The 57,671-nt window shown below is 30.2% G+C and carries 53 protein-coding genes and 1 other annotated feature (2 of these 54 running past the window's edge); of the genes, 14 read left to right on the plus strand and 39 right to left on the minus strand.

Annotation, left to right across the window (positions count from 1 at the left end):
* The 16 genes from PTZ02_RS11475 to PTZ02_RS11550 all read right to left on the minus strand — a co-directional run.
* On the minus strand, window positions 1-697 hold the beginning of the coding sequence (locus PTZ02_RS11475; RefSeq protein ID WP_274227916.1) for an ABC-F family ATP-binding cassette domain-containing protein. 1,196 nt of this gene lie to the left of the window's left edge; only the first 697 of its 1,893 coding nucleotides appear in the window; the start codon lies at window positions 695-697; its stop codon lies beyond the left edge, outside the window.
* 129 nt (window positions 698-826) lie between these two features.
* The gene (locus tag PTZ02_RS11480) at window positions 827-1,093 is read right to left on the minus strand and encodes a metal-sensing transcriptional repressor (RefSeq protein WP_274227917.1); all 267 of its coding nucleotides are present in this window, start codon (window positions 1,091-1,093) and stop codon (window positions 827-829) included.
* A 38-nt stretch (window positions 1,094-1,131) separates the two neighbouring features.
* A complete protein-coding gene (locus tag PTZ02_RS11485) occupies window positions 1,132-1,545 on the minus strand; it encodes a CBS domain-containing protein (RefSeq protein WP_274227918.1) in 414 nt (137 codons plus the stop codon).
* Window positions 1,546-1,669: 124 nt separating this feature from the next.
* Entirely contained in the window at window positions 1,670-2,572 is a 903-nt protein-coding gene (locus tag PTZ02_RS11490) for a 3'-5' exonuclease (RefSeq protein ID WP_274227919.1), read from the minus strand.
* Between the two features lie 36 nt (window positions 2,573-2,608).
* Window positions 2,609-4,009: a transcriptional repressor LexA gene (lexA, locus tag PTZ02_RS11495; RefSeq protein ID WP_274227920.1), complete on the minus strand. Its 1,401-nt coding sequence runs from the start codon at window positions 4,007-4,009 to the stop codon at window positions 2,609-2,611.
* 123 nt (window positions 4,010-4,132) lie between these two features.
* Window positions 4,133-5,923, minus strand: coding sequence for a MutS-related protein (locus tag PTZ02_RS11500; protein WP_274227921.1), 1,791 nt, complete (start codon window positions 5,921-5,923; stop codon window positions 4,133-4,135).
* A 97-nt stretch (window positions 5,924-6,020) separates the two neighbouring features.
* On the minus strand, window positions 6,021-6,908 hold the full coding sequence (locus tag PTZ02_RS11505; protein WP_274227922.1) for a metal ABC transporter substrate-binding protein: 888 nt from the start codon (window positions 6,906-6,908) through the stop codon (window positions 6,021-6,023).
* 157 nt (window positions 6,909-7,065) lie between these two features.
* Entirely contained in the window at window positions 7,066-8,436 is a 1,371-nt protein-coding gene (locus tag PTZ02_RS11510; protein ID WP_274227923.1) for a SpoVR family protein, read from the minus strand.
* Entirely contained in the window at window positions 8,426-9,610 is a 1,185-nt protein-coding gene (gene yhbH / locus PTZ02_RS11515) for a sporulation protein YhbH (protein ID WP_274227924.1), read from the minus strand. The genes PTZ02_RS11510 and yhbH overlap by 11 nt, the downstream gene beginning before the upstream one ends.
* 4 nt (window positions 9,611-9,614) lie before the next feature.
* Window positions 9,615-11,537 carry a PrkA family serine protein kinase gene (locus PTZ02_RS11520; protein WP_274227925.1) on the minus strand — a complete coding sequence of 641 codons (1,923 nt, stop codon included), beginning with the start codon at window positions 11,535-11,537 and terminating at the stop codon, window positions 9,615-9,617.
* Between the two features lie 181 nt (window positions 11,538-11,718).
* On the minus strand, window positions 11,719-12,060 hold the full coding sequence (locus PTZ02_RS11525) for a YbjQ family protein (protein WP_274227926.1): 342 nt from the start codon (window positions 12,058-12,060) through the stop codon (window positions 11,719-11,721).
* Window positions 12,061-12,144: 84 nt separating this feature from the next.
* On the minus strand, window positions 12,145-13,905 hold the full coding sequence (gene recQ, locus PTZ02_RS11530) for a DNA helicase RecQ (RefSeq protein WP_274227927.1): 1,761 nt from the start codon (window positions 13,903-13,905) through the stop codon (window positions 12,145-12,147).
* An 82-nt stretch (window positions 13,906-13,987) separates the two neighbouring features.
* Window positions 13,988-14,767 carry a hypothetical protein gene (locus PTZ02_RS11535; protein WP_274227928.1) on the minus strand — a complete coding sequence of 260 codons (780 nt, stop codon included), beginning with the start codon at window positions 14,765-14,767 and terminating at the stop codon, window positions 13,988-13,990.
* Between the two features lie 20 nt (window positions 14,768-14,787).
* Window positions 14,788-15,672, minus strand: coding sequence for an L-serine ammonia-lyase, iron-sulfur-dependent, subunit alpha (sdaAA, locus tag PTZ02_RS11540; protein WP_274227929.1), 885 nt, complete (start codon window positions 15,670-15,672; stop codon window positions 14,788-14,790).
* Window positions 15,673-15,677: 5 nt separating this feature from the next.
* Window positions 15,678-16,358, minus strand: a complete 681-nt coding sequence (gene sdaAB, locus PTZ02_RS11545; protein WP_274227930.1) for an L-serine ammonia-lyase, iron-sulfur-dependent subunit beta — start codon at window positions 16,356-16,358, stop codon at window positions 15,678-15,680.
* A 101-nt stretch (window positions 16,359-16,459) separates the two neighbouring features.
* The gene (locus PTZ02_RS11550; protein ID WP_274227931.1) at window positions 16,460-18,118 is read right to left on the minus strand and encodes a nucleoside kinase; all 1,659 of its coding nucleotides are present in this window, start codon (window positions 18,116-18,118) and stop codon (window positions 16,460-16,462) included.
* A 133-nt stretch (window positions 18,119-18,251) separates the two neighbouring features.
* Between PTZ02_RS11550 and PTZ02_RS11555 the strand changes: the two genes are divergently transcribed.
* Entirely contained in the window at window positions 18,252-18,911 is a 660-nt protein-coding gene (locus PTZ02_RS11555; protein ID WP_274227932.1) for a DUF421 domain-containing protein, read from the plus strand.
* Window positions 18,908-19,288 (plus strand): DUF4363 family protein, encoded by a 381-nt coding sequence (locus PTZ02_RS11560; RefSeq protein WP_274227933.1) that lies wholly within the window; start codon window positions 18,908-18,910, stop codon window positions 19,286-19,288. Before PTZ02_RS11555 ends, PTZ02_RS11560 begins: the two co-directional genes overlap by 4 nt.
* Before the next feature lie 60 nt (window positions 19,289-19,348).
* Here PTZ02_RS11560 and PTZ02_RS11565 read toward each other — a convergent pair whose 3' ends face one another.
* The 5 genes from PTZ02_RS11565 to PTZ02_RS11585 form a co-directional block, all read right to left on the minus strand.
* On the minus strand, window positions 19,349-20,845 hold the full coding sequence (locus PTZ02_RS11565; protein ID WP_274227934.1) for a HAMP domain-containing sensor histidine kinase: 1,497 nt from the start codon (window positions 20,843-20,845) through the stop codon (window positions 19,349-19,351).
* Window positions 20,846-20,856: 11 nt separating this feature from the next.
* Window positions 20,857-21,564: a response regulator transcription factor gene (locus PTZ02_RS11570; RefSeq protein ID WP_274227935.1), complete on the minus strand. Its 708-nt coding sequence runs from the start codon at window positions 21,562-21,564 to the stop codon at window positions 20,857-20,859.
* A gap of 121 nt (window positions 21,565-21,685) precedes the next feature.
* The gene (locus PTZ02_RS11575; protein ID WP_274227936.1) at window positions 21,686-22,966 is read right to left on the minus strand and encodes an ABC transporter permease; all 1,281 of its coding nucleotides are present in this window, start codon (window positions 22,964-22,966) and stop codon (window positions 21,686-21,688) included.
* A 13-nt stretch (window positions 22,967-22,979) separates the two neighbouring features.
* On the minus strand, window positions 22,980-24,320 hold the full coding sequence (locus tag PTZ02_RS11580) for an ABC transporter permease (protein WP_274227937.1): 1,341 nt from the start codon (window positions 24,318-24,320) through the stop codon (window positions 22,980-22,982).
* A gap of 3 nt (window positions 24,321-24,323) precedes the next feature.
* Window positions 24,324-25,019 (minus strand): ABC transporter ATP-binding protein, encoded by a 696-nt coding sequence (locus PTZ02_RS11585; protein WP_274227938.1) that lies wholly within the window; start codon window positions 25,017-25,019, stop codon window positions 24,324-24,326.
* 308 nt (window positions 25,020-25,327) lie between these two features.
* On the opposite strand from PTZ02_RS11585, the gene PTZ02_RS11590 reads away from it, so the two are divergent.
* The 8 genes from PTZ02_RS11590 (at window position 25,328) to PTZ02_RS11625 (ending at window position 34,217) form a co-directional block, all read left to right on the plus strand.
* A complete protein-coding gene (locus PTZ02_RS11590; RefSeq protein ID WP_274227939.1) occupies window positions 25,328-26,554 on the plus strand; it encodes an argininosuccinate synthase in 1,227 nt (408 codons plus the stop codon).
* Window positions 26,555-26,556: 2 nt separating this feature from the next.
* A complete protein-coding gene (gene argH / locus PTZ02_RS11595) occupies window positions 26,557-27,942 on the plus strand; it encodes an argininosuccinate lyase (RefSeq protein ID WP_274227940.1) in 1,386 nt (461 codons plus the stop codon).
* A gap of 36 nt (window positions 27,943-27,978) precedes the next feature.
* Window positions 27,979-29,013 (plus strand): N-acetyl-gamma-glutamyl-phosphate reductase, encoded by a 1,035-nt coding sequence (gene argC, locus PTZ02_RS11600; protein ID WP_274227941.1) that lies wholly within the window; start codon window positions 27,979-27,981, stop codon window positions 29,011-29,013.
* Between the two features lie 53 nt (window positions 29,014-29,066).
* On the plus strand, window positions 29,067-30,290 hold the full coding sequence (argJ, locus tag PTZ02_RS11605) for a bifunctional ornithine acetyltransferase/N-acetylglutamate synthase (protein ID WP_274227942.1): 1,224 nt from the start codon (window positions 29,067-29,069) through the stop codon (window positions 30,288-30,290).
* A gap of 15 nt (window positions 30,291-30,305) precedes the next feature.
* Complete coding sequence (gene argB, locus PTZ02_RS11610; RefSeq protein WP_274227943.1) at window positions 30,306-31,157, plus strand: acetylglutamate kinase; 852 nt, start codon at window positions 30,306-30,308, stop codon at window positions 31,155-31,157.
* A gap of 13 nt (window positions 31,158-31,170) precedes the next feature.
* Window positions 31,171-32,346, plus strand: coding sequence for an aspartate aminotransferase family protein (locus tag PTZ02_RS11615; protein ID WP_274227944.1), 1,176 nt, complete (start codon window positions 31,171-31,173; stop codon window positions 32,344-32,346).
* Window positions 32,347-32,369: 23 nt separating this feature from the next.
* Window positions 32,370-33,308, plus strand: a complete 939-nt coding sequence (argF, locus tag PTZ02_RS11620) for an ornithine carbamoyltransferase (RefSeq protein WP_274227945.1) — start codon at window positions 32,370-32,372, stop codon at window positions 33,306-33,308.
* Between the two features lie 138 nt (window positions 33,309-33,446).
* Complete coding sequence (locus PTZ02_RS11625; protein WP_274227946.1) at window positions 33,447-34,217, plus strand: collagen-like protein; 771 nt, start codon at window positions 33,447-33,449, stop codon at window positions 34,215-34,217.
* 222 nt (window positions 34,218-34,439) lie between these two features.
* On the opposite strand, the gene PTZ02_RS11630 is transcribed toward PTZ02_RS11625, so the two are convergent.
* Window positions 34,440-35,480 carry a nucleoid-associated protein gene (locus tag PTZ02_RS11630; protein ID WP_274227947.1) on the minus strand — a complete coding sequence of 347 codons (1,041 nt, stop codon included), beginning with the start codon at window positions 35,478-35,480 and terminating at the stop codon, window positions 34,440-34,442.
* Between the two features lie 242 nt (window positions 35,481-35,722).
* On the opposite strand from PTZ02_RS11630, the gene PTZ02_RS11635 reads away from it, so the two are divergent.
* Window positions 35,723-36,277 carry a class IV adenylate cyclase gene (locus PTZ02_RS11635; RefSeq protein ID WP_274227948.1) on the plus strand — a complete coding sequence of 185 codons (555 nt, stop codon included), beginning with the start codon at window positions 35,723-35,725 and terminating at the stop codon, window positions 36,275-36,277.
* A 61-nt stretch (window positions 36,278-36,338) separates the two neighbouring features.
* Here the strand turns inward: PTZ02_RS11635 and PTZ02_RS11640 are convergent, their stop codons facing one another.
* The 10 genes from PTZ02_RS11640 to aroF (PTZ02_RS11685) all read right to left on the minus strand — a co-directional run bounded on the left by PTZ02_RS11640 (window position 36,339) and on the right by aroF (PTZ02_RS11685) (window position 45,845).
* Window positions 36,339-37,172, minus strand: coding sequence for a prephenate dehydrogenase (locus PTZ02_RS11640; protein ID WP_274227949.1), 834 nt, complete (start codon window positions 37,170-37,172; stop codon window positions 36,339-36,341).
* Window positions 37,173-37,194: 22 nt separating this feature from the next.
* Window positions 37,195-38,208: a 3-deoxy-7-phosphoheptulonate synthase gene (gene aroF, locus PTZ02_RS11645; protein WP_274227950.1), complete on the minus strand. Its 1,014-nt coding sequence runs from the start codon at window positions 38,206-38,208 to the stop codon at window positions 37,195-37,197.
* Between the two features lie 180 nt (window positions 38,209-38,388).
* Window positions 38,389-38,826: a type II 3-dehydroquinate dehydratase gene (gene aroQ, locus PTZ02_RS11650; RefSeq protein WP_238882157.1), complete on the minus strand. Its 438-nt coding sequence runs from the start codon at window positions 38,824-38,826 to the stop codon at window positions 38,389-38,391.
* Window positions 38,827-38,931: 105 nt separating this feature from the next.
* Window positions 38,932-39,438, minus strand: a complete 507-nt coding sequence (locus tag PTZ02_RS11655) for a shikimate kinase (RefSeq protein ID WP_274227951.1) — start codon at window positions 39,436-39,438, stop codon at window positions 38,932-38,934.
* Window positions 39,439-39,453: 15 nt separating this feature from the next.
* A complete protein-coding gene (aroE, locus tag PTZ02_RS11660) occupies window positions 39,454-40,263 on the minus strand; it encodes a shikimate dehydrogenase (protein ID WP_274227952.1) in 810 nt (269 codons plus the stop codon).
* A complete protein-coding gene (pheA, locus tag PTZ02_RS11665) occupies window positions 40,260-41,405 on the minus strand; it encodes a prephenate dehydratase (RefSeq protein ID WP_274227953.1) in 1,146 nt (381 codons plus the stop codon). Before pheA ends, aroE begins: the two co-directional genes overlap by 4 nt.
* 4 nt (window positions 41,406-41,409) lie before the next feature.
* Window positions 41,410-42,486 (minus strand): chorismate synthase, encoded by a 1,077-nt coding sequence (aroC, locus tag PTZ02_RS11670; RefSeq protein ID WP_274227954.1) that lies wholly within the window; start codon window positions 42,484-42,486, stop codon window positions 41,410-41,412.
* Window positions 42,464-43,744 (minus strand): 3-phosphoshikimate 1-carboxyvinyltransferase, encoded by a 1,281-nt coding sequence (gene aroA, locus PTZ02_RS11675; RefSeq protein ID WP_274227955.1) that lies wholly within the window; start codon window positions 43,742-43,744, stop codon window positions 42,464-42,466. The genes aroC and aroA overlap by 23 nt, the downstream gene beginning before the upstream one ends.
* A 15-nt stretch (window positions 43,745-43,759) precedes the next feature.
* Window positions 43,760-44,815 carry a 3-dehydroquinate synthase gene (gene aroB / locus PTZ02_RS11680; protein WP_274227956.1) on the minus strand — a complete coding sequence of 352 codons (1,056 nt, stop codon included), beginning with the start codon at window positions 44,813-44,815 and terminating at the stop codon, window positions 43,760-43,762.
* A 16-nt stretch (window positions 44,816-44,831) separates the two neighbouring features.
* Entirely contained in the window at window positions 44,832-45,845 is a 1,014-nt protein-coding gene (aroF, locus tag PTZ02_RS11685; protein ID WP_274227957.1) for a 3-deoxy-7-phosphoheptulonate synthase, read from the minus strand.
* A 411-nt stretch (window positions 45,846-46,256) separates the two neighbouring features.
* Between aroF (PTZ02_RS11685) and PTZ02_RS11690 the strand changes: the two genes are divergently transcribed.
* Window positions 46,257-46,811, plus strand: coding sequence for a GNAT family N-acetyltransferase (locus PTZ02_RS11690; protein WP_274227958.1), 555 nt, complete (start codon window positions 46,257-46,259; stop codon window positions 46,809-46,811).
* Window positions 46,812-46,851: 40 nt separating this feature from the next.
* On the opposite strand, the gene PTZ02_RS11695 is transcribed toward PTZ02_RS11690, so the two are convergent.
* The 4 genes from PTZ02_RS11695 to PTZ02_RS11710 all read right to left on the minus strand — a co-directional run bounded on the left by PTZ02_RS11695 (window position 46,852) and on the right by PTZ02_RS11710 (window position 50,982).
* Window positions 46,852-47,397, minus strand: coding sequence for an NADH peroxidase (locus PTZ02_RS11695; RefSeq protein WP_202769420.1), 546 nt, complete (start codon window positions 47,395-47,397; stop codon window positions 46,852-46,854).
* Between the two features lie 133 nt (window positions 47,398-47,530).
* The gene (locus tag PTZ02_RS11700) at window positions 47,531-49,816 is read right to left on the minus strand and encodes a sensor histidine kinase (RefSeq protein ID WP_274227959.1); all 2,286 of its coding nucleotides are present in this window, start codon (window positions 49,814-49,816) and stop codon (window positions 47,531-47,533) included.
* Window positions 49,791-50,486 carry a response regulator transcription factor gene (locus tag PTZ02_RS11705; protein WP_274227960.1) on the minus strand — a complete coding sequence of 232 codons (696 nt, stop codon included), beginning with the start codon at window positions 50,484-50,486 and terminating at the stop codon, window positions 49,791-49,793. Before PTZ02_RS11705 ends, PTZ02_RS11700 begins: the two co-directional genes overlap by 26 nt.
* Window positions 50,487-50,619: 133 nt before the next feature.
* Complete coding sequence (locus tag PTZ02_RS11710) at window positions 50,620-50,982, minus strand: YccF domain-containing protein (protein ID WP_274227961.1); 363 nt, start codon at window positions 50,980-50,982, stop codon at window positions 50,620-50,622.
* Window positions 50,983-51,150: 168 nt separating this feature from the next.
* Window positions 51,151-51,355 (plus strand) — a binding site (T-box leader).
* 47 nt (window positions 51,356-51,402) lie between these two features.
* On the opposite strand from PTZ02_RS11710, the gene leuS reads away from it, so the two are divergent.
* On the plus strand, window positions 51,403-53,853 hold the full coding sequence (leuS, locus tag PTZ02_RS11715) for a leucine--tRNA ligase (RefSeq protein ID WP_274227962.1): 2,451 nt from the start codon (window positions 51,403-51,405) through the stop codon (window positions 53,851-53,853).
* Between the two features lie 39 nt (window positions 53,854-53,892).
* Here leuS and PTZ02_RS11720 read toward each other — a convergent pair whose 3' ends face one another.
* Window positions 53,893-54,627, minus strand: coding sequence for a hypothetical protein (locus PTZ02_RS11720; protein WP_274227963.1), 735 nt, complete (start codon window positions 54,625-54,627; stop codon window positions 53,893-53,895).
* 214 nt (window positions 54,628-54,841) lie between these two features.
* On the opposite strand from PTZ02_RS11720, the gene PTZ02_RS11725 reads away from it, so the two are divergent.
* Window positions 54,842-55,171 (plus strand): HesB-like protein, encoded by a 330-nt coding sequence (locus tag PTZ02_RS11725; RefSeq protein ID WP_238882170.1) that lies wholly within the window; start codon window positions 54,842-54,844, stop codon window positions 55,169-55,171.
* A 96-nt stretch (window positions 55,172-55,267) separates the two neighbouring features.
* On the opposite strand, the gene PTZ02_RS11730 is transcribed toward PTZ02_RS11725, so the two are convergent.
* Both PTZ02_RS11730 and PTZ02_RS11735 read right to left on the minus strand, forming a co-directional pair.
* A complete protein-coding gene (locus PTZ02_RS11730; RefSeq protein WP_274227964.1) occupies window positions 55,268-56,602 on the minus strand; it encodes a vWA domain-containing protein in 1,335 nt (444 codons plus the stop codon).
* Between the two features lie 17 nt (window positions 56,603-56,619).
* On the minus strand, window positions 56,620-57,671 hold the 3' portion of the coding sequence (locus tag PTZ02_RS11735) for an ATP-binding protein (protein ID WP_274227965.1). It continues 67 nt past the right edge of the window; only the last 1,052 of its 1,119 coding nucleotides appear in the window; the start codon falls outside the window, past its right edge — the gene reads right to left on this strand; the stop codon is at window positions 56,620-56,622.

The following is a 57,671-nucleotide window of genomic DNA, read 5'->3' on the forward strand; positions in this document are numbered from 1 at the left end:
TATATATCTTTCCCCTATCTAATTCTATAATTCTATTTACAACTATATCAAGAAAATATCTATCATGCGTAATCATTATAAGTGCGCCTTTTCTAAGATTAAGATATTCCTCTAACCATTCTATACTATCACTATCTAAATGGTTTGTAGGCTCATCTAAAAGAAGCAAGTCACAAGGTGTTATTAATGCTGAAGCTAGTGCAACTCTTTTCTTTTGTCCTCCAGATAAAGTACCCACCTTTTGATGATAATTACTTATTCCTAACTTATTTAGTATTATCTTTGCGTCACTTTCTAGCCCCCAAAGATTTAAATCTTCAATTTCACCTTGAAGTTTTATAAACTTTTCCTGATTATATTCTTCTCCTGCTTCTAAAGAATTAAGAATATCCTCATATTCTCTCAGTAATTTCATTTCTTTTGAATCTCCCTTAAAAATCTGCTCTAACACAGTAGCCTCTGGAGTAAAATCTTGACTTTGTGATAAGTATTCAATTCTAATATTTTTCATCTTAGAAATATCCCCGTCAAAGAACTCTTCTTTTCCTCCAATTATTTTTAGAAGTGTTGACTTTCCAGCACCATTTATACCTATTAATCCTATTTTATCTCCTTCATTTATACCTAATGAAATATTATCTAATAGAATTTTTTCACTATAGCTTTTGTTTATATTTTCAAGATTTATTAAATTCATTATATGCTCCTTTATTTTCTTCGGATATTTTATTACTGATATTATAATACACAAACCTAATTATTTTCTATAAAAATAAAGAAGGGATATTTCCCCTCTTTAAAACTATATATTCAAATTTATTATACTCTACTTCATAACCTTATCTAAAATAGATAATATTTCATCTATTTTTTCTTCAGCATCATATTCCCTTTTAATCGCAGCCTTAACACAGTGTGTCATATGTTGTTTTAATATTAATTTATTAGCTTTTCTTAGAAGTGCTTGAACTGCAATAATTTGATTTGAAATATCAACACAGTATCTATCATCTTCTATCATTTTTATTATTCCCTCTATTTGCCCTTTTCCTGTTTTAAGGCTTTGCAAAGCTTGTTTCTTTTCTTCGTTCATCCTTTTTCCTCCTGAACCTTAGTATATTCAATGATAAACTAAAGCTGAGATTGCTTCATACTATTATAGCAATAATTAATTATATCACTTCTCTTTATTATCCCAATAAATGTTCCGTTATCATCTACTACTGGTACAAAATTTTGACTTACGGCAAGAGATATTATACTTTCAATTGAAGAATTAATTGAGACACTTTTGTGTTTTATTCTTCTAGGTATTTCTTTAACTTTTACTGTGTGAGTATTTTTAAAATTTAAGTCTGGGCTATTTTTAAGCTCCCATAACAAATCTCCTTCAGTAAGGGTTCCTACATACTTTCCACTTTTATCTATAAGCGGAATTGCTGTATAACCATGGTGCTCCATTCTCTCCATTACCTGCCTCATAGTAGCGTCAACATTCTCGTAAATAACCTCATTCTTAGGTGTTAGAAAAAATGCTATATTCATACTCTTTCCCCTTAAAATTTAAAATAATCTGTTCTTCTATTTTAACACATCTTAAATGTAAATGTTATACTTTTGATAATATATCTATATTGTAAATAAAATGTAATTTGTTTTTTCAAATTTATCAATTTACCTTTTGAAATTTATAGGAAACATCCATATATTCCATCTGATTTAAAGGAGTTTTAATCTCATTATAAACTTCTTTTCCTGTAAAAGTTTTTTTAATAATAACCTCATGTAGAATTTTACATCTACATTTTTTACAAGAATCTATGCCCATAAATCTCCAATAGAATAACTTGAAAGGTTGTTCTAACTCCATTGGATTTTTGCATCTTGGACAAGTCATATTCACCCTATTATAATCAATTTTAAAAGCTTCTAAATTTTTAATAACTAGCGCAGGCATATTAAAAATATCATAAACTATATAATTTTTTATAATTCTAGGGTTATATATTCTTTTAAATACTTTTGAAGTATAATCTGCATCATTTAATGCATCATGCAATTTATTATCGTCACTTACCTGTATTTTTAATTCTAAAAGCGCATTTTTTAAACTAATAGATTTTTTATGTGCTAGAACCTTTGTACAATATTCCTGAATATCTAAATATTCTTTTAACCAACTTATTTCTTTATAGCCATGAAAATTTGAATTTATTATAATTTCTGCTATATCATTTTTAGCCCAAGAGCATATTATATCATCCTTTCCTATAAACGCTCTCAGCCTATCCATAGCTTCGAAATAACCTACGCCCTCATTAATATCCTCTTCTTGTATGCCTGTAATTTCAGTAATCTTTGGATTTAATATTTTAAAGGCTGTTGGCTTAATATAAAGCTTTAATTCTTCAGTTTTCTGCATAAACTTATCTAGCTTAACTGCTCCAATCTCTATTATTTCATTATCTATTTCTAGATTTCTTATATCTTTATTTTCTTCATAAAAATTTGGAAAATATTTGCTTATCTCTCCTAAGTTATTGAATTCTAAATCTATTATAACAAACCCCATTTTATCTCCTTTTTACACTACTCTACTTTAAAGGATCTATCCATTCCTCTTAATAATTCCAATTGCCACACCTAAGATATTAACTTCTTTGCCCTCTAAGTATATTGGATCATATTTATCATTCTCTGGCATTAACACAGGTGCTTCACCATTAAGTTTTAATCTCTTTAAAGTTGCATTCCCTTCTATATCTACTGCTACTATTTCGTTATGATCTGCCACAGACTTTTTATTAATAGCAACTATGTCACCATGAAATATATTAGCATTTTCCATTGAGTCCCCTTTTACTCTAAGGAAAAATACTTCATTACTACTCTTTATCCATTCCTTAGGTAGATGAATCATTTCTTCCACCTCTTCATTTATAAAAATTGGTTCTCCTGCTGCTATATTTGAGAATAAAGGAAACTCCTTTATATCATTTTCTTTGTAAGTATATTCACCCTTATCATTTTTTTCAACAATTTCATGAGTATTTATTGATGTATCTTTAAAAAAGTTTCTTTTCACACCTTTGTTTATATCAATAAATTCATAATTCTCTATTGGGTTCCATTGATTATAAAAGTTTTTAAACTGTTCATTAAACCTAAAAGTTCGCGATTTAATATCCTTAAATGGATTTATAACCATTTTTTCTTCACCCAAAATATAAATTATAGAACTATATTCCTGTGGCTTTAATAAGGAATCTATAAAGTTAATCTCTTTTAAACTTAAACCTTCACAGTTATCTAAAACTATATGAGTGTATATCCCATTAGTTTTTTTTGAATATTCATGAGCATAATTTACTTCATCATATCTATCCATCAACCCACACTGTGTTAATTTTTCATTATAGGAAGAAAGTAAATCATATAGTGCTTCTCTTGTTTTAGAACCTTTACCTATGCGACCTTCTCTCCCTTTTCGTCGGGCATCTAGATACTCAACCTTAGAAAATCCATTTGACTTAATCCATCTAAATTCATCTTTTAAAAATCTACAATCTACATTTTGAATAAATTTAGATTTTTTATATTCACTTTTTTTATCTTCAAATATAGATTTTATTAAGTTTTCCTCTTCTTCAAAGGAGACATACTTAAGTGAAAGCATTTTATCTCTTAAAAAACCTTGAGCAAACGAAGTAATTATATCCTCTAATGCTACTACCTCTACTCCTTTGTTAAAATAAGAAAATAGTGAAAAATATTTATTTTCAACCTCTGATTTTACATCTTGATATAGCTCCTGAACCTTATCTTTTAAATTTTTCTCTGAAATAATATATATTATCTTTTCATCAGGGAAAAGTCTATAATTATTCTCTATATTAACTACTCTATATATTGCTGCTGTTGTTTTTCCAGTTAATTTTTTGCCTTTTAGAAATTGATATCCTAAACTTTTAGAATTCACAAATCTACTCTGACTCTTATTTAACTCCATTTCGTCCTCCTAATCTTTAGTACAATAACTTCTTCTACCATTATAGCACACTATATAACCTAAAGTTCTGAGAACAAAGTTTAAAAAGATATGAAATTTCTACTAAATTTTCGTTACCCAAATTTAATTATCTAGTCTTATTCCGGCCATCTTCATTAAATATTCTGCATTTCTAGTTGTACTTTTTCCTTCTCTAAGTTTATAGTCAAACCTAATTTCATTATCTACATAATACTCTCTAAAGTGTAAATTTTTAATTCTTCTATCTTCTTGTTCAAGCTCACACAATTCTAAATCATGAGTTGAAACTAAGCCTTTTGCTCCCTTACCCATAAGTTGCTTTATAAGCATTTCAGCACCAGTATGTCTATCTACTGAATTTGTTCCTTTAAAAATTTCATCAAGTAAGTAGAATACTTTCTTTTCGCTTTCTGTTGCTCTTATTATATTTTTTACTCTTAATATTTCAGCATAAAAAGATGAAATACCTTCCTCCAGATTATCCTTGGTTCTCATACAAGTATACGGAATCATTACACCAAGCTTAAGTTTCCTGCCATTTACGGGTAACCCTAAGTAAGAAAACACCATATTAATACCTATTGTCCTCAGAAAGGTACTCTTTCCTGACATATTTGAACCAGTAATAAGTGCTGTTTGAATTGGCTTAGTTAAGTTAAAGGAATTCTTTATTCCTTGAGGCACAATTAATGGATGCGCCAAATCCTCTGCTACTATTTCATCTTCTTCAATAATTTCAGGAATGCTCCAATTTTCATTATCAAAATATATATTACTTAATGCTGATAAGGCTTCTACTTCTCCTAACGCATCAAGCCAAAGTTCAACGCTATTTTTATTCTTTAGTTTCCACCTTTCTAGTTTAGCCATAAGAACAAAATCCCACATTAGTAAGGAATTAAAAATCCAATATATCATATTTCCTCTATCAAATAGCATATCTCCAATGGATGTTATCTCTTTCATCTCATTTGAAGCCATTACATTACCTTTTAATATTCCTACTACATTTAAATTAATTTCTTCTTTAAAGTCTTCATTTTCAATAGCTGCTATCATCTTGTAATAAGAAGACAAATTAGTTTTAAAAGAGTAAATCTCCTCTAATGCTCTTCCTATTTCCTTTTTCTTTAATGTTAATATAGCTCCATTTACAATTAAAGCTAGTAGAAATAATGAAACCGGCTTTTTAAAAATGATAACAGATCCTAATATTACAATTGAAATTATAGGCATTATAAATCTAATTAGATTAGCTTGTGAGGACAAAAACCATGAATTTTCTTCCTTAACCCAACTAATAAAGTTTTTTGTCTTTTCAATAGGACTTTTTCTCAGTAAAGGTATAAATTCAAGTCTCTGCCTAAAATCGATCTTTGCTGCTAACTCTTTTAGAGATTTTTGCCTTTTAGAAATTTCTTCAGCCGTTCCAGTTTCTGTGCTAGAAAGTATTTCTGCAAGCTTTTCTCTCCCATAAAAGGTTTTAGTAGTATTTATCCACTGAAAAAGCGAATTATCACCAAATATATCTAAATCATTTATAAAAGGATGTTCTGAACTTAAATATTCTTCTCCCTTATCATTAAATTCTTTCCATTCACCTTTTGCTCTTTTAATATGTTCATTATTAATATCAATTAATAAGTTAAATTCCTTAAGTTTTTCTTTTTCTTTTGTGTGAATATATGCAATAAATACAAATACTAATATTAATAACAATGAAGCTAAAATAAAGGCAAATCCTTTTTGTTTTATTATATAATACACTGAAATTCCAAATAGAATAAATATTATCCCCCGTATTAGTGCAATTCTATTTATACTTGAATTTACCTCGTCTATTTTTTCATTTATTTTCTCAATATTTCCCTCATAAATCTTTTGACTACTCATAAAATCCCACCGTTTCCAATCTTACTAAAGTTTATCTCTATTAATACATTATACCCCAAAAATAAATAAAAGAAGAGACATATATCCCTTCTTTTTCCTATTTTATTGAACTTAAACTATTATATATTCTATCTAAATTTTCTTTCATTGCGTCTAAATAGTTCAAATTATCTTCTCTTGTTTCTAGTGTATATATTTTTTGTATTTTTGAACCTGACTCTCTTGATATTGTTTCAGCATCCTTTTCACTACCTGAATTCTCCATGAATATTGTATTAATTTTATTTGTTTTTGCATAAGTAACTATTTCTGCGAGCTTCTGAGGAGTATTCTCTCCCTCCCCAAACAAATTTTCTAGAGATTTCTGCTGAAGATTAAAATCTCTACATAAGTATCCGAAAGCTTCATGAGATGTTATAAAATCCTTATTATTAAGAACATTAAATCTTTTTATGTTATCATCATAAAGTTTTTGAAGTGAATCCTTATACTCTTTGTATCTAGTTTCATAGTATTCTTTATTTTTAGGATCTTTATCTTGAAGACTATTCTTTATGTTCTCGCATATCTTCTGTGCTTCTATAAGAGAAAGCCAAGCATGTGGATCTGTAGCTCCATCAGTTTTTAACACATTAATTCCTTCTGTAGCTTCAATCAACTTAACTTTACTATCACCAATGTTATTCTTAACATCCTCAATCCAATCTTCTAATCCTAAACCACTATATATAAAAATATCTGCCTCTGTAAGTTTTGCAAAATCTTTGGTCTTTGGTTCAAAATCATGAGGTTCTGAAGTTCCTGGAACTAAACTTTCTACATTTACTTTATCGCCTCCGATAGCTTCAGTAAAATCTTTTAGTGGATTAAAACTCACTATAACATTTATTTTGCCATCACTAACTTCTTTTTTATTACTGCACCCACTAAAAAGTGCCACTATGCTAAAGATAATCATTACTAATATTAAACTTTTTTTCCTCATTATACACCTCTAAGAATCTTCTTTATGCAAATGATTTGCATTTACCTTATTATACTATCATCTGCTAAAAACCTTGTCAAGCTTTAGCACCCATCAAACATTATTAACTAAAAGACAGAGACATAAACGTCTCTGTCTTCATTATTTTATAGCTAAATCATTGAGTTATTATTTTTTTATTCTCGTCGCATATAATTTTTAATTCATCTCCATTTTTACCTTTAGTTATTAAGACCACTTTTCTTCCCCAAAGCTCTTGCACATATTTTAGTGTTTCTTTAGCATAATTAAGCTCTAATTCTCTGCCATCAAATACATGTTCAAGCACAATTGAATTTTCCTTTGTATTATAATCTATTACCCTTATACATGGTATTGAACCTAATCCTGCATTGAAAGAAATTAAATCTCGTATACTTTCCCACCCTTGTTCATCTGAAACTTCTTCAACTAAAAAATCAAATCCTTTTTTTCCATACTGGAATAAATTCAATTCCTCACATAAATCTCTTGTGAGATATCTTCTTAAAAATGATGCATCTCTATCAATATCTCTTACTTCAAATATTTTCTTTCTTCCATAGGTCTCATCGATATATTGAAAAAGTCTAAATCCGATATAGTATGGATTCAAGCCCCCAACCATTGGAGCAATTACGTCATTATGCCTTTTTAAGAACTCTAATTGCAGTGATTGTGGTAAATCTAAAGAATTCAAAATATTATAATGCCAAAAACTAGCCCATCCTTCATTCATTATTTTGGTTTCAACCTGTGGCAAAAAATATTCAGTTTCTCTCTTAACTATTTTTAAAATAGTCTTCTCCCACTCTTCTAAATCCCCATACTGTATTAAAAATCCTACCACATCCTCTTCAGGCTCTAATGGAATTTTATTGATATCTGGAACTTCTATTAAATTATCTTCATCCAATATATTTTTATCTTGTATGCTCTTGTTATAATCACTCATCATTCTTTCTTTTCTTTCTTCATTGGTTATTCTCTTTTCTCCTATCACTCTTGGAATTTGAAACTTAATGGCGTGTGCAGCATCCAGAACTCTTTCCACTTTTTCATATCCTATTGATGGATGATTAATAAATCTTCTAATTGTATCTCCATCAAGCTTAAACATCTCTAAAGTATTTTTAGCTCTTGTGCCTTCCTTAAACAGCCTGTTATTTTTAAAGAAATCATTATGACCATAAACATGAGCCATAGTTAAGATTTGCAGTAATTGAGTGTTTTCTCTCATTAAGTATGCTAAGCATGGGTCAGAGTTAATAACCATTTCATATGCCAATCCAGTCAAATCCAATGAATACAATGTTTTTGTTTTTTCATAGGACTTTCCAAAACTCCAATGTGGATACCTAGATGGCATTCCTACATATGCTTCATAAGAAATCATATCGTTATAGCCTATTATTTCAAATTCTTGAGGATAAAAATTCAATCCTAATTCTCTTGCCTTGTCCTCAATTACTTCATTCCACTTTTTAAGATCATTTAAGCTATAATCCATAGGAATCCTCCTTCAACTCTTTACTTAACATGAATTTTATTCCTTGCCACAAATCTTTCTTTTCCTTAACCACTACTGATAAAAAATTCTTCCTATTTATTTCTTTTTGAAATCTATAATACATTGTTGTAGAGTATGTTGAAGGTAATAATTCTGCATATCCCATCATATTACAAACATCACACAACTTATTAACTGCCTCTAATGCTCTTTCATTATCCTCACTCCAATTATCTCCGTCAGATGCGTAGAAGGGATAAATATTCCAATAATCCGGAGGATATTTTTTCTTTATTAGGTCTAAGGCTAAATTTAATCCTGAAGAAATATATGTTCCTCCAGATTCAGCCTTATGAAAAAATTCATATTCATTAACTAGTTTGGCCGAGGTAGTATGGGATATAAATTCAAATGCTATATTATTGTATTTTCTCCTAATAAACTTTGATAAAACAAAGAAAAAACTTCTAGCCATATACTTCTTACTTACATCCATTGAACCTGATACGTCCATTATGAACATAAGTACTGCATTACTCTCTTTTTTAGGTTTCATCTTTACTCTATGATATCTTAAATCTTCTTCTCTAAATGGGAATCTCTCCAAGGCCTCTTCTTTATTAGCTTCAAATAATGCTCTCTTCTTTCCCTGCTTTCTGGCTATTTTAGCCATAACTGTTTTCTTTTTTGCTAATCTTGGATTAATACCATACTTTTGAAAACCTCTTTTCCTACCACTACTTTCAGTAACTATTTCAGAGTATTTTTTTCTATCTAGATTAGGTAAATCTAAATCCTCAATAATATAGTCCATTAATTCTTCTAATGTAATTTCAGTTTCGTATATATCTTCTCCTTCACTATTTCCTGCTTTATTACTACCTTTTCCATTTCCTTCTGAAGATCCTATTTTATCTCCTCTTTTTTCTTCTCCTGTTCCAGTTGCTACACCATTAGCATTTTTACCAAATATAAATTGATATTCTTTTATTCCTCTAATCGGAATCTTGAATTTCTTATTTTTACTTTCTCCAATTATACTTTCTTCAGATAATATATCTCCTAGATTTTCTTTAATAGATTTCTCTACTAACTGTCTATGCCTACGTCTATCCTCTATTGATCTATCATGCTCCACTGGTGTTTCAGAGTTATCTCTAAATATTGCAGCCATTTTATCAATCCTTCCATAGATTATTGGCAGCATACTTTAGAATTACATCACAACAATGTGAACAGTATCCACTCAATTTCATTTCTTCTACCATGGCATTATATTTTTCATCCTGCTCTTTATCTCTAACTCTAGATTTGGTTACAATCCTTGATAGATCTCTTACTGATGCAATTAATTTCTTTTCTATAGCGTCTTTAAGTGGTTCATAAGAGGTATAATCTAATTTCCCTCCATTTCTAACTACATAGAACATATATGAAGTTACATCTGACCTAAAGCCCTTCGAAGAGGCTTCTGATATACCTATATGTTCTTCTATACTCCTCATAAATACTTCATCTGGATTTAATTCTTCTCCTGTCGCTACATCTTTTAGCTTACTTTTATTAACATACGCCTCTGCATTATCAATATAGTTATTAAATAAGCTTTCAGCTTGTTCTCTAAATGAATGTATAAATGCTTTAGTAATTTCTTTTTCGAGAACCTTATTATATTCTTTTCTAATATTATCTTGTATTAGTCCTAAATACTTTTTCTTTTCCTCTTGAGATATGTCCATCTCCTTTACAGATTTGATCATGGTCTCCATTATTGAAAGTGGATTAATACAATTAAATTCTGAATTAGATAGTGCATTATCTATAGCCTTTATAATAAATCTAGTTGATATCCCCTTCATGCCCTCCATAGGCCCAGCTTCTTCTCTAAGTTCACCAATATCAATTCTCTTTGTGGTTCCTTTTTCCACAATATCCTCTCCATTGTAAATTTTCAGCTTTGTTATCGGATCTACTTTGGCTGAAGGTACTAATCTTGATAAAATAGCAAACATAGCTGCGATTTCCAGAGTATGTGGAGCTATATGAGCCTTAAAATTACTCTTATTTATAATCTTTTCATATATTTTTATTTCTTCGTTTAATTCTAAACAGTATGGTACTTCTATCTTTACTATTCTATCTAATATAGCTTCATTTGTATGATCTGATTTAAACTTATTCCATTCAGCCTCATTAGAATGTGCTATTATCAATCCATCAAAATATATCATGGAACCTTTACCTGGTGAAGGTATTGATTTTTCTTGAGTTGCTGTGATAATTGTGTGCAGATATTCAACATCATTTTTAAATACTTCTATAAATTCAACTAGTCCTCTATTTCCAACATTAAATGCTCCATTTAGCGAAAAAATTCTTGGATCATCTTCAGGGTACATATCCATTTTGGATATATCTACTGAACCAGTTAATATAGATGTATCTTGATTATTTGGGTCTACAGGAGGTACTACCCCTATCCCCTTTCTGCTTCTTATAGAAAAGTTCTTTGTTTCTACAGGGAAATCTTCATATTTACCATTAAACTCATTGATAAGTCTATATTTACATACTGGACACAAATCTCCTTCTATTTGTACACCTAGAGATTCTTCAAAATTCTTTCTTAAATGCTTTGGTATCAAGTGTAATGGTTCCTCATGCATTGGACATCCTTTTAATGAGTAGATTGGATCAGCAGTTTCTAATGCTTGTTTAAGTGACTCTACTAATGAAGACTTTCCTGCTCCTACTGGTCCTACAAGATACAAGACCTGTCTTGCTTCTTCACCTTTCATTGATGCAGCTTTAAAATAGTTTACAAGTTTCATAATAACTTTATCAATTCCAAAAAAATCTTCTGTGAAAAAATTGTACCTCTTAACACCTTCACTACCAAAAAGCTTTTTAATTTTAGGATTATCCTCTGACCTTAAATTTCTAAATCCCTGGCTTAGGATTATATCATATATTCTCTCGTGAGCTAGCTTCGCTACATCAGGATTTTCCTTAACTATTTGTAAATAGTCTAAAAATGTACCTTGAAATTTATGTTTGTTATGCTTCTCTCTATCACTTTGAATAAATTCCTTGAAGTTCATAAGCACATCCCTCCTTTGTTTAAATATATTCATATAGATAAACATCTTATTACAAAAAAAAATTATCAAAGTAATAATATCTATTTAATAGTTACTATTAAAAATTAATACTTTATCATATTTACTTATTTTATAAACAAAAAAGGTAGAGGAAATCCCTCTACCTTTTTTGTTTAATTATCTATTCAACAATTTGATTTTTTTCAACTCTTACAGCTGTTCCATAGCATAGTACCTCTGTTATTCCTTGAGCTACTTCATTTGCATCGTATCTAACGCCTATTATTGCATTAGCTCCAAGATCTGCTGCATGTTCTAGCATAAGTTCAAAAGAGTCTTCTCTTGCAGTTTCACATAAATCAGTATATATACTTATATTTCCACCCACTATGCTTTGTAAACCTGCTCCAATGTTACCAACTATACTTCTAGAACGAACTATAATACCTCTAACAAGGCCTAAATTCTCAACAATTGTGTAACCATGTAAATCAAAAGCTGTAGTAACTAACTTTTTATCCATAATAAACCCTCATTTCATTTTTTCTATATTATACCATGTGTTTTTTTAGCTTACATTAATATCCTCTTAAGAATATCTTAATTCTCAGTTATTTATAATCTTTAATAAATCCCTACCATAATTCTTAAGTTTTCTCTCGCCAATACCTTGAATTAAAATTAACTCCTCTTCACTTTTTGGCTTTTTATTTGCTAATTCAATTAGAGTTCTATCACTAAACAATATATATGGTTTTACTTTTTCCTCAACTGATTTGTCTTTCCTATAAATTCTTAACTTTTTAAATAACTCTTCATCTTCACAAACCATTGTTGCACTCTTATCCAACTTCAAAAATACCTTTGAATCTCCTTTTAAAATTCTTATAGACTTATCATTTAACTTAAGCATAGAATAGGTGCCTTCTTTTAATTGCACATATCCATTATCTATAAGACCCCTAATTATAGTTCTTATGTAACTAGAAGAATATTCTCTCATTATGCCAAAAGTCGAAAGATTATTTAATGTATTTTGAATTATTTTAGGACCCTTTACTCCTCTTAGAATATCAATAAGAACTGACATGCCATAACTTTGTTGAGTTCTATATACACAAGATAAAATCTTTTGAGCTTCAATAGTGAAATCAAGTATTTCCTCATTTTTAAAGCAATTAGAACAGTTATTACAGTAGCCCTTAGTGGTTTTCTCTCCAAAGTAATTTAATATATATTCTTTATAACACCCTTCACTTTCACAAAAAGATAGAAATTCGTTAAGCTTACGTAGTTCAATTTCTCGTCTATTCATCAAGCTTGTAGTATTTATTAAATATTCTACTGATGCTATATCTTCCCTTGAATATAACAAATGACACTTGCAGCTTTCTCCGTCTCTTCCACCTCTTCCTATTTCTTGGTAATAACTTTCAATATTTTTAGGTATAGAAAAATGTATAATATATCTTATGTTTGATTTGTCTATTCCCATTCCAAATGCATTTGTTGCTATCATTGTATTTTTATTATCTAAAAGAAATTCTTCCTGATTGAAATTTCTCTCTTCTTCCTTCATTCCACCATGATATTTTGAAACAGAAAATCCTATATCATTTAAATAATCATATAGACCATCTACCTCTTTTTTAGTAAGGCAATACACAATTCCGCTACTTGTATTATCTCGAAGATAATCTTTTACAAACTCTAACTTATCTTCTTCCTTATTTACATAGATAATTAGATTTTCTCTATTAAAACTTCCTATATATGTATATGGATTTCTGAGGTTTAAAAGTTCTATAGTATCTTTTCTTACTTCTTCAGTAGCAGTAGCAGTAAATGCTGAAATCACAGGTGAAGAATTTAACTTTGATATAAATGGAGATATTTCTCTATAACTAGTTCTAAAATCATGTCCCCACTGTGAAACGCAGTGAGCTTCATCAATTGCAACTTGTGAGATTAATATACTATTGCATAATTTTAACGTAAACTTTGAATTTAAGCGTTCTGGTGCCATATATACAATTTTGTACTTACCACTAAGTATCTCTTTTTCTATTAGCTTAACCTTCTCTAAAGTAATAGAAGAATTAATATAAACTGCATCTATCCCTAATTGATTCAAACTATCTACTTGATCCTTCATAAGAGATATGAGTGGAGAAATAACCAAAGTAATCCCCGGAAGTAGCAATGCTGGAATCTGATAGCATACCGATTTACCTGCTCCAGTAGATAAAATTCCAAATGTGTCTTTTCCATGAAGTATGCTGTTTATTATTTCCCATTGTCCTTCTTTAAATTCTGTGTATCCATATATATCTTTTAATATTTTTTCTGCTTCTTTTCTTAAATACATTTACTCACCTTTAATCCATAAAAGCATTTTAATAATCATATTCTATAAAAACCCGGTATAAACCGAGTTTTTTATAAATAGCTTATATAATATCATTTATCTCCACTATTATGCCATCTTTTGTTCCAAAGTTTAATATTATCTTATTTATACCTTTTTGCTTTAAATCTGGCATGATGGTTTCTATAAAATGATTTTTACTTATTCCAACTAATTTTGCCCAATATAACTGTTCCTTGAAAACATTATTATTTCCTTGAGCTGAACTGTAATACAAATATGCATAATTGTCATTTGATGATGTTCTTATATAGTAATCAATGTTATTTAAATCTGCAGCATCTCTAGCTACCAAATATACTCTGTCTGGTAAAATGGTTTTGCTATTTTGCACTCTATTATCCACGTTGTAAGTCTGAGTACCTACAGTAGTCTGTGGATTTGTACTTGTTTGAACACTAACAGTATTTGAGAAGTTAACATCAAAATTAATCGATTTAGCATATAAATCATCATATCTTCTTATAAAATAAGGTATATTTCCTGCTAAAATAATACTAAATTCGGTATTATTATTAATAAAACAATTATTAAAATTATTGCCTTTATTTTTTAAAATAATATTAAACTTCTCTAAGGAAATCTCATCATAGTTATTTCCATCATCTTTTATAAATTCTCTATTAGTATACACATAGATGGATTTAGTTCTATTAATATTTGATGGAAAAACTGCTATATTTCCTCCTCTAGTTGCTATGTATACTTTCTCTAGTCTCAAAAATACTTCTAACTTAGCCATTTCATATGCATCACTGCCTTTAATAAGCTGAAACTTTTCAACCTCTTCTACAAAATTCATAAACTTTCCCCCTATACAAGTTACTTTTCAAGATTATTAAATACTTTTTCCTTTAACTCCATCCCAGTTTTAGTTATTGCTAGCCCACCTAAAGCAGTTTCTCTTAGCTCACTAGGCATGTTTTTTCCTACTGTATATACGGCAGAAAGAGCATCATCAAAAGGAATTTTGCTTTCAACACCCGCCATAACTAAATCTGCTGTTGTAAGTGCACTAATTGCTCCTGCAAAGTTTCTTTTAGCACAAGGTACTTCAACTAACCCAGCTATTGGATCACAAACTAATCCAATTATATTTTTAAATACAATAGCCGCAGCATCCAAGCTCATTTTAGGAGTTCCTCCCATCATTTCAACAACTGCTGCCGCACTCATAGCTGCTGCTGAACCACATTCAGCCTGACAACCACCCTCTGCCCCTGCTAATGTAGCGTTTTGTGCAATAATCAGTCCTAATGCTGCAGCTGAAAATAATCCTTTAATTTGATCATCTTCGGATAGCTCTAATTTTTCTCCAGCTGTCAATATAACTGCTGGTAGTATCCCACAAGACCCAGCAGTCGGACATGCTACTATTTGCCCCATTGATGCATTTACTTCAGCACAGGATATTGCTCTTCCCATTGCTTTTATCATAACATTTCCAGTAATTGATTTTCCACTATTTAAATATTTTTTTATTTTATATCCATCTCCACCAATTAATCCACTTACAGAATATACTTCTTTCTCCATTCCTTCACTGCAAGACTTTTTCATGACTTCATAATGTTTTCTCATTAATTCTATTACTTCTTCTCTTGTAGCTTCCTTAGAATCCATTTCGTACAATATAGCATACTCACTTAAAGATATACCTTTACTTTCACATATCTCTAATAATTCTAACCCATCTTTTGCAAACATGATTCTTATTCTCCTTCTTTTATTGGATTTATTCTTATTACTTTGGAAATATCATTGATAGATTTAATCTCATCCATAATTAGGTCTGGGATTGGATTATCTACTTCAAATAACATGGTTGCATCTTTACCTTTTTCACTTCTAAATACTTTCATAAATGCTATATTAATATTTTCCTTATATAATAATGCTGTAACTTTTGATACACTTCCTGGGACATCCTTATGAGAAATTATTAATGTTGGATAATTTCCTGTGAAATCAACCTTCTGATTATTTATCTCAATTACTTGAATATTTCCTCCCCCAATAGATGATCCCACTAATGAATATACTAATCCAGTTTTTCCAGTAATTATACACTTAACTGTATTAGGATGTACTTCTCCTAAATTTGCTTCAATGAATTCTACTTTTATTCCAGCCTCTTTAGCTATATCAAGGGAATTTCTAAGTCTAATATCACTTGGATTCATTCCCAAAATGCCTGCAGCTAATGCTCTATCTGTTCCATGCCCTTTATAGGTTTTTGAGAAAGAACCATGTAGTAGGAAACTAACTTCTTTAATATCTTCTTCTGCAACAATTCTAGCCATTCTAGCTATTCTTGTTGCTCCTGCTGTGTGTGAAGATGAGGGTCCAATCATTATAGGACCAATAATATCAAATACATCATACTTTTTCATAATGCTCCTCACTTTTTCTTTTGATTATTTATAGGGTTTTTTATAGGAAACTTAACTTATTCTTACATAAATAAGTTATTAGTTGAACTTAAAACCCTTTATTAATATTTATAAAAACAACTTCCACCAATAAATTCCCTTAATATAGAATTTTCTGGTACTAAATCTACTGATACTTCTTTAAAGAAACTTAAAAAAGATTTCAGTCTTTGTGCTTCATAAAATACAGAACTATCCTCATTTATCTTATTTAACTCTTTTAATGCAAAACTTTTGAGAACGCATAGCTCATATACTAAAGTTGAATTGAACATAACATCTGCTTCTTCCTGAAAAACAAAAATATTACGTTCCTCCCCTCTCTTAATTGATGGCCACATTTCTAAAGTTTGTTCCCCACCATATCCACGAGTAAGATAATCTCTAACAATTCTTCTTATTTTTCTTATATCAGTTGTTGCAATTCTATTATGATTATCTAGATTTAGTTGTGTTAATGCACTAATATAAATTTTAAATTTATTTTTGTCTGCAATTGACTCAGTTAATTGATTGTTTAGCCCATGAATACCTTCAATAACTAAAATACCATTTTGAGGAAGTCTAAATTTTCTACCTTCATGTTCTCTTGTACCTGTAATAAAATTATAAATAGGTATTTCAACTTCTTCCCCTTTTAGAAGTAATTCTAACTGCTTATTAAATAAATCTAAATCAAGTGCATTAATATTTTCATAATCCGGTTTCCCCTCTTCATCTAAGGGACTCCTATCTCTATCTATAAAATAATCATCTAATGAAATTGGTATAGGAAGAAGACCATTAACTCTTAATTGAATAGATAGACGCTTTGAGAATGTCGTCTTTCCTGATGAACTAGGTCCAGCAATTAATACTACTCTAACTTCCTTTTCTTCACTTATTTTATCTGCTATATAGGCAATTTTCTTTTCATGAAGTGCTTCTGATACTCTAATCAAATCCTGAGCATCTTTGGAAATCATTTTGTCATTCAAAGATCCCACTTCTCCGACTCCTAGAATATTGAGCCATTGCTCAGTTTCTCTAAATATATTAGATAATTTTTTATGTTCCATAAACTCAATTATTTTCGTAGGATTTTTATCATCTGGGTATCTTAATATAAACCCTTGATCATAAAAAATAACATCAAACAACCTAACACTTCCAGTATTAGGTGCCATATAGCCATAAAAATAATCATATCTTCCATCTAATTCATAAACATTTACCTTATCAAATTGCATATGTGATAAAAGTTTTACCTTATCAACCATCCCATACCCTTCAAAGATATTAATGGCCTCCTGCTTCGATATTTTGAGTTTATTTATAGGAAGATTCCTCTCAATCAATTCTTTCATTTTTGATTTTATATTCTTAACATCTTCTTCAGTTAATATCTTTTCTTTGTGAATTTCTCCGTAAATTCCTTTACTAATAGAATGCTCCATAGTTATCTTTGAATCAGGAAATAAATCTAAAGCAGCCTTGATAAATATGAAAGTCATTGTTCTTCCATAAACTTGCATACCTTCTACGGTATTATTTTTAACTGCTTCAAAAGTTCCGCTTTCTTCTAATGAACTGCTTAATTCACGAAATCTTCCATTTACCTTTGCTAGCATTATTGACATTTCATCTTTTTCATAATATTTCTCTATTATATCTTTTAATATGGTTCCCTGTTCCACTTCAATACTTTTACCATTACATAATGTTAGACTCAAGCTTTTCATTTCCCAATACCTCCTAAAAGAATTAAACATATTGACAAATTATACCTTATTATATTATATAACATTGCTTTGAAAATTCATAACTATACATATATTTCTCATTAATAGTTAATATTATTTTTGAGGTGTTTTTATGTTTATTGTTATATTTCGCACATGTATTTTATATCTTCTCGTGGTTTTAGTAATTAGACTTATGGGAAAACGTCAAATTGGTGAACTTCAACCATATGAATTAGTTATTACTATAGTTATTTCAGATCTTGCTACTGTTCCAATGCAGGATGTAAGACTTCCATTAATTTTGGGTATTATTCCTATAATGTCACTTTTGATTCTAGAACTTATTTTAACAGAACTTCAGCTAAAAAGTAACTTTATGAGAAAAATTATTGATGGTAATCCTTCAATTATAATTAAGAATGGAAAGTTAAACGAAAAAGAACTTAAAAGTCAAAGAATAAACCTTGATGATCTTATGGAGGAATTAAGAGTTAGTGGAAACTTGGATATATCCAAGATTAAATATGCTTTACTAGAAAATAACGGTCAGCTTTCTATAATTCCTATGGATAATAATATTATGAATTTACCAGCTATTTTATATATTGATGGTCAGTATAATAAAGAAACCTTATCTAAAATGAATAAAGATGTTGAATGGCTGAAACAAAAACTTCAAAACAAGGGTGTAAATATTGAAGATACCTTTATTGTATTAATAGATAGCACTGGGAAGTTAATACATCAGCTAAAAGGTGACTTTGAAAAAATGGAGAGTGAGAAGAAATGAGAAATTCAATAATTTCTATAGCTTTATTTGCTATTCTTTTAGGGTTTCTCTTTTATGCAAATGGGAAGCTCACAGGTATTTGCGAACATATATTGAAAAATTCTGAAGAAACTGAGACTCTAATAACCGAAGAAAACTGGGAAAAAAGTTATGATAACACAGTAGAGCTTATAGATTATATAAAGGATAATTCCTCTGCAGTAGCTCTATATGTAAACCATACAGATTTTGATAACTTAAATATTGAAGCATCAAAACTAAGTCAATATATTAAATATCACAATGCTGAAGAAGCTTTAGCTTCGCTGCATGCCATAAAATTTTCAACAAATTATATACTCGACTTACAGGAAGTTAGTATAAAAAATATTTTTTAAAAATAGATAAGAAATAGAGGAACTCCTCTATTTCTTATCTATTTAATAGTAATGTTAATTTTAGGAATTATGATTTATCATTAAACTTATCTTAAATGATGTTCCAACACCTAATGTGCTATATAATTCAATTTCCCCTCCATGCAGCTCAATAATTTTTTTTGAAATAGCTAGTCCGAGTCCTGCTCCTCCTGAACTTACTCTGGTTTTATCACCCCTTGTAAATTCATAGAATACTACTTCTTGAAGTTCTTTATCCATCCCTATTCCATTATCAATTACCTCGATAAATACTTCTTCTTGAACTTTCCTTAAATTAAAAATTATCTTTGTCCCTTCTGGATTGTATTTAAGTGAATTCGATATTAAGTTTGATATTGCTCTATACATCTCTTGTTTATCAATGCTCATAAATATCGGTTCATCGTATATATTTATTTCGTAACTAAACTTACTTTTTTCTAGCTCAGGTAAATGTTCAATTATAGTTCTTCTATAAAACTCACATATATCAATCTTCTCTAAATTTAATTTAAACGTAGATGCATCCACTTTGGAAAATGAAAATAATTCATCTATTAAATAATTCATTCTTTCGCTTTTCTTTAAAATATAATCTAAATATTTTTTTCTTTTAATTGGATCTGAAACCATATCGTCTCTAAGTGCTATTGCATATCCTTCTATTGATGTAATAGGAGTTTTTAAATCATGAGAAATATCTGCAATCATTATCTTTTTATTTTCTTCTATCTTATTTTTCTCTTCTTCTGTCTTTTGAATCTTTTCGGGCATTGAATTTAAAGCATCTCTAATAGTTGCTAATTCACTATCTGCTCTGCAATTAATTCTATATGAGTAATTACCTCTACTTATTTCCTCAATGCCCTTAATAATATGCTTTATAGGATTAGCTATATTCTTTGAAATTAACTTACTTATTAGTAACAAGAATATTAAACTAGTTATAAAAAATCCCCCATAAATCAATAACATTATCTTTTTTATTTTTCCATCTAAATCTTTTTCATCATAATAAAATCCTGGGGTAGTATTATTCATCATTGACCTTAGTTTTGTATCCTTATTTTCACCTGCAGGAAACTTGACTAATAAAATCAATTCATGTCCAACCTTATCTTTAAAACTTTTACAAAATATATATTCTTTTAGATTGGAATTAACTGAAGGCAAATTATATGTTTCTTGTAACATATCTACTAATTCTCCAGTAGAGTATTCTGTTACTTTATCTAGCTTATTTCCCTTGATGTATATTATTTTATTGTCTTTAAGCACTTCAAGCCATCCGCCATATTTTGATATAACTGAAATATCTATATTTTCATAGTCCTCTTTAGCTAATGTATCAATATAATTTTTTATATTATTATCTTTCATTGCATCAGATGAAAACTTGACCATAAATAATGCAAAAATAATAGATAACACTAAAAACAAAAAAACAGTCATTGAAATTATAACTATATTTCCTAGCGTAATCTTGAAAAAAATACCTGTTGGTTTAATCTTATTCAACTTAAGTTTTCTGAACATTTTTTCACCACTTAATCCCATTGAAATTTATATCCTAACCCTCTAACAGTTTTAAGGTACTTAGGCGTCCTCGGACATTCTTCTATCTTGTCCCTAATATTACTTATATGAACCATAATTGTATTATCATCCCCATAATACTCATCTTCCCATACTTGTTCAAATATCTGTTTTTTTGTAAATACCTTATTAGGATTTTTCATTAAAAATCTCATGATTTTATATTCAGTTACAGTCATTATAATTTCTCTATTATCTTTTAAAAGCATACATTGATTTTCATCAAGTACAAGTGTCCCTAATATTATCTTTCCACTCTTTATATCTTTAACAAATTCTGCTTCTTCCCCTTTAAGCTCTGTAAATCTTCTTATATGTGCTCCTACTCTTGCGCTTAATTCAAGTGGATTAAATGGCTTAATTATGTAATCATCTGCTCCTAATCCTAACCCAAGAATAAGATCATTTGCATCACTCTTAGCCGATATAAAAATAACTGGTATATTATATTTCTCTCTAATTTTCTTTACTAATTGATATCCATCAATCCCTGGGATCATTATATCTAATAAAACTAGATCTATCTTTTCACTAGTTATAATTCTCCATGCTTCTATTCCATCTTCTGCCTTATAAACCCTATAGCCATCCTTTTCTAAGTATAATTCTATCAATTCAATTATCTCTACTTCATCGTCTACAATTAAGATATTTCGCATTTTATCCCCCCTCGGTAAAACCATTATATTACATTATTTAAAAATATTATATAATATTCTTCTTGCAAGAAACAAAGCAAAACCCAGCACTGGCTGAGTTTCACTTGCAAACTTTGTCTGATTATTCATAACTAATTATTTCAACAACGTTCATTTTAGATGCCTTAGATGCCGGCATCAATCCTGAAATGGTTGAAATCACAAAAGTTATTCCAAAACATATACCTAGGTTTACTAGACTTAATACTACTTGAGTTTCTTTTAAAACATAGGTATTAAGTACAACCGTAATTATAGCAGCTATAGCACAACCTAATATTGCTCCTAAAATTCCAAGTAAAGCTGCCTGAACTAAAAATATATTTTTTATTGCTCTTCTTGATGCTCCTACTGCCTTCATAATTCCTATGGTTTTTTTCTTTTCTTGTATACTCATATTCATAGTATTAATTAATCCAATACTTGCAACTAAAATAACTATTATTCCTGCAACAGAAAAGATTAACTTAAAGCTCTTTGTAGCAGCTGCCATCTTTTGAGATAATTCTGCCATAGTAAATGTCTCAAAACCTACTTTATTCCTTACTTCATCATTAATAGTTTTAACATCGTCCAGAGTCTTTGCTCTTACTACAAGGCTTGGATAACCAGTTTCTTTAAAATAATCTGTTTTCTCTGAGTAATAATTTAAAACTTCTTCTGCTATTTGCTGTGAACAAATTATGTTTCTCTTTTCATCACTACTTTCTTTTAATACCCCTATAATTTTTCCTTTGGTTGCAAATGATTGTCTTACCGCTACACCATCTATAACAGGAGCATCAACTTTTAAAGTGATTTCTTTACCTAGAACATCTTCTCCATTATCTATTCCAATAGCCTTTAAATACTTCTGTCCAACAATAATCTCATTTTTATCATTAGAAAAATCATTACCATAGGCTAAATCATTTTTGAATGATTTGTAGTAGCTAAAATTATATCCTCTTAATGTTACACCTTTATTTTGTACGCTGTTTCCTTCTATAGTAACACCAGTTAGCTTTGTTTCTAATATAGCCTTAACATATTCTACTCCAGAAATTTTACTTATCTTATCTAAATCTTCTGTAGTAATATTTTTAGTTTCTCTTTTTTGACCAGCTGCATTTTTATCTTGCACACCAACATTAATACTAACTGAACCTGCTGCAGAAGGTTTAATATTAAAAACTGTTATTTCTTGTGTATCTGAGAATGTAGAAAACATATTCTCCACCTGTTTTGCTAAGGTATCTCCAAGTCCAAGCATAGCCATAAGCAAGAGGCTTCCTACTGATATCGCTACGATAGTTAGAAAACTCCTTAGTTTTCTTCTTCTTATGTCTGAAAACGCCATTTTAATTCCATCAGTAAACTTCATTTAGTTACCCCTCCTAACTTTGTAAAGCATCTACAGGATTCAATTTCGATGCTCTGCTTGCTGGATAAATCCCGGCAATTAAAGCTAATAATATTGAAAAACCAACTGAAGCTGCTACAAGCCATATTGGCAATCCGAACTCTAATGTCATTGAATATCCTTTACTCTTCAAATATATATTTATAAATATTTGTCCTAATTTAATTAGAGAAAACCCTAATATAACTCCTGTAACTCCTCCAATTAATCCAATGGAAGATGATTGTACTAAGAATATATTTTTTATATCCCTTGAACTTGCACCTACTGCTTTCATTACACCTATACTTCTGAACTTCTCATATATAGCCATAATCATAGTATTAATAATTCCAATAGCAGCTACCACTAAGACTATTACCCCTAAGGATGATAATATTAAACTTATACCATTTAACATTTTATTAATTGATTTAGCCATTTCTTGTGCCGATGTTGTCATATAACCTAAGTCTTCAATTTTGGTTACTATGCCATCTACATTCTTTATATCCTTTGCTGCAACAGATATATTAGAATATCCTTTCTCTTGCAAGTAATTTTTTGACGATTCCTTAAATGATAATACTTCACTCAAATCTTCATCACTAACCACTATTGATGAAGCCTCAGTAAAATTTTTATCTATAATTCCTGCTATTTTAAATTCCTTAACAAAGGGTTTTACTTTTACTAGACCAATTGTATCAACTGTAACCTTAAAAGTTTTTCCTATTAATGCTTCTGGATTATCTATCTTATTATCAAGTATTACATTTTCTCCAAGCAATACCTGTCCTTTTTCCCCTTTAGTTAGTGTAGAACCATATTTAATAAAATTAATAGACTTATCCTTTTTACTTTCTCTTTTATCACTTATTGCACTATCAGTTATTAATGGATCATCTAAATTAGCACCTAATAAACTAATACTACCTTCATAATCCTTGTCTGCAATATTATATTTATAGTTTGTCGAATCACTAATATATGCTCTTATACTTTCTACACCTTCAATTTTTCTAATTTCACCTAGTGTAGTTTTGTCTATCTTCAAAGAGTTTTCTTCCATCCATGCATTATAATCATTTTCAGAATTTAGATCCATTGTCTCATCTGTGTCCACATTATTCTTAATATTACTTACACTTATTAGCTTACTGCTTGCATCACTATTTAGGTTTTCTAGTAAAACTCTTTTGAAGTTAATACCAAGTCCAACCATTGATATTAATAACATCGTTCCAATAGTAATTCCTAAAGTAGTTAAAAAGGTTCTTCCTTTTCTTCTTTTTAAATCCCTAAACGCCATACCAATGGAATCTTTAAACTTCATCTATTACCCCTCCCTTACTTGAGAGTCACTGCTGCTATCTTGAGCTATTTCACCATCTTGAATTCTTACAATTCTATTAGCTCTGAGAGCCTCTTTTTCATTATGTGTTACCATAATTATCGTATATCCTTTTTCATTTAACTCTTTAAATACATTCATTATCTTGCTTCCAGTTTTAGAATCTAAATTTCCTGTAGGTTCGTCAGCAAATATTATAGCTGGATCATTTACAAGTGCTCTAGCAATAGAAACCCTTTGTCTTTGTCCACCTGACATTTCTGTAGGCTTATGTTTTGACAAATCAGTTAATCCTACTAATTCTAATGCTTTTAAGGCCTTAATCTTTCTTTCCTTTTTAGATGCACCTGAAAAAATTAATGGCATCATTACATTTTCTAATGCAGTTTGTGTATTTTCCAAATTAAAAGCTTGAAATACGAATCCTATTGTAGAATTTCTATACTTTGACATCTCCTTGTCTTTTAACTTAGAAATATCCTTTCCTTCCACAGATATTGTCCCACTAGTTGGTTTATCAAGTCCTCCAATTATATGCATAAGGGTTGACTTACCAGATCCTGATGGACCTAATATAGCCAAGAATTCACCATTTTCAATCTTTAGGTTAACTCCTCTTAATGCTTCAACTGTTTCTTTTCCCATTCTATACTTTTTGGTAACATTTGATATCTCAATCATAACTTGCCTTCCTTTATACTCATTTTTAAAGATTATTATAAATAAATAACCTTAATTTATCATAATCTATATCTTAAGATTATCTTAATTCCATCAAATTATTACCATAAATGCTAAACTTTATACAGTAGTATGATAAATAAAAATGTATTTTTTATGCACTTTTTTGCATATCGTTTCATGTTAAACCTTTACTTTTAATGATTTTATAAATAAAAAAGAATTTTATAAGTATTTATTGCATAAATATTCATTAAGACTTATAATGAATAATATCACAAATTGGTAATTCTAAGGGGGTACTTTTAATGAAAAAATTTAACAAAATCTTATTAGCATATTCTGGTGGTTTAGATACATCAATAATAATTCCGTGGCTTAAGGAAACCTATGGTTGTGAAGAAGTTATAGCTGTAGTAGGCGATGTTGGTCAAGGTGATGATGAGCTGGAAGGTTTAGAAGAAAAAGCTATTAAGACTGGAGCATCTAAGATATATATTGAAAATCTACAAAAAGAATTTGTTTATGATTATATATTCCCAACTTTAAAAGCTGGTGCAGTTTATGAAGGAAAATATTTGTTAGGAACGTCCTTTGCAAGACCAGTTATTGCAAAGAGAATGGTTGAAATTGCTAAAGCTGAAGGAGTTGATGCAATTGCTCATGGTTGCACAGGGAAAGGTAATGACCAAGTTCGTTTTGAGCTAACTATAAAAGCCTTCGCGCCTGATATGCCAATAGTTGCTCCTTGGAGAATATGGGAACTAAAATCAAGGGAAGAAGAAATTGAATATGCAATCAAAAAGAATGTTCCAATAAAAATAACTTACGAAACAAATTATTCAAAGGATAAAAATCTATGGCACTTAAGTCATGAAGGTTTAGATTTGGAAGATCCAAATAATGAACCAAAATATGATGAAATATTAGAAATGGGTGTATCTCCTGAAAAAGCACCTGATTCTCCAACTTATATAACCCTTTCATTTGAAAAAGGAATTCCGGTTGCTTTAAATGGTGAAAAACTTGATGGTGTTTCATTAATCAAAGCATTGAATAAAGTTGGTGGAGAAAATGGAGTTGGAATTATAGACATGGTAGAAAACCGTTTGGTTGGTATGAAATCAAGAGGTGTTTATGAAACACCAGGTGGATCAATACTTTATTATGCTCACAAGGAGTTAGAATATTTATGTTTAGATAGAGACACTCTACACTATAAAGAGCAGGTAGCTTTAAAATTTGCTGAGTTAGTTTACTATGGACAATGGTTTACTCCTCTAAGAGAAGCTCTTTCATCTTTTGTTGATAAAACTCAAGAAACAGTAACTGGCGATGTAAAACTTAAACTTTATAAAGGTAATATAGTAACTGCTGGAACTTCTTCACCATATTCATTATATTCAGAAGAATATGCAACTTTTGGCGAGGATGCAGTATATGATCAAAAAGATTCTGAGGGATTCATTAACCTATTTGGGTTACCAATTACGGTAAAAGCAAAAATGGACGCAAAAATGGATGGAGTGAAATAGTTATGAAATTATGGGGCGGAAGATTTGAAAAAGCTGTAGACACTCTAGTTAATGATTTCAATTCTTCTATAAGAACAGACGGAAGGATGTTTAGAGAAGATATTGAAGGAAGTCTAGCACATGTCAAAATGCTTATTCATCAAAATATTATCCCAAAAGAAGACGGTGAAAAAATTATTTATGGCTTAATGGAAATAAATAAACGAATTGAAAATGGGGTTATTGAGATAGATCAATCTTCTGAAGATATACATTCCTTTATTGAAGCTACTCTTACCTATTATATTGGAGAAGAAGGAAAAAAACTCCATACAGGTAGAAGTAGAAATGATCAAGTTACTTTGGATACAAGGTTGTATTTAAAGAAGAGTTTGTCTTCTCTTGTTAATACTCTTTTAGACTTGCAAGAGACAATATTATTAAAATCACAAGAAAACATTCAAACTATTATGCCAGGCTATACGCATCTTCAAAAAGCTCAACCTATAACCTTTGCTCATCACTTATTAGCCTATGGTGAGATGTTCAAGAGAGATATAGGAAGGATCTTAGATGCTTATAAGAGAATGGATCAAATGCCATTAGGTAGTGGTGCATTAGCAACTTCTACCTACCCAATTGACAGAGAGATGGTTGCTAAAGAGCTTGGTTTCTCTGGAATTTGTTTAAATAGTTTGGATGCTGTATCAGATAGAGATTATGTGATCGAAACTCTTTCTACACTTTCAATGATAATGATGCACCTTTCAAGATTTTCTGAAGAAATAATCTTATGGTGTACTGGAGAATTTAACTTTATAGAACTTGATGATGCTTATTCTACTGGTAGTTCAATAATGCCTCAAAAGAAAAATCCTGACGTTGCAGAATTAGTTAGAGGGAAGACTGGAAGAGTTTATGGGGACTTAATCACTCTTCTAACCTTTATGAAAGGCATTCCATTAGCTTATAACAAGGATATGCAAGAGGACAAAGATGCTTTATTTGATGCATTAGACACCACTTTTCTTTCAATTAGAACTTTTAATGGTATGTTAAAAACCCTAAAAGTAAAAAAAGATAATATGAGAAAAGGTGCACTTGGAGGATTTACTAATGCTACAGATGTTGCTGACTATTTAGTAAAAAAAGGTGTTGCTTTTAGAAACGCACATGAAGTTGTTGGGGCTATCGTTTTACAATGTATAAATGAAAATAAGAATATTGAAGAATTATCTTTAAAAGAATTAAAAGAATTTTCACCAGAATTTGAAGAAGATATTTATAATGCTATATCACTGGAGACTTGTGTTGAAGAAAGAAAGGTTATTGGGGGACCAAGTTCTCAATCAGTAAAAATACAGTTAGATGTTCTAAAATCCTTTATTCAGGAGCATAGAAAATTATAAATATATACTTGAAAAGTAATAAAGGGGGCTACTAATTTGATAAAGGTCGGAATAATTGGTGGGACAGGATACGTTGGGGCTGAACTTATAAGACTTTTGATGAATCATAAAAAGGTTGAAATTGCAGCTATTTCATCTGTTAGTTTTAAGGGGCAAAATCTATCAGAAATATATCCAAGTTTCTATAAACTTACTAACTTAATATGTTCAGAAGAGGATGAGGTAATTGATAAAAGTGATGTTATTTTCGCAGCACTTCCTCATGGATTAAGTGAGCATATAGCGAAAAAAATACTATCAAAAGGTAAAATCTGCATTGATATGGGGGCAGATTTTAGACTTTCTGATGAAACTATTTATAAAAAGTGGTACGGAAAAAGTTTTGATATACCAGAATTGCATGGAAAAGAAGTTTATGGGTTACCAGAGCTTAATAAAGGAAAAATAAAAGAAAGCAAATTAATTGCTAACCCTGGATGTTATGCAACTTCTATCGAATTAGCGTTACTTCCATTACTATCTATGAATCTCATAGAGTCAACTGGAATAATTGCTGATTCAAAATCTGGTGCTACAGGCGCTGGAAGAAACTTATCTCAAAGCAGTCACTTTACTGATTGTAATGAAAACTTAAGTGCCTATAAGATAGCTAGTCATAGGCATACACCAGAAATTGAAGAAGTATTATCATCAATTTCTTCTGAAAAAGTAAAGTTAATTTTTACGCCACATCTTCTTCCGATAAACAGGGGAATTTTATCAACTATATATGTAACTCCAAAAGAAAAAGTGGATTTAAAAGAGCTTCATAAAAAATACTCCTCTTATTATGAGAATAAGCCCTTTGTAAAAATTTTACCTTTAGGAGAAGCATCAAAAATAAATAATATTAAACTATCAAACTATTGTCATATATCACTTCATTATGATGAAGAAAATAACAAATTAATTTTGATTTCTTGTTTAGATAATATGGTTAAAGGGGCCGCTGGTCAAGGTATACAAAATATGAATATAGTTTTAGGTTTCGATGAAACAGAAGGCTTAGATTTTGTTCCACCAGCATTTTAACCTATAGATGTAATAATTTATGTTTAACTCTAATTAAATAAGGGGGCTTTTTTATGGCTATAAAATATATTGAAGGCGGAATAACTTCCCCAAAAGGATTTCTTTCATCTGGAATCCATTGTGGAATTAAAAAAAATAAAGATAAAAAGGACTTAGCGCTAATAATATCTGAAACAGAGTGTAATTCTGCCGCTGTATATACTAAAAATCAAGTAAAAGGTGCTCCTTTGCTTGTAACAAAAGAACACTTGAAAAATAATACAGCTAAAGCAATTATTATAAATAGCGGTAATGCTAACACTTGCACAGGTGAAACTGGGCTAGATAATGCAAAAAAAATGTGTGAATTTGTAGCTAGTGCTTTAAATTATAAAACTGAAGATGTAATCGTAGCATCAACTGGTGTAATTGGGGTTCAATTAGATATAGATAAAATAAAAGATTCTATTCCTACTTTAGTTGATTCCTTAAATGAAAATGGATATCTTGCTTCTACTGAAGCAATCATGACAACTGATACTTTTCAAAAAACTCTTGCATTAGAGTTTGAACTATCAGGTAAAAACGTTACTATTGGTGCCATGGCAAAAGGCTCTGGTATGATACATCCTAATATGGCTACAATGCTTTCCTTTATAACTACAGATATTAATATCTCCCCTACTCTACTAGATAAGGCTCTTAAAGATAGTGTTAATATCAGTTATAATCGTATTTCAGTGGATGGAGATACTTCAACCAATGATATGGTAACAATCTTATCTAATGGTCTTGCAGAAAACAACCTAATAGATGAAGAAAATGAAGATTATCTTTTATTTTTAGAGGCTTTAAAGGAAATAACAATTTCTCTAGCAAAAATGATTGCTAAAGATGGTGAAGGTGCCACCAAGCTAATGGAATGTACTGTGCTTAACGCCAAGTCTGAAGAGGAAGGTGAACTACTTAGTAAGTCTGTTATTTCTTCTAGCTTAGTTAAAGCTGCAATATTTGGAAGCGATGCTAATTGGGGTAGAATACTTTGCGCTTTAGGATATTCAGGCATTGATTTTGATCCATTAAAAGTTGATTTAACTTTTGGAAGTTCTGCTGGTACTATTAAAGTTTGTGAAAATGGAAGTCCATTGAATTTTTCGGAAGAAATAGCTAAGAATATACTTTTAGAAAAAGAAATTCAAATACTTGTAGATATGAAAGCTGGGAATAGCACTGTAACATGTTGGGGCTGCGATTTAACTTATGACTATGTAAAAATAAACGGAGATTATAGATCCTAAAGGAGGAATACAAAATTGAACCATATTGAGAGAGCGAATATATTAGTTCAGGCACTACCATACATCCAACAATACTCTGGTAAAACAATAGTAGTTAAATATGGCGGAAATGCTATGATTAATGAAGACTTGAAACAAGGAGTTATTAATGATCTTATATTGATGAAATGTGTTGGTATAAATGTTGTTGTAGTTCATGGTGGTGGTCCAGACATCTCCTCCTTTTTGAAGAAAATTAATAAAGAAAGTACTTTTATTAATGGTTTAAGATACACCGATGAAGAAACAATAGATATTGTACAGATGGTTCTAGGTGGAAAGGTTAATAAAGACTTAGTAAAGTTAATTGAAGGTTATGGCGGTAAGGCTATAGGGTTATGTGGCATGGATGGTTCTATGATAAAAGCGAAAAAATTATCTAGTGATGTTGATCTAGGGAACGTAGGAGAAATTACTAAAGTTAATACTGAAATAATTGAAAGAACTCTTGCTGATGGATACATTCCTATTATAGGTAGTGTTGCATTAGGTGAGGATGGAAAAGTTTATAATATAAATGCTGATACCTGTGCGGCTAAGATTGCTTCAGCCCTAAAAGCTGAAAGTCTTATGCTACTTACAGATGTTCCAGGCGTTATGAGAGATCCTAAAGATCCTTCAACTCTTATATCAGAATTAAGACTACATGAAATTCCAAAGCTTCATCTAGAAAATGTTATACAAGGTGGAATGATTCCTAAAATAGGCTGTTGTATGGAGTCAGTTAGAATGGGTGTTAAGAAGGCTCACATTATAGATGGTAGAGTTGAACATTCATTAATTCTAGAATTATTCTCAGATGAAGGCATAGGAACTATGATTTATTAAGGGGGAAATTGTAATGAATAATTTACTTGGGGCAAAGGAAAATTTAATGAACACTTACGCTACTCTTCCTATCACTCTAGACCATGGCATAGGAAGTAAGCTATACGATATAAACGGTAAAGAATATATAGACTTCACATCCGGAATAGGTGTATCTTCTCTTGGATATGGTCATGAAGGTTGGGTAAATGCGGTTACTGAACAAGTTAAAAAACTTGCTCATACCTCTAACATTTTTTTAAATGAACCAGTCTTAAACCTTGCAAAGAAGATAACTGAAATATCTAACATGAAGAAAGTTTTTTTTGCAAATTCCGGGGCTGAAGCAAATGAAGGTGCCATAAAACTTGCAAGAAAATATAGTTATGACAAATATGGAGAAGGCAGGAATACAATTATCACCTTAAATAAGAGCTTCCATGGTAGAACTATAACAACTTTGAAGGCTACTGGACAAGAAAAATTCCATAAATACTTCTACCCTTTTACTGAAGGCTTTAAATATGCGGATGCTAATGATATAGAATCATTAACATCTTGTGTAGATGAATCTACCTGTGCAATTATGATAGAAGCTATACAAGGGGAAGGCGGAGTTAATCCTCTAAAGAAATATTTTGTTGATGAAATCTTTAAGATAGCTACTGAAAAGGACTTATTAGTTATATTTGATGAAGTACAATGCGGTATAGGCAGAACTGGAAAATTATATGGTTTTAATAATTTTAATGTAGAACCAGATATAGTAACTTTAGCTAAAGGCTTAGGGGCAGGCCTTCCTATAGGAGCTATTTTATGTACTGAGAAACTCCAAGAAACCTTTAAACCAGGTGATCATGGTTCAACCTTTGGAGGAAATCCTGTAGTCACTTCTGGTGCTTTAGAAGTTCTAAATATAGTTTCTCAGGATAACTTTTTAAATGAGGTTTCTAAAAAAGGTAACTTAATTAAAACATTCTTTAAAAATGCTTCCTCCTCAAAAGTTACAGAAGTAAGAGGTATGGGGTTAATGATAGGTATAGAAATTACTGAAGAGGCTTCAAAAATTCAAAAAGTCGCCTTAGATAATGGCTTATTAGTTTTAACTGCTGGACCTAACGTTCTAAGAATGTTACCTCCACTTATAATTTCAAATGAAGAACTAGAAAATGGTTTAAGTATCTTATTACAAGCAATAGAAAGTGTATAATAATATGACTTTGGGGGTTTATTATGAATAAAGATTTATTAAAGATGGATGATCTTACAAAAGAAGAAATTTTAGATATTCTTAACTTAGCAGATCAATTAAAATATGAGCATAAGCATAATATAGAACATCCTCATTTAAAGGGCAAGACTCTTGGAATGATATTTCAAAAATCCTCTACTAGAACTAGAGTTAGTTTTGAAGTTGGAATGTACCAGCTTGGAGGAAATGCATTGTTTTTAAGTTCAAGAGATTTGCAAATAGGTCGTGGGGAGCCTGTAGAAGACACTGCTAGAGTATTATCAAGGTATTTAGATGGTATAATGATTAGAACCTATGACCAAGCTGAAGTTGAAGTACTTGCAAAACATTCATCCATTCCTATTATAAATGGTCTTACCGATGATGAACATCCTTGTCAAGTATTAGCAGATCTTATGACTATTAGAGAATTTAAAACAACTTTTGATGGCTTAAAACTTTGCTTCATAGGTGATGGAAATAATATGGCCAATTCTTTACTAGTTGGTGCATTAAAGCTCGGAATTAAGGTCTCAATAGCCTCTCCTAATGGATATACCATCAATGAAGCTTATATAACTAAAGGAAACGAACTATCTGAATTAAATAATGTAGAATTTGTCTTAACTAATGACCCAAAAGAGGCAGCAAAAGATGCAGACGTAATTATTACTGATGTTTGGGCAAGTATGGGGCAAGAAGCTGAAACTGAAAAAAGAATAAAAGCCTTTAGTGGGTATCAAATAAATAAAGATTTAATGTCTTATGCAAAAGATGATGCTATTGTTCTTCATTGTCTTCCAGCTCATAGAGATGAAGAAATAACCTCTGAGATTCTAGAAGCTCATTCTTCTGAGATATTTGAAGAGGCTGAAAATAGACTTCATGCACAAAAGGCAGTACTAGTAAAACTACTTAAAAATACTAACAAATTTAATTAACATTTTATAAAAGAGATGAACATTGCTTCATCTCTTAAATTATTTATATACAATTACTCCAACTTAAGGTACATATTTGAAACTTCTATACTACTATAATTAGTAGTATATTATTTTTAAAACAAGAGGTGTTTATAATTGAATAATGATAACGTAGATAATTATAATACTCAATTTGATTATCATGCTAATGGGGTTAATCCAACAAATGACACCTTTAATTATGGTGAGGCCAATAAAGATATATATAATCAATCAATTAATTCAGTTGCAGGTTGCTATGGTCCACCGTGTCCTATTATAGTTAATTGCCCTACTGGGCCAACTGGTCCTACTGGTGCTACTGGTGCCACTGGTCCTACTGGAGATATTGGTCCAACAGGTGCTACTGGCCCTACAGGTGATATTGGTCCAACTGGAGCTACCGGTCCTACTGGTGCCACTGGAGCTACTGGAGAAATTGGAGCATATGGCTACTTTTATAGTACAACAAATCAAGCAGCTACAACAAATCTAGCCGATACAACAAATCAAAATACTTTAACAAATCAACCCGCTACAACAAATCGTAGGATTTATAAAGTATTTGAAAATCAAGGCCCTTCTACAGATAACCTAACTTTAGATTCTACAAGAATAACTATAACTGATCCTGGAGATTATGAAATAGTTTATTCTGCAAATGCAGTAAATGCTAATGATTCTGCTATTGAACTAACACTTAATCTAGTATCTATTCCTGGAACTAGATTATACTGGCCAGATAACGAAGGTCAATTAGTAGGCAATGCAATAGTTACTGTTCCAGCAAATTCTGTATTAAGATTAAGAATTATTCCTCGTGTAAGAAGGTTTGCATTAGCTAGACAAGGGGTTACTGCTTATATAACTATAATAAAAGTATCCTAGTATTTCTCCATTGGCTCAAAAGTATGTTAATAATAAAAACTTTTGAGCCACTCCTTTCTATTCTTCATTCTATAAATAGAATATTATTAAGATCCTACTTACATTATCCACAGCTACTATATATTTAACCAATTTTATCCACATAATATTCTGATAAATTAAAAGAGAGCAAAATCATTAAAGAATTATATCTTAAATATGATTTACTCTCTCTTTATTGTATTATTTCTCTATATAATTCATAACATGTTTTATTACTAAATTAATACTTCCATCACCATTTCTTATGATTTCAAATTTGGATGTATCATGATATGCTTCTTCATCTATGTATAAATCTATTTCTTTATCTATCTTAAGTCTTACTCTCTTAAGTTTTTTCTCAACGTATTGCTTATCAACTTGAACTTCTTCATTTAAACCTTGTGATGCTATATAATCGTCAAATGCTCTTTTTGCTTCTGGCTCTTCTTTAAAGAGTTCACTTGAAAGCTCTTGTACATTAATACTCTCTTCCTCTTTTAGCTTAGCCTTTATACTTGTTCTAATTTTTTCTGCCTTATCCGCATCTTGCACTACATTGTTTCTAGTCCAAGCTTCAGTTGCCTTTATAAATGCTTTAGTCATATCCCTTTCATTTGTTACAACAGTACATCCTAATAAACTATTTATAAAGTAGTTTGTCCCATACTCTTCCTCATCTTTATTTTTCTTTTGCTTATCAATTACCATTAAATTAAATTCTTGCCCTTCCATTATAGGCTTTATAAATGCACACTTTTGTATTCTTTGAGAAGAAGCTGGTAATCCACCAAATTGCTGTACTATTCCTATTCCAATTTTATCCTCAACAAAATCTATTTTATGCGTGAAGTTTTTCACATAATCCAGTTTCAAAATACCAAGTATAGGACCTTGATCAGTTGAAAGTGTTACAACCATCAAATCACATGATGGTATATTTCCATTACCCTTCATGATAGAAAATAGTTGTCTTGCTATTTCCTGTGATATCCCAACTAAGTCATTGTTTGCACCCTTCAAATATTCCTGTGAAAGCTCTTTAACTATATTTCTTTCTGGGTTAAATACCGCATACTTTAACTCTTCATCATTTAGTGCTCTCTCCACATGTCTATATATAAATTTATATACCTCATCTCCTAAGTCTAATTTATATTGATTCAGAATTGGCTCATCTGAATTATTATCTAAAATATGAATTACTGCATCTAAAATATTTATATCATTAATATACTCCATAAAAACCTCCTACTTATAGTGTTTTTGATAGGAAACTTAACTTATACTTGTTTGAAAATGTCGGCATCTGGACATTTTCAGGCATGAATAAGTTAATAGTTGAACTTAAAACCCTATAAAATGATTTATAACTTTCATTACATGTCATCTTTTACTTCACATATTATATCATATTTACCTTTGTATTTTGATGATTTATAATAAATATAATCTTTTAGTAGTTTTATGGAAGGACTGATTTTATGAAAGAACTTGAAACTAGAATACTTGATATTGATTTAGATATCTTAAGAAATAACCTTATTAAAATTAAAGCCGAAAAAGTTAAAGAGGAAAATCAAATAAATAACATTTTTGATTATCCAGACAGAAGACTTTTAAATGAAAAAGGATACGCAAGAATTAGAATAGTTAATGATCTAATTAATAATAAAATTGTTAGTTATATGACAACAAAAAAAATGCTATCACAAGAAAGATTTAAGGTTATGGAAGAAAATGAATGTATTATTGAAGATGGGGAAGTTGGTAAGAAGATTTTTAACTCTTTAGGTTTGGAATTAGTTCAAAGTATTAAAAAATATAGAGAAAGTTACAAATACAAAAATACTTTAATAGAAATAGATATTAATGATAAAAGTTTCTGTCCATTTCCTTATGTTGAGTTTGAAACTAACTCTGAGGAAGAATTGGAAGAGGTTCTTCATCTTTTAGGCTACTCCTTAGATGACACCTCCTCTAAAACAATATATGAAATTTTAAGCGAAAGAAATATACAAACTGAAAAAGGTTTATAAAAATAAGGTATCCTACATGAATAAATGTATGGATACCTTAAATTATATTTATATGATTTTACTATAGCTTTTCTCTTCTTACTCCAGATTCTTTAAATAGTTTGGTTAAAGATTCTCTATCCTCATTTATTATTGCATCCTTAATACTATTTAATTGATTCTGAAAATCCTCTATACTTTGAAGTAAATTATCCTTATTTCCTAAAAAAAGTTCACTCCATAGCCCTTCATTAATATTAGCTATTCTAGTTAAATCCCTATAAGAATCTCCTATATAGGATCCTGTATCAAATTCTTCTCTATCACTATTAATTAGAGCTACTGCAATAGCATGCGGGAGCTGTGAAGTAAATGATATAATTTTATCATGTTCTCTTGGAGTTATCCTTCTAACTCTTCTAAATCCTATCTTTAAAACTAAGCTCTCAATTTTTCTAAGGTTTTCTTCCTTATTTTTATTATGAGGAGTTAATAGATAATTAGCGCCTTTAAATACCTCTTTTGAAGCAAAGTCTATTCCCTTTTTTTCTCTTCCTGCCATAGGATGTCCAAAAATAAAGTCTACTTCTCTTGGTATTATCCCCAAAGCTTCATTAATAAAGGTTTCCTTAATACCAGTAACATCAGTAATAATTGCTCCTCTTTTAAAGTTACCTTGATTTTCTTTAAGAAAATTCAATATAGCGGATGGATATAATCCTATAATTACAAGATCACTTCTTCTTATAAAGTCACTACCAGATGTACATCCATCTTTTATTATCCCTAGCTTCTTCGCCTTCACTAGGGTTTCTTTATTTACATCAACTCCATAAATCTCATGTTCCTGAAGTTCATTTAAAGCCATAGCAAAGGAGCCCCCTATAACTCCTAATCCAACTATAGTTATTATCATATTTTTTACCTATAGCAATTTTTTAAAGCTCCCTTTCTTCTAATTCAACAAGAACTTTAACTTTTTTCATTAAATCATCAAAGGCTTCAGGCTTTAATGATTGAGCACCATCACTTAATGCATTTACTGGATCATTATGAACTTCTATCATAAGTCCATCTGCACCTGCTACTACTGCTGCTTTAGCCATAGGTTCTACTAACCACCATTTTCCTCCTGCATGTGAAGGGTCAATTATTATTGGTAAGTGAGTCAACTTTTTAATTACTGGAATTGCACTTAAGTCTAATGTATTTCTTGTATATGTTTCAAAGGTTCTAATTCCTCTCTCACATAAAACAACATTTTCATTACCACCTGCCATAATATACTCAGCAGACATAATCCACTCTTCAAACGTAGCTGAAAGACCACGCTTTAAAAGAATTGTTTTATTAGTTTTTCCTAATTGCTTTAGTAAATCAAAGTTTTGCATATTTCTTGCACCAACTTGAATTACATCAACTTTTTCCTCAAAAACATCTATATAATCTGTAGACATTATTTCAGTAACTATTGATAATCCTGTAGCTTCCTTAGCTTTTAATAATAAATTAAGTCCTTCAAGCTCTAATCCTTGGAAACTATATGGGGAAGTTCTCGGTTTAAAAGCTCCTCCTCTAAGGAAATTAGCTCCTGACTCCTTAACTTTTTTAGCAACTTCAATTATTTGTTCTTCAGATTCAACTGAACAAGGACCAGCCATTACAGCAAAATTCTTGCCCCCTATTTTATTACCATTTACATCTATAATACTATTTTCAGGTTTAAATAACCTATTAGCCTTTTTGTAAGGCTCTTGTACTTTTAACACTTTTTCTACTCCGTCTATCGCCATAAGCTTATCTCCATCTATTATAGAGGTATCTCCTACTAATCCTATTACGCAGAAAGATCCTCCTTTTGAAAGATTGGCTTCTAACCCTAGTCCCTCTACTATTCCCATTACCTTTTTAATCTCATCATCTTTTGCCTTGTTGTTCATGATAACTATCATTTCTACCATCCTCCTAAATTTTTAATTTTTTCTACTATAGGGTTTTTTATAGGAAACTTAACTTATCCTTACATAAATAAGTTATTAGTTGAACTTAAAACCCTATGTCCTGCTTTACTTACGTTTAAAAATCAAACTTCAATAGTTTACAATTTTTAAACTTCCTACCATACTACAAAATCATTTATTTAAATGCTCCTTTAAAGCACTTAAAGCTAATACATATCCATACTCACCAAACCCTGAAATCTGCCCAACACAAGCTGGGGCAGTGAAAGATTTATGCCTAAATTCTTCTCTTTTATGGATATTGGATAAATGCACCTCTACTGCTGGTATTGATACACTTTTTAATGCATCAAATAAAGCTATAGATGTATGTGTGTAAGCCCCCGGATTAATAACAATTCCGTGATACTTTTCTAAATATGCTTTCTGAATAAGGTTAATTAATTCCCCCTCAACATTATCTTGAAAAATATCTACTTCAAATCCTATTTTTTTACCTTCTTCCACCACATATGAACATATATCTTCATATGATTTTATGCCATATACATCTTTTTCTCTTATCCCAACAAAGTTGATATTGGGACCATTTAGGACCATTACTTTCATAGTTCCCTCCTAATATAGGGTTTTTTATAGGAAGCTTAATTTATTCTTGTTTAAATAAATTGTTAGTTGGACTTAAAACCCTGTATATTTCATATTAATGGTTACTCAAATTATATCACTTATTGCTATTTTAGAAACTATCTTTTCTACTACTTCTTCTAATGAGCCTTTATTTATAATAGTTAATTCGGAATACTTTTTATATAAACCATATCGTTCTTCATAAAGCTCATATAATCTTCCTACTCCATCATTTAATAGTGGTCTTGAATAAATATTAACATCTCCAATTATATCCTCTATGTTTCTATCAATAAATATTATGATACTATTTTCCTTAAGGTACTCTATATTTTCTCTACGCTTTATTACGCCTCCGCCAGTTGAGATAACTTTACTAGAGCATTTAGATAATTCCTTACATGCAATAGTTTCCTTATCTCTAAAGAAAGTCTCACTTTCTTGAAACATCTCTTTTATTGTTTGTCCTTGGCTTTCTTCAATGTACTGGTCCATGTCAACAAATCCGTATTGAAATTTTTCTGATATTAGCTTTCCTATGGTTGTCTTTCCACATCCAGGCATTCCTATTAAAACTATATTTTTCCCCATAAATACTCCTCTAGTTTAAAACATTTTTGAAAGCTTATTGTATATTTCATTACTTATATTTTCATCAATAACTCTTTCTTGCCATATCTCTTCAGCCTTAACTGCTTGATCTACTAGCATATACATTCCATTTATAGTCTTAAGTCCAAGTTCTTTACCTAATCTTAATAACTTTGTTTCTTGAGGATTATATATAATATCTACAATAACTTCAAAGTTACTTATTATATCTTTATTTACAGGGGTTTCATTTATATTAGGATACATACCTACAGGTGTAGTATTTATTAACATATCTCCACTTATATTACTAAGCTCTTCATATGAAACTACAATAATATCTGTATTATCGTTACCCTTAATGCTTTCCTTGTTTCTAGAAACCATATAAATCTTCTTAACTTTATTATCCCTAAGACATTGAATTACTGACTTCGAAGCTCCTCCTGTACCTAAAACCACTGCAATCTTATCTTTTAATATTATATCTTCTCTTTTTAACATATTTTGAAAACCAAAATAGTCAGTATTATATCCATAAGATTTTCCATCTTTAAATACGATTGTGTTTACTGCATCAATATTTCTAGCTTCTTCTGATATAAAATCTAAATATTTCATTATTTCTTGCTTATATGGGATTGTAACATTTACCCCTGATATTCCTAATACATTTATTGCTTCTATAACTTTAAATAAATCTTCTTTTTTTATTTGAAATAATGCATAGTTTCCATTTATATTTAGATTCTTAAATATTTGCTCATGTATTTCTGGAGATAAAGAATGACCAAGCTTTTCGCCTAATAATCCATATAGTTTCATAAGCTTACCCCCTTAAATGCACCTAGCAATCTATAATATGAACTATTTTTCTGAATCAGTGTTAATGTGTTATTTACAGAATCCTCTTCCAAATTTCCTTGGAAATCTATATAGAAATAGTATTTCCAAGGTTCTTTCCCAACAGGTCTTGATTCTATTTTAACCATATTAAGTCCATTTCTATTAATATAACTTAACATATTAAATAGTGTTCCTACCTTGTTTTCAAGGGTAAATACTACCGATATTCTGTCTTTTTCCTTTGAGTTTTCTATAGTTTTTCCGATTACTATAAATCTAGTGTGATTGCTTTCTTCATTATTTATGTTTTCTTTTAGTATATCTAATCCATATATTGATGCTGCCCTTTTAGATGCTATAGCTGCTTTGGTACAATCATTTGTTTCACTTATTAATTTTGCGGCAAGTGCTGTGTTATTATTAGGGATCTTTTTCCACTCAGGATATTTCTTCAAAAAATTACTGCTTTGCTGAAGTCCTTGAGTATGAGAATAGACCTCTTTTATTAACTCTATTTTAGATCCCCTGCAGCCTAACAAATGTTGTGTAATAGAAATTGATTCCTCACCTACAATATAAAACCCATATTTTCTAAGTAAATCATAAACATCATTAACTGCTCCAGTTGAGGAATTCTCTATTGGCACTACACCATAGTCTATTTCACCATTTTTTAATCCAACAAATACTCCTTCAAACTCTTCATAGCTTTTTCTTTTATGATTTTCACCAAAATATTTTAATAATGCCTCTTCAGAAAATGATCCTTCAGTTCCACCATAACCAATCTTTAAGATATCAAGCTTTTCTGATGGCTCATGTATTTCTGCAATCTTAATTTTATTCTTTTCATTAATGACTTTTTCACGTTGGTATTCTTTGCTCACATCCATTAAGGATTGAAGGAATTCCTCAGCATATTTTTTAAGTTCTTCTTTTTGTATATGGTTTAAGTTTTTCTCTATTACAAGTTTTTCTCTATCTTCTTGAAATATAGGAAGATTATTTTCTTCTTTATATTTTGCAACATTTGCTACTAAGTCCATTCTTCTTTCAAATAAATCCATTAACTCCCTATCAATTTCATCAATCTTTTTTCTCCAGCCTTCTAACCCATCCATTTTTTCACCTCAACATTAAGTCTAAAATTCCAAGAGCACTTACAGCTTCAATTACAACTACTGCTCTTGAAACAATGCAAGGATCATGTCTTCCTACTACTTGCAACTTATCTTCTTGTTTTTTATTTATATCTATAGTATCTTGAATCTTTATAATTGAAGATGTAGGCTTAACTGCAGCTCTAAATATTATAGGCATTCCATTTGAAATTCCCCCTAATATTCCACCGTTATTATTTGTTTTAGTTTTTATTTCATCACCTTCATAATAATAACTGTCATTAGCTTCTGATCCTTTCATCTTCGTAATATCAAATCCAGCCCCAAATTCGATACCTTTCACTGCAGGTACAGAAAATACTAGATGTGCTAAGGTACTTTCTACTGAATCGAAAAATGGATCTCCAACACCTGCTGGAATACCTGATATTGCACATTCAACTACTCCACCTAAGGAATCTCCTTCTTTCTTTGCTTGAAGAATCAATTCTCTCATTTTTTCGCCTTGCTCATTATTTAATACTGATAAGTCAGAACCTTTTAATGAAGCTAATTGCTCTTTTGTAATTTCTAGTGGATTAAAACTATCATCTTCAATATTATTTATAGACTTCACATGAGCTCCGATATAAACACCTTTTTCCTTTAATATTTGCTCTGCTATAGCCCCAGCAAATACTAGTGGTGCTGTTATTCTTCCTGAAAAGTGACCTCCGCCTCTATAATCATTAAAACCTTGATATTTTATCTTAGCTGGATAATCCGAGTGTCCTGGTCTCATTAAATCTTTAAGCTTTGAATAATCTTGGCTTCTAGTATCACTATTTCTTATTATTCCACAAAGAGGTGCCCCTGTTGTTCTTCCTTCAAAAACTCCGCTTAAAATCTCTACCTTATCAGCCTCACTTCTTGCAGTAGAAATTTTGCTTCTTCCTGGTGCTCTTCTTTCCATCTTTTCGTTTATAGCTTCTATATCTAAAAGCACGCCTGATGGAAGTCCACTTATATTAATACCTATGGCATTTCCGTGTGATTCTCCAAATATTGATATTTGAATTTTATTGCCCCAAACTCCACTCATTGATCTTTCCTCCTAAACTCTTATAATCTCTCCAAAAACTTGGATAGGATTTCTTTACACAACCTGGATTTTCAATTGTTACCTTTTCTGTACAACAGGTAGCTGCAATAGCTAAACTCATGGCAATTCTATGATCATTCCATGAATGTACTATTCCGCCATTTAAGCTAGCTACTCCTTCAATAACTAGAGAATTTTCTAGTTCCTTCACATTTGCACCTAACTTATTCAATTCAGTAGATATAGCCTTTAATCTATCACATTCTTTAATTCTTAATCTTTCTGCATTAATTATATTAGTTGTCCCTTTAGTAACTGCTGCCAAAACAGTTAAAACTGGTATTATATCAGGACATTGAGAAGCATCAATTACTGTGTTTTTCTTATTCCTAGTTGCTACTTTTATGCCTACAGCATTTTCTTCTATTTCTCCGCCCATTCTTGCGATAATATCTAATATTTCCTTGTCTCCTTGTAGAGAATTTACATTTAAATCTTTAATTATAACATCACTGCCAATTGTATCTGCTACAAGGAAAAATGCAGCTTGAGAATAATCCCCCTCAACTCTATAATCCTTAGCCTTATAGCTTTGATTACCTTTTATTATGAATTCTCTATAATCATTGTTTATAATTTCTATACCATAAAGCTTAAGCATGCTTAGTGTTAAATCAATGTATCCTTTTGACTCAAGTTTAGTTGTAATAGTTATTTTAGAATCTTCTTTTAATAGAGGAAGTGAAAATAATAATCCACTAATAAATTGAGAACTAATATCTCCTCTTACCTTAAATTCTTCACCCTTTAACTCCCCTTCGACATTCAAATCAAGAACCCCATCTTCATAATCATATTTAATGCACTGTCTATCAAATATTTCATAGTAGGTATTTAATGGTCTTTTTCCCAAGTTTCCTTTACCAATAAAGTTGGTCCTTGAATCTTTTACTAAAGCTATAGGAACCATAAATCTAAGGGTTGAACCTGATTCGTTACAATCAATTAATCTTTCACTTTTTGTAAAAGTATTTTCTCCATCGATTTCTAAATAATCTTCGAAAACTTTTATTTCGGTTCCTAATGACTTCATTGCCTCAATAGTAGCTATAATATCTTCCGAGAACTCTATATTAGTTATTTTACTCTTCCCCTTACTTAAGGAGGCACAGATAACTGCCCTATGAGCCATACTTTTTGAAGGAGGTATTTTTACTTCTCCTTTTAATTTTCCTGGAGTAATAGTTAATTTATCCATAATATCCTCCTAAAATCATAAACTTGAGAAAAAGTCATCTTTTGTTTTGTATATATAACTTTCTCCTATATCCTTTAGTAATATTAAGTTTAGTGCATTATTTAAAAACTTCTTATCAAGCTTTATCACTTCAATTAGTTTGTTCTTATTCTCATTTTCTAAGGAATATGGTAATCCATATTTAATTAATATTTCTTTAATTTCTTCTGAAACCTTGCAACTAACTAAAGATTTTTTAGCTGCTACTTTCATTATTTCATACATTCCAATAGCTACACCTTCACCATGAGAATATTTTTCATAGTTATAATATTGCTCTATTGCATGCCCTAGTGTATGCCCGAAATTCAAAAGCATTCTTTCTCCAGTATCTTTTTCATCTTCCTCCACTACTCTTCTCTTAATATCACAACAAGTAAATATAATTGATTCAATATTGTTCATAAGGTCTTCTTCATCTTTAAAATTCTTTAACGTCTCAAAAAGATCCTTGTCTTTTATACAACCATATTTTATTACTTCAGCTAACCCATCTTTAAGAAATCTATCTGAAAGAGTATTTAAAACATCAGTGTCTATTACTACCATTTTAGGATGATAGAAACTTCCCACAAGATTCTTTCCTTTCTCTAAATCAACTCCAACTTTTCCTCCTACACTAGAATCTACTTGAGCTAAAAGTGATGTTGGAACTTGTATAAAAGGAACCCCTCTTAAAAAAGTTGAAGCAACAAATCCTGCTAAATCTCCAATAACTCCTCCGCCTAATGCTATGATTAAATCACTTCTTGTTAACTTAAAGCCTAGAAGTTCATTATAAATATGTGGTAGCGTATTAAAAGATTTTGTCTTTTCCCCTGGTGAAAGCACTATTGATTCTACTTTATATCCAGCTTCTTCTAGTGAAGTTTTTATATTTTCTCCATATATTCCATATACATTTTCATCAGAAATAATTGCTATCTTATATGCTTTTAAGCTAGTTTTTATTAAACTTGGAAGCTTGTTTAGGGCTCCCTTTTCTATATATATGGGATATGAATTTTCTCCTAGATTTACTTTTAAATTCAATGCAATCCCCCCAAATTTATATTTCTCTTCCTACCGCTGATGCAATTAGTGATAATTCCTTTACTAATTTGTCATACTCTTCTGGTCTTATGGACTGAGGTCCATCACAAAGAGCATTAACTGGGTCATTGTGTACTTCAATTATAAGCCCATCTGCCCCCACTGCTATTGCTGCTTTTGAAAGAGGATCTACCATCCAATTCTTTCCTGCAGCGTGACTAGGATCTACTACTACTGGTAAATGGCTTAGTTTCTTAATTGCAGGTATAGCACTTAAGTCTAATGTGTTTCTTGTGTAAGTTTCGAATGTTCTTATACCTCTTTCGCAAAGAATTACATTATTATTTCCACCAGCCATAATATACTCTGCAGACATCAATAACTCTTCAATTGTTGCTGATAATCCTCTTTTTAAAAGAATAGTTTTATTTGTTTTGCCTAATTCCTTAAGCAAGTCAAAGTTTTGCATATTCCTTGCTCCAACTTGTATAATATCAACATCTTCAACAAATCTATCTAAATATTGTGTTGACATAATTTCTGTTACAATTGGCATTCCTGTTTCTTTTCTTGCTATCTTAAGAAGGTCTAACCCCTCAGTTTCTAGTCCTTGGAAACTATATGGTGAAGTTCTTGGCTTAAAAGCTCCTCCTCTTAATAACTGTGCTCCAGATTCTTTTACACTTTTAGCAATTGATATTATTTGTTCTTCACTTTCTACTGAACAAGGTCCTGCTATAAGTGCAATCTTTTTTCCCCCAATAGTAATGCCATTTACATCCACCTTGGAATTCTCTGGATGAAACATTCTATTTGCCTTCTTGAATGGTTCTTGAACGTGCATAACCCTCTCAACGTTCCTATTTGCTTCAATTTTATTAGGATCAATCTTACTAGTGTCCCCAATTAGTCCTAATATCATTAATTCTTTTCCTATTACTGGATGTACTTCTACCCCAAGGTTTTCGATTGCTTTGGTTAAATTATCCACCTCAGCCTTTGATGTTTTTGGTTTTAAAATTACAATCATTAATAAATGCCCCCTTAAATTATTTAATTATTTATAAAAAAAATAAGGCCCATCTAATGAGCCTTATTTATCCAAGGTAATTTTTTATAATTAAAAGTTTAGTTAAGATTATCCTTACTCATTAGGAATTAACAACTATTTTATTACAGAACAATTGACCAGCGCTAAAATAAAAGCCCCAGCTAAAGTAAAAGTATCCAAAAAATTGTCCTGCTATTTTGTTAATTCTAGTAAGCATGATAACCTCCTGTGAGAAATTTTGTAAAATTCTTTTTTTCATTGTATACTAAAGATCATTCTCTGTCAACATTTAGAAATCCTTTACTGAAAATTTATTATAATGTCAATCATTTAAGTGCATCATATATTAGTATTAGTATTACTACTATTTCACATGGGGTGAAAGAACAAATGAGAAAAGACTTAGTAGTTTTAGAAACTCCTCGATTGGTACTCACTAAGCTGCAAGAAAATGATTCTTCAGTTTTGTTTAATTATTGGTCTGATAATGACGTTACTAAATATCTCAATATTGATTCATTAAAAACTAATGAAGAAGCAAAAGAAATCCTAAATTACTTTGAAGAATTATCACTAAAAAATAAAGGCTTCCGATGGGGTATTTTTTCTAAGGAATACAATATTCTAATTGGAACTTGTGGTTTCATCAAAGGTACATTAAATCAAGGTCATATTGGTGAAATTAGTTATGAACTTGGCAAAAGTTATTGGGGAAATGGTTATATGAAAGAAGCTTTAACTGCATTAATTTACTTTGGTTTTAATGATTATAGACTTAATAGAATTGAGGCTTATGTAAAACCTAAAAATACTGCTTCGATTAAAGTATTAGAAAACATGAATTTTATAAAAGAAGGAGTTCTTAGAGAACATCATCAAAATAAAGATAAATTTTATGATGTAGTTATATATTCACTACTAAGAAGAGAAACTAACATAAAATAAGAAGAAGATACTCCCTGTATCTTCTTCTTTATATTAATTACTAGTTATTGAAATATCTATCTAATAATCCTTTAAATGCTTTTCCATGTCTAGCTTCATCTTTACACATTTCGTGTACTGTATCATGAATAGCATCTAAGTTTAATTGTTTTGCTAATGTAGCTAAATCTTTTTTACCTTGGCAAGCACCATGCTCTGCATCTACTCTTGCTTGAAGATTTTTCTTAGTATCAGCTACAACAACTTCTCCAAGTAACTCAGCAAACTTTGAAGCATGTTCTGCTTCTTCAAAAGCTATTCTCTTATAAGCTTCTGCAACTTCTGGATATCCTTCTCTATCTGCTTGTCTAGACATTGCTAGGTACATTCCTACTTCAGTACATTCTCCAGTAAAGTTTTCTCTTAATCCTTGGATTATTCTTTCATCTACTCCATTAGCTACTCCGATTCTATGTTCATCAGCAAAGTTTAATTCTCCTGATTGTTCAACAAACTTTTCTGCACCAGCTCCACAAATTGGGCATTTTTCTGGAGCAACTTCTCCTTCGTAAACATATCCACATACTGTACAAACAAATTTTTTCATATTAAACTCCTCCTAAGAAATTAATTTTATTATATTTATTTTATTTATTTATCTTCCCGACATGTTTTATTATATAATAATAATTATTAGTTGTAAAGAGTTTTTCCAAAATTTATTTATATTTTTTTGATTTTTATCCTACAATGGGAAATTTCATTATTGTTTTGAATAAATCTCCATCAACTTCCACATTAAATTCTCCCCCTTGAAGCTCTGTAAGACCTTTCGAAATAGCTAGACCCAATCCTGACCCTTCTGTATTTCTCGACTTATCACCTCTCTTAAATCGTTCTGTTATTTCTTCATTATTAAAATCTATCTCGAAGGCTGAAATATTTTTCATTACAATCACAACTTCATCTTCATGTTTTTCAACATTAATATATACTCTTGTATTATCCAAAGAATACTTTAAAATATTAATAATTTGATTCTCAAATACTCTCCAAGTTCTCTTGCCGTCCACCATAACATATATTTTTTCACTTGGTGCATTTACTCTAAAATCTAGAGAACAATCTTTTATTCTTTCCTCAAATTCTGCCAAAGATTGTTTTAGTAAAGCGACTATATCAAGCCTTTCCATATTTAAATCTATTTCTCCGCTTGCAGCTCTAGAAGCTTCAAATAAATCTTCAATTAGAGTTTTTAATCTTTGAGATTTTCTATCTATAATCTTTATATAATCTTGGATGTCTTCACTAGATAAGTTCCCCTTTTTTATCAAATCAACATAATTTATTATTGAGGTTAGTGGCGTTTTTAAGTCGTGGGAGACATTTGTAATTAGCTCTGTTTTCATTCTTTCACTCTTTGTTTCATTCTTAATTGATTTTTCTAACCCGCTTTTAATGCTATTTATATTTTTAGCTAATGTGCCCAAGGTTCCGATTTGCTTTTCATCTATTTGATAATTTAAATCTCCACTGCAAATCATCTCTGAACCTTTTACAATCTTACTAAAACCCACTGTAAACTTCATTCCATAATAGCCCACTAAAGCTAAATAAGGAATTATATAAACTAAAATTATAATAATACTAAGTGTTAAGCTTCTTGATATTGGAATTAAGAATAGTGCAAAGATGAATACTAATGTTAATAGAACAAATATACTCACTTTTATTCCTATTGATTTCACTAAAAATACTTTCTTTACTTGGTTAAATAATCTATATAAAACACTGCTTTCTTTTATGACTCCTTTTATTCCAATTAGCTTAACTCTTTTTCTCAGTAGGATATAGGTGCACATTATGAAATAAATAGATAAAACTATCTTCTCTTCCGCACCATAAAAATTGAATACTAAACTAGTAAAGAAATTTAACAAATAAGCAATAAAAATGTTCAATACTAATTTCATTTCTAACCACATTTCTTTATATGCTCTAACTACAAAATTATCAATTAAATTTCTTCTATGCTTTATTACATATACTAAAGATAATAAAAGTAATACAACTGCTACTCCTTCTGAAATAGCAAATTTCATAAAATTATTTTGTCCATATAAAAATCTATCTTCAGCTTGTTTTATATTATCTTGATAATATAGCTTTTGAGGTAGCATTATTAGTAGCTTTATTTTTTCACTTTTTACTGCATCATAGGACCTAGAATCATAATCACTAAAGTAATTACCATTAATAGTTCCTGTTATATTCTCTAGTATGTTTCCTGCCTTTACTCCATCAAAAAGCACATAGAATCTAGCATCTTTTTGTAAGTTTTTAATCTCCTCACTATTACTAAACTCTTTTTCTAAGTTTGTTTTTAATATTTCGTCATTTTCACCATTATAAATTACATACTGAAAATTTTTATAAATATCAAATACTTTTTCTAAACTTTGATATGATGATTTTTTCTCTGATAATAATTCCTTTTTTGCATCTTCTTCAGTTGGTTTTGGAATTTTATTGTTAAATAGAGTAAGTCCTTCATCATAAGTTTTAAAATCTCCTAATTCAGGTATACTATAAAAAGTTCCTTCACCTGTTGTTATTTTATTAACTCCATCATTAGTTACATCACTAATTACATCATTAATTACTCCATTATTTACATCTTTATTTGCATCTCTTTTCTCATTTTCCTTTATTTGATCTAACTGAACTTTTATTGAATTATACTCATCTTCGTGTACCTTTAACCTATTTTGTATATCAGTCTTAGAAATTTCCTTAAATCTATCACTATTTTCTCCTGCTCCATACTTTGAGTATGAATCCATTAATGTACCATAAAAATCAAAAAGATTAGACTTAAATTCTATTGATTCTATAAAACTTGTTTTTCTATAAACATAACCTCTTACCAGTTCAGGTATTATTATCGTTTGAGCAAATAATGAAGAAATTAATATTATAAGACATAAAAAATATATAAATTTATTGTTTTTCAATTTTATAGCCAATTCCCCACACCACCTTTAAATATCTAGGTTCTTTTGGATTTATTTCTATTTTTTCTCTTATTCTTCTTATGTGAACTGTTACCGTATCTGCATTAAAAGATGGCTCATTCCAAACTCTTTCATATATTTCTTCAATTGAAAATACTCTTCCCTTATTCTCCATAAGTAAGGTAAGAATTTTTAATTCTAATGGAGTTACCTTTACATCTTGTCCATCTACCTTAAATTCCTTAGTTAATTTATTTAAATATAATCCTCCAACTACTATAGCTCCTTCAGGTTCTCCAACGTAATTGCCAAACTTAATATATCTTCTTAAATGTGATTTTACTCTCGCGATTAATTCTATGGGATTAAAAGGCTTTGTAATATAATCATCTGCTCCTAAATTAAGCCCCAATATCTTGTCAGTATCTTGTGATTTTGCTGATAGCATTATTATTGGTATGTTTTTGCTTTCTCTTATTTTTAATGTAACTCTCATTCCATCCATTTTAGGCATCATAATATCCATAATAATAAGATGTATCTCTTCTGAACTTAAAATATCTAAGGCCTCTAGTCCATCATAAGCTTTAAATACGTTATATCCTTCATTTCTTAAATATATCTCTATTGCATCTGTTATTTCTATTTCATCATCTACTACCAATATGTTCTCTTTAGTCATATACTCTCCCCCTCATCTCTTCTCCCATATATTATATCACCTCCTAAGGAACCACCTTAAGATAAATGGTAAAATAAAAGAATTACAAAGTAACCTCTGTAATTCTTACAATTCCCTTACAAAATTAATTAATTTATCTAATTTCTTTTCCAAACGGCATTAAACTAAGCTGAGCTAATTTAAAAAACTGTAACCCAAAAGGAATTCCTACTATAGTTAAGCATAAAATCACACCTGATATTAAATTACCTAATGCAAGCTCGATTCCTCCAAAAATGATCCAAAGTATATTAGCTAAGAAGGCTACTCCTCCATTATCAACTGTAACCACCTCTTTGCCAAAAGGTGCAAACTGTAGCGATGCCATCTTGAAACATTGAACTCCTATTGGTATCCCCACAATAGTCAAACACCAAAGGGCTCCAAAAAATAACCATGCGATACTGTGTATTAACCCTCCAAAAACAATCCATATAATATTACCAAAAAAGCTCATTTCAACACTCTCCTTTTGATATATTATATATAATTATTTTTATTTTTGAGTACCTTATAGTTAAAAATTATAAAATCTTAAGATTTATTTTTATGCCACAATATATCCTCCTAATTTCATTCTTGATTTACCCATTGAAATATCATATAATAACATATAATGTAATAACTTAATGCATTGATTAGAAGTAGTAGTATTGAATTTCATTTTTAGAGAGCTATTGGTTGGTGTAAAATAGTATTGAAACAATATGAACTTGTCTAGGAGCTTCTTTGTAAAAGCAAAGACGTTAACCACGTTAAGGTTTTAAGTGAGAATAGTATATTTATTCTAACAAGAGTGGTACCGCGGAATGTAACCTTTCGTCTCTTAATTTAGAGATGAGAGGTTTTTATTTTTATATTTTAAGGAGGAAAAATTATGGGAAACTACGGAACTTCCATTGATAGGAAATGGCAAGATAAGTGGGAAGAAACAAAACTTTATGAGTTTGATAAAGAAAATTTAGATAAGAAGTTATATGTATTAGAGATGTTTTCTTATCCATCAGGAAGCCAACTTCATGCAGGACACTGGTTTAACTATGGTCCAGTAGATTCATGGGCAAGATTTAAAAGAATGAATGGATATAATGTATTTCAACCAATGGGTTTTGATGCATTTGGTCTTCCAGCTGAAAACTATGCTATTAAGACAGGAATTCATCCACATGATTCCACTTTAAAAAACATAGAAACTATGGAAAAGCAGCTTAAAGCTATGGGAGCTATGTTTAACTGGGAAAGTGAAGTTGTTACTTGTCTTCCAGACTACTATAAATGGACTCAATGGGTATTTTTAGAACTATTTGAAAAAGGATTAGCATATAGAAAAAAAGCCCCTGTAAATTGGTGTCCATCATGTAACACAGTTCTTGCTAATGAACAAGTTATAGATGGTGTATGTGAAAGATGTTCCACTGAAGTTACTAAAAAAGACCTAACTCAATGGTTCTTAAAAATAACTGATTATGCTGATGAATTATTAGAAAAACTTGATACATTAGATTGGCCTGAAAAAACTGTTGCAATGCAAAAGCATTGGATTGGAAGATCTACTGGTGCTCAAGTTACCTTTAAATTAAAAGATTCTGATTTAAGTTTTGATGTATTTACTACAAGAGTTGATACTCTATATGGTGTAACTTATGTAGTTTTAGCTCCTGAGAATCCATTAGTGGATGAAATTACAAAAGCTGAACAAAAAGCAGTTGTTGATGCTTATAAAGAAGAAGCTAAAAAGCAATCTGATATAGAAAGACAATCAATCTCTAGAGAAAAAACTGGAGTGTTTACAGGCTCCTATGCTATTAACCCTATAAACGGAAGAGAAGTTCCTGTATGGGTTGGAGACTATGTTTTAGCTACTTATGGTACTGGTGCTGTAATGGCTGTTCCTGCACATGATGAAAGAGATTTTACTTTTGCTCAAAAGTTTAACTTACCAATTGAAAGAGTTATTAATGCAAAAGACGGTTCTTCTCCTGAACTTCCATATTGCGAATATGGCGTATTAACAAACTCTGGAGAATTTGATGGATTAACAACTGAAGAAGGTAAGGTTAAACTTGTTGAAAAGCTTGCTAAAAACAACTTAGGTGAACAAAAAGTTAATTACAGATTAAGAGACTGGTTAGTTTCAAGACAAAGATATTGGGGTTCACCAATTCCAATAATTCATTGTGAGAAGTGTGGAACTGTTCCTGTTCCAGAAAAGGACCTTCCAGTTCAATTACCTTATGATGTTGAATTTGCACCTGATGGAAAATCACCTCTAGCAAAAAATGAAGAATTTATAAATACAACTTGTCCTTGTTGTGGAGGCCCTGCAAAAAGAGAAGCTGATACATTAGATACATTTGTATGCTCTTCTTTCTATTATTTAAGATACGCTGATGCTCATAACAATGATAAAGCTTTTGATCCTGAAACAATAAATAAGATGCTACCAGTTGATAAATATGTTGGTGGTCCGGAACATGCATGTATGCACTTACTATATGCTAGATTTATTACAAAAGCATTAAGAGATATGGGATATCTAAACTTTGATGAACCATTCTTAAGCTTAACTCACCAAGGACTAATACTTGGACCAGATGGATTAAAGATGAGTAAATCTAAAGGAAATACAATATCGCCTGACGACTATATTAAACAATATGGTGCAGATGTATTTAGAATGTATTTGATGTTTGGATTTGCTTATACTGAAGGTGGAGCTTGGAGTGATGATGGAATTAAATCTGTTAATAGATTTGTTGAAAGAATTGAAAGAATTCTAGAAACTTCAAGAGAGTTAATTTCTAAAGGAGATAATTCTAAAACTACCTTAGACAAGGCTGAAAAAGAGCTTAATTTCTGGAGACATAACACAATTAAAGCTGTTACTGATGATACTGATAAACTTCAATTTAACACAGCTATAGCTAGAATGATGGAATTTATAAATGCTCTTTCAAAATATGTTCAAGAATCTACACTAAATTTAGATTTCTTAAAATCAGTTGTAGATGATTATTTAAGACTACTTGCACCGTTTGCACCTCATTTCTCTGAGGAACAATGGAGTTTACTTGGAAATTCATACTCTATTTTTAATGATGCTTGGCCAAAATTTGATCCAAAAGCACTTGTTAAGGATGAAGTTGAAATAGCTGTACAAGTAAATGGTAAGATCAAAGCTAAAATAAATGTTTCTTCTGACTTAAATGAAGATGGAATAAAAGAAGCTTCTTTAGGTAATGACATGGTTAAAGCAGCTATCGATGGAAAAACTGTAGTTAAGGTTATAGTTATAAAAGGTAGACTTGTAAATATTGTAGTAAAATAATAAATGAGCTGTTTCAGTTATGAAACAGCTCATTTTCATTTATAACACTTCACTAAATGCATGTAAAACTTCTTTAACTATATTCTCGTCCATAGGCTTAAAGTTCTTAAAATACTTAGTTTCTTCAAATTTATTATATAAATCTCTAACCATGCTAAGCCACTCTTCTGGTATATATACCCATACCAAGTCTTCCATTTGGCAGCTTAACAAGAACCTTTCTAATCCCCAAAATGAATACTCAGTAATATTATGTAACTTATTAAATCTAATATAATCACTTACAACATCTAGGCTTAATTCATAACTATATATATCCACGAAGAAAAAATCAAATTCTTCTCCTTTTACACTAAAAGCATCCTCATTTATAATTCTAATCTTTGGATTTTCATTGAAACTTTTATAATAGAGTTCAATAATCTCTTTTGATTTCTCGTATACTATTACTTCTTTTACTTGAGGTTTTTTAATTATTTCTTGCACATAATAACCTAGTCCTAATCCTACTACTCCAACTTTTCCTTTTGCTCTCTTTATACTTTCAAAGCATCCTTCTATCTCTAATGGGGATAAACTCATAATTATTCCATCACTTGAACTAAGTTCTAAAATAGCGTTATTACACTCTTCATCAGCCTTAAAAAGATAGTGTTCAACTGGCTTATTTATACCATCTTTTTTTATTATTTTGAAGTCTCCTAATTGATTCTCTTTAATAACTGCATTGTATTCTTCAATTTTATCTATATAATATGCTCTATCAAAGGGCATCTAATCACATCCTAACTATAGCTTTTGCCTTTGTTCTATTTTATTTCAATTAATAGTATAAATCAAATACTAAATATAAATGCACTTAATATTATAATAACACAACTTACATATACTAGAAATAATTATTATATTTCCCCTCTTGATGTTTTCACCAAAATAAACTATAATGTAAACAATAATTATTATCATTAATGAGAAGTAGGTGAATTGTATGAGTAAATTTATATTAAGTGAAGAAGCCTATACTGAATTTAAAGGCTTTTTAGGTGAAAATGATATTGCTGACTTTAATGTAAGAATTAATCTTGCTGGATATGGTTGCAGTGGTCCTGCGTTCAATATTTCAATAGAAGAACCAAAGGAATCTGATACTGTTGAAAAAGTTAACGATATTACATTTTTTGCTGATAATGCACTAGTTGATGAATTTGGTGGATTTATCATTTTATCAACAGATGAAAATGACGGTAGAGGCTTAAGTCTAAGACCTGTTATAGAACCAGAAGCTTCTGGTTGTGGAACTTGTTCTGGCTGTCATTAATCTCACTATAATAGAGAGTTTCAACTCGAAAATTGAGTTACTATAAATAAAAAGTAGAGGATTTCCCTCTACTTTTTATTTATATAATTTATTTCACTATCTTGCCCAATCATGAATAGCTTCTCTTAAGGCTTCTAGTCCATAAGTATTCTCATATTTTTCTTTTTTAACTCTTTCTAGTCTAGTTATATTTCCATAAGAGGTTTCTAATGATAACTGTTCATCTGAGGTTAATACCCATATAGTTCTGTAATTAATAGGTTTTACGCTAAGTTTCTTTTCACCAACTCCATCGGTAAAATAGATCAAAACTTCATTTCTTAAATTATTATCTTTAATGTATTGAAATACTGGAGAAAAACAAGTAGAACCATGCTTATCTAATCTAGGTTTTATATCTTTTATAGAATTTAACTGATATATCCTTCGGATTTCTTTATCACATTCAATTACTTGTATAACCCCTAGTTTATTTTTACATAATGACAATATTTCTTTCATGATGCTTTTAACTTCACCCTCACTCATTGATGCAGAGATATCTATTGCTACTATTATCTTTGGAATGGAATTAGGGAGCTTGCCTCTTATATCCAGTCTATTAGGCTGTCTTCTATCTTTTCTGGTTATAGTCTTTTTATATCCAACTCTACTGCTGTTTATTACATTTCTTAATAACTTCTGCCATACTATTTCTTCTTTTTCACTATAAGCTAGAATCATTTTTTCTATATCTTTAGGAGCCTTCCCCTTATATGCACTAATGGAAGTTCTTTTATTTATATCCCTTAAATTATCTAAACTTAATGTACTTTGTTCCCATGAATCATGAGCCTTCTCTAAGTCAACTTCATTAGCAAATATATCATTTTTATTCTTAACAACATTATTTTTTCTTAAGTTTATTACCTTTTGTATCTCTGTTGCATATTGCTCAATTGTCATATCTTCATTTAACTGCAGATTATATTCTAAGTTCACCGCATCGAGTTTTTTTGCAAAAAGCGGAAGATTTTTTATAAACTGATTAATTGATATGTCCATAGCAATGTTAATTGCCAAAGAAGATACCTTGTTTTTTAGACTTCTCTCTCTTTCATAATGATTAAATATTATATGATATATTTCATGCTTTATTAATGCCCCAACCTCCTTTGAAGTTAGAGGAAGTATCAAAAAAGGATTATAGTACATTAAATATCCTTCTGACGTCGGCACCGTAGAAATCGGCCATGTTATATTGAAATCAATTCTTCTCTTTGCCTGTATTATAAATTGCCCAAAGAAATTATCTTCTCCTGATAAAAGACTTATATTAACTTCTTCTATTATGCTCCAAAATCTTCTTACAAACTCCTCTGTAAATTCTTTTGGAGATTCCATTTCATAACACTTCTTTAATAACCATTTACTTTCCTCTTCATAATTCATATCATTTATCACCCTCACTATCTTGAGTATATATCAAAGAAGGCTTCTAAAAACTCCTCATTATTTAGAAATTCTAAATATAAATCACTAGAGCAATCATTTTTAATTTCTTTCATAATTCCTAATCTTAAATCCTTTGGATAAAGTTTTAATACTTCTGAAAATATAGTGATATTTCCTTTTCTGTTTTTTAGATCTTCCAAATAACTCAAACAATTCTTTGAAATAATATATAGCCTTGAATGGTTTTCTCTTGAGATTCTATCTTTAATATCAAATGTTAAAATATCCTCTTTAAATATATCCTCTGGTTTAATAAGTGGATTTTTTATATTATCTATAAAACTTATAAAATCTCCTGCAATAGCTACACCTATATTTCCCTTAACAAGATTGTAAAAGATATTTCTTGAAACTGATTCTTTGTTCTTTAAAAATATTTTATACCCCTTAGACACCCTTTCCCAGCTTCTTGGTGTTGCTTTTATATGATCTGCTGCATTAGGTGTATGTAGATAATCTGGAAATGAAGATAAAAATTCTATTATATGTTCATGAATTTCGCCATCTGTCATTGCCCACTTGAGCCATTCTTTGATATCTACCTCCATCTGTATCCATACAAATCTATCCTCTTGAGCTGGATCCATGTCCACAACCTGGTATTCACTACTCTCAAAATCATCATATTTATTTGATGGATTCATAGCTGCAATAACATAAACATCTTTATGTAAGTTATATCCGTTAATCTCTCTATTTAAAATTAAATTCATTAACTCTTGTTGTACGGTATGCTCACATCTATTTAATTCATCAATAAATAAAAGAACTTTATGGCCATTATCAATAAAATTATCAACCTCAATTAACTTGGAATGAGTAGCATACTCGGTAACATTTCTTTCTATTGTTTCATTGCCTAACACAAACTTCCTTTTAGATACTGTTGGCAATCCACCTATTTCTCCTTCTTTTAGCAAGTTTGCATCAATAGATACCAATGACCATCTATTTTTAATTGCTAATTCCCTAATAAGTGATGTTTTTCCTATTCCACTTTCTCCAA

The sequence above is a fragment of the Clostridium sp. 'White wine YQ' genome, from assembly GCF_028728205.1.
Classification (GTDB): Bacteria; Bacillota; Clostridia; order Clostridiales; family Clostridiaceae; genus Clostridium_T.

Bases quoted from the DNA above. Each gene is read 5' to 3' on its own strand.
- PTZ02_RS11480 (WP_274227917.1), bottom strand. From the start codon at position 1,093: ATGAACGAAGAAAAGAAACAAGCTTTGCAAAGCCTTAAAACAGGAAAA.
- PTZ02_RS11485 (WP_274227918.1), bottom strand. From the start codon at position 1,545: ATGAATATAGCATTTTTTCTAACACCTAAGAATGAGGTTATTTACGAG.
- PTZ02_RS11490 (WP_274227919.1), bottom strand. From the start codon at position 2,572: ATGGGGTTTGTTATAATAGATTTAGAATTCAATAACTTAGGAGAGATA.
- lexA (WP_274227920.1), bottom strand. From the start codon at position 4,009: ATGGAGTTAAATAAGAGTCAGAGTAGATTTGTGAATTCTAAAAGTTTA.
- PTZ02_RS11500 (WP_274227921.1), bottom strand. From the start codon at position 5,923: ATGAGTAGTCAAAAGATTTATGAGGGAAATATTGAGAAAATAAATGAA.
- PTZ02_RS11505 (WP_274227922.1), bottom strand. From the start codon at position 6,908: ATGAGGAAAAAAAGTTTAATATTAGTAATGATTATCTTTAGCATAGTG.
- PTZ02_RS11510 (WP_274227923.1), bottom strand. From the start codon at position 8,436: ATGGATTATAGCTTAAATGATCTTAAAAAGTGGAATGAAGTAATTGAG.
- yhbH (WP_274227924.1), bottom strand. From the start codon at position 9,610: ATGGCTGCAATATTTAGAGATAACTCTGAAACACCAGTGGAGCATGAT.
- PTZ02_RS11520 (WP_274227925.1), bottom strand. From the start codon at position 11,537: ATGAACTTCAAGGAATTTATTCAAAGTGATAGAGAGAAGCATAACAAA.
- PTZ02_RS11525 (WP_274227926.1), bottom strand. From the start codon at position 12,060: ATGGATAAAAAGTTAGTTACTACAGCTTTTGATTTACATGGTTACACA.
- recQ (WP_274227927.1), bottom strand. From the start codon at position 13,905: ATGTATTTAAGAAAAGAAGCAGAAAAAATATTAAAAGATATATATGGA.
- PTZ02_RS11535 (WP_274227928.1), bottom strand. From the start codon at position 14,767: ATGAATTTTGTAGAAGAGGTTGAAAAGTTTCAGCTTATTAAAGGCAGT.
- sdaAA (WP_274227929.1), bottom strand. From the start codon at position 15,672: ATGTTTGCAAAAGATGGGTTAGAATTATTAGAGATATGTGAAAGTAAA.
- sdaAB (WP_274227930.1), bottom strand. From the start codon at position 16,358: ATGAAAAAGTATGATGTATTTGATATTATTGGTCCTATAATGATTGGA.
- PTZ02_RS11550 (WP_274227931.1), bottom strand. From the start codon at position 18,118: ATGAAAAGCTTGAGTCTAACATTATGTAATGGTAAAAGTATTGAAGTG.
- PTZ02_RS11555 (WP_274227932.1), top strand. From the start codon at position 18,252: ATGTTTATTGTTATATTTCGCACATGTATTTTATATCTTCTCGTGGTT.
- PTZ02_RS11560 (WP_274227933.1), top strand. From the start codon at position 18,908: ATGAGAAATTCAATAATTTCTATAGCTTTATTTGCTATTCTTTTAGGG.
- PTZ02_RS11565 (WP_274227934.1), bottom strand. From the start codon at position 20,845: ATGTTCAGAAAACTTAAGTTGAATAAGATTAAACCAACAGGTATTTTT.
- PTZ02_RS11570 (WP_274227935.1), bottom strand. From the start codon at position 21,564: ATGCGAAATATCTTAATTGTAGACGATGAAGTAGAGATAATTGAATTG.
- PTZ02_RS11575 (WP_274227936.1), bottom strand. From the start codon at position 22,966: ATGAAGTTTACTGATGGAATTAAAATGGCGTTTTCAGACATAAGAAGA.
- PTZ02_RS11580 (WP_274227937.1), bottom strand. From the start codon at position 24,320: ATGAAGTTTAAAGATTCCATTGGTATGGCGTTTAGGGATTTAAAAAGA.
- PTZ02_RS11585 (WP_274227938.1), bottom strand. From the start codon at position 25,019: ATGATTGAGATATCAAATGTTACCAAAAAGTATAGAATGGGAAAAGAA.
- PTZ02_RS11590 (WP_274227939.1), top strand. From the start codon at position 25,328: ATGAAAAAATTTAACAAAATCTTATTAGCATATTCTGGTGGTTTAGAT.
- argH (WP_274227940.1), top strand. From the start codon at position 26,557: ATGAAATTATGGGGCGGAAGATTTGAAAAAGCTGTAGACACTCTAGTT.
- argJ (WP_274227942.1), top strand. From the start codon at position 29,067: ATGGCTATAAAATATATTGAAGGCGGAATAACTTCCCCAAAAGGATTT.
- PTZ02_RS11615 (WP_274227944.1), top strand. From the start codon at position 31,171: ATGAATAATTTACTTGGGGCAAAGGAAAATTTAATGAACACTTACGCT.
- argF (WP_274227945.1), top strand. From the start codon at position 32,370: ATGAATAAAGATTTATTAAAGATGGATGATCTTACAAAAGAAGAAATT.
- PTZ02_RS11630 (WP_274227947.1), bottom strand. From the start codon at position 35,480: ATGGAGTATATTAATGATATAAATATTTTAGATGCAGTAATTCATATT.
- PTZ02_RS11635 (WP_274227948.1), top strand. From the start codon at position 35,723: ATGAAAGAACTTGAAACTAGAATACTTGATATTGATTTAGATATCTTA.
- PTZ02_RS11640 (WP_274227949.1), bottom strand. From the start codon at position 37,172: ATGATAATAACTATAGTTGGATTAGGAGTTATAGGGGGCTCCTTTGCT.
- aroF (WP_274227950.1), bottom strand. From the start codon at position 38,208: ATGATAGTTATCATGAACAACAAGGCAAAAGATGATGAGATTAAAAAG.
- aroQ (WP_238882157.1), bottom strand. From the start codon at position 38,826: ATGAAAGTAATGGTCCTAAATGGTCCCAATATCAACTTTGTTGGGATA.
- PTZ02_RS11655 (WP_274227951.1), bottom strand. From the start codon at position 39,438: ATGGGGAAAAATATAGTTTTAATAGGAATGCCTGGATGTGGAAAGACA.
- aroE (WP_274227952.1), bottom strand. From the start codon at position 40,263: ATGAAACTATATGGATTATTAGGCGAAAAGCTTGGTCATTCTTTATCT.
- pheA (WP_274227953.1), bottom strand. From the start codon at position 41,405: ATGGATGGGTTAGAAGGCTGGAGAAAAAAGATTGATGAAATTGATAGG.
- aroC (WP_274227954.1), bottom strand. From the start codon at position 42,486: ATGAGTGGAGTTTGGGGCAATAAAATTCAAATATCAATATTTGGAGAA.
- aroA (WP_274227955.1), bottom strand. From the start codon at position 43,744: ATGGATAAATTAACTATTACTCCAGGAAAATTAAAAGGAGAAGTAAAA.
- aroF (WP_274227957.1), bottom strand. From the start codon at position 45,845: ATGATTGTAATTTTAAAACCAAAAACATCAAAGGCTGAGGTGGATAAT.
- PTZ02_RS11690 (WP_274227958.1), top strand. From the start codon at position 46,257: ATGAGAAAAGACTTAGTAGTTTTAGAAACTCCTCGATTGGTACTCACT.
- PTZ02_RS11695 (WP_202769420.1), bottom strand. From the start codon at position 47,397: ATGAAAAAATTTGTTTGTACAGTATGTGGATATGTTTACGAAGGAGAA.
- PTZ02_RS11705 (WP_274227960.1), bottom strand. From the start codon at position 50,486: ATGACTAAAGAGAACATATTGGTAGTAGATGATGAAATAGAAATAACA.
- PTZ02_RS11710 (WP_274227961.1), bottom strand. From the start codon at position 50,982: ATGAGCTTTTTTGGTAATATTATATGGATTGTTTTTGGAGGGTTAATA.
- leuS (WP_274227962.1), top strand. From the start codon at position 51,403: ATGGGAAACTACGGAACTTCCATTGATAGGAAATGGCAAGATAAGTGG.
- PTZ02_RS11720 (WP_274227963.1), bottom strand. From the start codon at position 54,627: ATGCCCTTTGATAGAGCATATTATATAGATAAAATTGAAGAATACAAT.
- PTZ02_RS11725 (WP_238882170.1), top strand. From the start codon at position 54,842: ATGAGTAAATTTATATTAAGTGAAGAAGCCTATACTGAATTTAAAGGC.
- PTZ02_RS11730 (WP_274227964.1), bottom strand. From the start codon at position 56,602: ATGAATTATGAAGAGGAAAGTAAATGGTTATTAAAGAAGTGTTATGAA.